The sequence below is a fragment of the Streptomyces sp. NPDC002926 genome, assembly GCF_053591755.1.
In genome coordinates, this window is the sequence record NZ_JBSFUK010000028.1 from 1 (window position 1) to 56,162 (window position 56,162).

The window sequence follows — 56,162 nt, forward strand, 5'->3', positions numbered from 1 at the left end:
GGTCGCCTTCCTCGGGCGCCGGATCGTGCGGCGCGGGCACGCCCGGCGCGGCGACCGCGACGGCCAGCGGCCACCCGGGCAGCGCAGCGACCACCGTGCGCTCGCCGGGGGACAGGTCGTACTCCATGCCGCAGTCCCAGGACGCGATCGCGACCGCGACGAGCGACACATCGTCCACCACGACCGTCCACCTGGCTCCGTCGGAGTCCTGGCCGAGCACGAGCCCGTACCCCTCGGCGTACGGCTCGAGGCCCAGCACCGCGCACGCCGCCGGGAAGTCGTCGCCGAGCACGCTCGGGAACTGCGCCGGCGTCAGCAGCACCGCGGTCAGCACATAGAGCGAGTCCTCGTCGACGGCATCGTCCGTCCCGGCCACAGCACCCTCCCCCATCCGATCGTTCGTCGGCGCACCATAACCAGTGGGTAACCCGGACGTCGAGAGTTCACGGCACGAAAATGGTTCGGCCTGTTCCGCGTCGGGGTCCCAGCATCGCGCCATGGCCGGATCCACGTCGCACTTCAGCTGCCTGCCTTGCCGGGCTTCCTTCAAGGAGGCACCCGGCTGTCGCAGGGTCCGCACCGATCTGCACGCGGTGCGGCGGCCCGCCGTGGAACGCCGGCTCCGCCCTCGCCGTTCCGCGCCGCCGGGATATCGCGGGCAGCCGCCGGGATATCGCGGGCCGGTGTGCGCCGTCGGCCGTGCTCGGCGCGGCCTGCGCTTGCGGCATGGCTGCTGCTGCTGCGGCCCCGGCTATCGGCCGCGGACCCTGCGCGAGGTGAGGAGCGGCTCGCCCATGCCGAGCGCACGGGGCTGAGCCCGGTCGAGGCCCTCGTCCGCTACGACCTGTCCGGTTCCGACGTCAGGCGGCGGGCAGACCGAGGAGACTGCGCGCCACGGTCTGCGGAGACTCGTCCCGCTCGCGGGCGAGGGCGATGACCGCGCGGCAGGCCAGTTCGCTGACCCCGAAGGAGAGCGCCTCCGGGGACACCCAGGTCACCGCCTCGTCGACCTGCTCCTGATCGTCCTCCGCGCAGCCGGACACATAGACTGCCGCAGCCTCGAAGATGTTGTGCTGCCGCACCGGAGGTCGTACGACCGGCGCTTCGTCCGGGTGGTGCGCAAGGAGCTTGCGGAGCCCACGGAGTCTGCTGAACACCGGACCACCTTCCTCCAGGGCGGCGGTTGCCACCAATCTTTCAAGTCTCGCATCCCTGCCCGGAGTTGGACCTGCGGCGACGCAAGGGGAACGGCCCGTGCCGCGGAGTCAGCGCCCCGGGGCGAGCGAGCGGATCGTGGTCCGCAACCACTTCAGTTCCGCCTCACTGGTGGCGCGGGCGATCGTGAGCATGCCGCGGCGGAACGGATCGTCCAACTCCTCTGCACGCAGGGGGCGTTCATCCTCGTAGAAGAAGCTGGCCGGCTCCTCCAGGAACTCCAGCCGTCGCCGTAGTACGGCCGCCTGCGCCTCTGCGTTCTCCAGATGCCGCAGGAACGCGAGCACGGTGAACCACCGGTTCTCATCGGTGATTTCGCTCTGCACGGGCTCTGCGAGCCGGCGCAGCAGCTCATGCCGCCCGTCCTCGGTGAGGCTCAGGACATGGCGGGGCGCGGCGACCGATCCGGGCTGGGTCTCGCGCGCCAGCAGACCTGCCTTCTCGAGCCGTTTGATGGCGGGATACAGCGTGCTCTCGGCGACCGGCCGCACATGGCCGGTCAGCGCGGTGATGCGTTTACGCAGTTCATAGCCATGCAGCGGGGCAGCGTAGAGAAAACCGAGGATGGCGAGCTCGAGCATGCTCGCATTCTGCCGCACGTTCGGTGTACCTCGCTAGCGCTATACATCGGTGCCGATGTATGTTGGGTGCGAAGAAGTCGGAAGAGCACCACACCGACGCGTAACGGCATCGACGACGCAACGGCGTCGACGAACAGGGGAGAGTGACAGTGCGACAGGCTCGATTCGACGCGCGGGGCAGCCTCATTCGCTGGACGGAGGCGGCGGGCGAGGGACCGCCGAGGGTGTTTGTGCACGGGCTCGGCGCGGTTTCGTCGGCGTACCACGCGCATATCGCCGCCCACCCGGCACTGGCCGGCCGCCGCTCGCTCTTCGTCGATCTGCCCGGACACGGCCTCAGCGACCGGCCCGCGGACTTCGGCTACACGCTGGAGGACCACGCGGCCGCACTCGCCGCCGCACTCGAGGCGGCCGGTGTGCGCGGCGCGGAGCTCGTCGGGCACAGCATGGGCGGTGCGGTCGCGATCGTGCTCGCGTACCGGCGCCCGGATCTGGTGGCGCGGCTGGTGGTCACGGAGGGCAATCTCGACCCGAACCCGCCGGTGACGCCGGGCGGCAGCGGAATCGCCACGTACGGCGAGGAGGAGTTCGTCCACGGCGGCGGCTTCGCGCGCGTGCTCGAGCGGGTCGGTCCTGTCTGGTCGGCGACCATGCGTCTGGCGGACCCGCTCGCCCTGCACCGCAGTGCGATCGGACTGATGACAGGTACCCGCCCCACGATGCGCCGGATGCTCATGGATCTGCCGCTGGACCGCACATACCTGCAGGGTGCGCGAAGTGGTGAACTCCGCGGCCACGAGGAGCTGGTGGCCTGTGGGGTACGAGTGCTGACCGTCCCGGACGCCGGTCACAACGTCATGTTCGACAACCCGGCGGCATTCGTACGGGCGGTCGCCGGCGGTTCGGTTCTGACGGACCGTGGTCCCGGCGCCTCGGTCCTGACGCCGCAGTCCTGACGGTTCAGTCCTGAGGATCAGCCCTGGCGGACCGCCAGGGCGAGGAAGCGGGCATCCTCGTCCACGTACGAGGTCATCCGCCATCCCGAACCGGCCAGCAGCGGGCGGAGTCTGGGCTCGGCGCGCAGATCGGCCTCGGTGACCTGCCGGCCCTGGCGGGCGGCGAGGGCCGCCCTGCCGATGGGGTGGAACAGCGCGAGCCTGCCGCCCGGTCGCACGACCCGCGCCAGCTCCCGCAGATTCACATCCGGTTGCGGAAGATGGGCGATGAGGCCGGCGGCGAACACGGCGTCGAGCGACTCGTCGCGCAGCGGCAGCCGGGCCACATCGGCGAGCAGCAGCAGTCCGCTGCTCCGGCGCCCCGCGCGCATCGCTGCCTCCAGCATCGCGGGCGTCAGATCGGCTCCGATTACCGTGCCCCGCGCTCCCACGGCCGACCGCAGGGGAGCCAGGGCGCGGCCGGTGCCGCAGCCCGCGTCGAGCACGGCGTCGCCGGGGCGCAGACCCATCTCGGCGACGGCGGCGGTGTAGGCCGGACCGTCGTCGGGGAAGCGGGCGTCCCAGTCCGCGGCGCGGACGCCGAAGAACTCCTGCACATGTGCGTGGTCGTCGGCCATGAGGACATGATCCCTCACCGACTGGGCGACCGTACGGCGCGCATGTTCGAGCGCTGCACGATCGTTCTGAAACATCTCTCTGTCATATTCCATCAGCTTTCGAAATGCGCCCCCAGCGTGCGCCCCCTTGGGGTCTAGCGTCCCAGAGCCATGGGACATCTGGACCACGCCGCTTTCGGCCTACTGACACCCGTGCTGTCGTACGCGATGGCCGTCGTCGGCGCCGCCCTCGGGCTGCGCTGCACCGTACGAGCGCTCGGCACGAGTGGCCGCTCCCGCCGCAATTGGCTGATCACCGCCGCGTCCGCGATCGGCACCGGCATCTGGACGATGCACTTCGTCGCGATGCTCGGCTTCGCCGTCACCGGCACCGACATCCACTACAACGTGCCGCTGACCATCCTCAGTCTGCTCGTCGCCATGCTTGTCGTCGGCGCCGGCGTCTTCTGTGTCGGTTTCGGGCGCGACCGCGTCACGGCACTGCTGATCGGCGGCCTCACCACGGGGCTCGGCGTGGCCAGCATGCACTACCTGGGCATGGCCGCCCTGCGGCTGCACGGCTCGGTGCGCTACGACCCGCTGCTCGTCGCGCTCTCCGTCGTCATCGCCGTGGTCGCTGCGACCGCGGCCCTGTGGGCGGCGCTCAACATCAAGTCACCGGTCGCGGTCGCCGTCGCCTCGCTCGTGATGGGAGCGGCGGTCAGCAGCATGCACTACACCGGAATGCTCGCCGTCAGCGTGCGGGTCGCTCCTTCCGGTGCCGAACTGCCCGGGGCCGCGGCGATGCAGTTCATCTTCCCCCTCGCCGTCGGCCTCGGGTCCTACCTCTTCGTCACCGCCGCCTTCGTGGCGCTCTCCCCGACAGCACGCGAGTACGCCGCCCACACCTCGGAGGAACTGCCGACCGCATCCGACCCCGGGCCGACGGCCGAACCATCGACCACCGCCGGCCCCGCGAGCACCACCACGACCGCCACCGCCTAGCCGGCCCGGCTGCCGGCGGACCCCCAGACCCGTACCCGGAACGAGGAGGCCATGCGCACACCCCGCAGGACTTCGGGCGCCGACACCACGCCCCCGCCCCCACTGCCGCCCGCGCCCCCGGCGGCAGCCCGCGGACGACGCGCACACGCCGGCCCGCCCGCCGTCGAACACACCGGACAGGTGCCACGGGCCGACGCACCCCAGCCCCCGGCCGACACCGGCCGTCGATGGCTGCTGCGACCCGGAACCGTACGCGCGAAGATCATCTCCCTGCTGATGGTGCCCGTCGTCTCGTTGCTCGCGCTCTGGGGATTCGCCACTGTCACCACCGCCCAGGACGTGTCGCGGCTGCGCCGCCTGGAGCACGTCGACAGCCAGGTACGGGGACCCGTCGCCGCCGCCGTCGCGGCGCTGCAAGCGGAACGGCGCGCAGCGGTACGCCAGGTGGCGGCACCGGCCGACGAGCGTGCGGCCGCACTCCAGCAGGAAACCCGGCGCACCGACGACGCCGTGAAGGAGCTGTATCTCGACGGCGAGCACACCGTCGCCGCCGGCGGCGACATGCCGGCCGCCGTCGCGGGACGCCTCGACGAATTCGTCACCCGTGCCGAGGAACTGCGCACCCTGCGTACCTCCGTCCTCGGCCGCCGGGCCACCTGGGACGCGACATACGAGCAGTACACCGCCGCCATCGCCGCCGCGTTCAACGTCTCGGGCGCACTCACCGGCGTCCAGGACACCGGACCCGGCACCGATGCCCGCGTCCTTCTGGAGTTCGCCCGGGCCGGCGAGATGCTCGCCCGGGAGGACGCACTGCTCACGTCCGCGCAGCTCACCAAGTCCCTCGGCGTGCAGCGGCAGCGGCTGTTCACCGGAGCCGTCTGGACGCGGCGGAGCCTCGCCGAATCGGCTGTCATCGATCTGCGCGGCCCCGAACGCGCCGCCTGGCGAGCACTCACCGCGCAGACCCCCTACCGGCAGCTTCAGGCGGCCGAGGACAAGGTGCTCGCCGCGCTCGCAGGCCGCCAGGCGGCACAAATCGTGCCGGCCGAAGCCTGGGACAAGGCGCACGCGGCCGTCGGTGACGGACTGCGCGCCATCGAGACGGACGCCCGCGACGCCGCCGCGGACCGGTCCGACCCGGTAGCCAACAGCATCCTCACCCCGGCCGGAGCTGCCGTGCTCCTCGGACTCGCCGCCGTCGTCGCCTCCTTGGTCATCTCGGTACGCATCGGCCGCGCCCTTGTCGTGGAACTGATCAGCCTGCGCAACACCGCACTCGGGATCGCCCGGCACAAACTGCCCCAGGCCATGCGCCGGCTGCGCACCGGCGAAGAGATCGACATCCAGGCCGAAGCCCCGTCAGGACGCCCCGCCGAGGATGAGATCGGCCAGGTCGGCGAGGCACTCGCAACCGTCCACCGGGCCGCGCTGAGTGCCGCCGTCGAACGCGCCGAACTCGCCGGCAGCATCTCCGGGGTCTTCGTCAACCTCGCGCGCCGCAGCCAGATCCTGGTCCACCGCCAACTCGCGCTGCTCGACACCATGGAGCGCCGCGCCGACGATCCGAACGAACTCGGCGACCTCTTCCGCCTCGACCACCTCACCACCCGTATGCGGCGGCACGCCGAAAGCCTGATCATCCTGTCCGGCGCGGCGCCGGGGCGCGCCTGGCGTATGCCTGTCCCGCTGACCAGCGTCGTACGGGCCGCCGTCTCCGAAATCGAGGACTACGCGCGCGTGGAGGTGCGGCAACTGCCCGAGACCGCCATTGCCGGAACGGCCGTCGCCGACGTCACCCATCTGCTCGCCGAACTTGTCGAGAACGCCGCGCAGTTCTCTCCGCCGCACACAAAGGTGCGCATCAGCGGCGAACCCGTCGGCAACGGCTACGTCCTCGAGATCGAGGATCGCGGCCTCGGCATGGGCAAGGAGGTTCTCGCCGAAGCCAACCGCAGACTGGCGGAGTCCGAATCGCTCGACCTCTTCGACAGCGACCGGCTCGGCCTCTTCGTCGTCAGCCGGCTCGCCTTCCGCCGGGAGATCAAGGTCCAGCTGCGCACCTCGCCGTACGGCGGTACCACCGCGGTGGTGCTGCTTCCCACCCCGCTGCTGCAGAGCGCCCTCTCGGCCCCGCCGGGCAACCAGGGCGACCCGGGCCCCGGTGCCGGCGCATCCGTGGCCGCGCGCACCGGGCCCGCCACGCCCATCGGGCCCGCCGCGCGCACCAACGTCACTCCCGTCGCGGCGATGGCGCCCCGACCGGTACTCGAATCGCCTGCCGAGCCCAGCGTCCCGCCCGGCGTCACCGCGCTGCGCCTGCGCGGCGCTGCGCCGCAGACCGCGGACGGCGAACTGCCGCGCCGGGTAAGGCAGGCGCACCTCGTCCCGCAACTGCGCGAGGCACGCAAGACCGAGGAGACGCAGGATCTCGCGGCAGGGGCCGACGACAGCCCGCAACGCACCCCCGAACAGGTACGGGACCGCATGACCGCGTACCGCAACGGCTGGACCCGGGGCGGCGGCGCCGCCCCCGGCACGGCCGCCCCCGGCAGCGAAGGAGACGAAGCATGACCGAGCACGAGCCGGCCGCAGTCCGCCACACTTTCGGTGACCTCGACTGGCTGCTGGACGACCTCGTACTGCGGGTCGGCGAAGTCCGCCACGCGGTCGTGCTTTCCAACGACGGCCTACCGGTCGGCGCGTCGACAGCGCTGACCCGCCAGGACGCCGAGCATCTGGCCGCCGTCGCCTCCGGATTCCACAGCCTGGCCAAGGGCGCGGGGCACCATTTCCACGCCGGCGGCGTACGGCAGACGATGGTCGAGATGGACGACGGCTTCCTCTTCGTGGCGGCCGCGGGAGACGGCTCCTGCCTTGCGGTGCTCACCTCCGTCGTCGGAGACATCGGCCTGATCGCCTATGAGATGGCCCGCCTTGTCAAGCGCGTCGGCGAGCATCTGCGCACCCCGCCGCGCATCACCGCGACGTGACGACGTGATTGACATGACCGACATCGCCGATTTGAGCGGCAGCCAGTGGTACGACGCCGACGCGGGCCCGCTCGTCCGCCCGTACGCGATGACCGGCGGACGGACCAAGCCGGGCCCAGGCAACGTACGGTTCGACCTCATCGCCCTCGTCGATATCGCCGCCGACGCACCCGGGCCGGCCGAGGAGTCTCTCCTCGGGCCCGAGCACCGCGCGCTGCTCACCCTCTGCCGTTGCGAGACCCAGTCCGTCGCGGAACTCGCTGCCGACGCCGATCTCCCCGTCGGTGTCGTACGCGTCCTCCTCGGCGATCTGCTCGAAGCGGGCCATGTCAGGGTCAGCCGTCCCGTACCACCGGCGCAGCTGCCCGACGAGAGGATCCTCAGGGAGGTGATCGACGGCCTGCGGGCTCTCTAGCCGCCGAACCCGCTGAACCCGCTGGACCTGCTGACCCCCATGAAGCCGCTCCACCCGCTCAAGGCGTCGTGCTCAGCTCCCAGTCCGCCCTGGTCAGCTCGTACTCGACATCGCCGAGCTCGGAGCCCTCGATGATGTCCGGCCACTCCTCGAAGAAGGTCCGGACGAAGGTGAGCCCCACCTTCTCCATCACGCGGCGCGAACGGGCGTTGACCGTCATCGTGTTCGCGATCACCCGCTCCACGCCGAGTTCGGAGAAGCCCTTATGGATCAGCGCGCGAGAGCCTTCGGTCGCATAGCCGCGGCCCCATGCCGCCGAGCCGAGCCGGTAGCCGAGTTCGACCACCGCACTGCTGTGGTCGTCCAGCGGCCGGAAGACGAACCAGCCCAGAAACTCCTTCGTGGTCCGCTCCTCGGCCGCCCAGAAGACGCGGTTGTCGAGAGACGGACAGTGATGAAGAAACCGCGGCAGCGACTCGGCACGGACCGCTTCCCGCGTCGTCGGCCGGCCTCCGTTGATGAAACGCATGACCTCGGGGTCGTTGTCGAGATCGAGCAGATGGTCCACGTCGGCCTCGCTGAACGGGCGAAGGGCCAGACGCTCGGTCACCAGGAAAGTGGGCATGATCCGATCCTCGGTACAGGGGGCCGCGGCCGCCGGCGAATATCCATCCGTGCCCCGCCGGGACGGGATCGAATTGCGTGCTGATTCGGGCATCGAGTGGACCCGTATCAGTCACAACGTTCTAAATGCGATCCCTTCGCCCGGGACAGGGGCGCGCTTGCCATGCTGATCGCGTACTGGCACGGACACCGCAATTGGCTGACCCGAGACCTCAAAGACCTTTCTGACCTGCGTGCTTCATGGGCGGGCCAGATATCTTGGGCTCACTCTTGAGAGAAGTGACATGGCTTCCGAGAGCTCTGAAAATACTGGCGGGGACACGACCGACCTCGCGCTGAAAATACTCGTCGCCGGCGGCTTCGGCGTCGGCAAGACCACCCTGGTCGGCGCGGTCAGTGAGATACGTCCTCTGCGTACGGAGGAACAGCTGAGCCAGGCGGGGAGCACGATTGACGACACCGGGGGAGTGGACAAGAAGTCCACCACGACCGTCGCCATGGATTTTGGACGTATCACCATCCGCTCGGGTCTGTCCCTCTACCTGTTCGGGACTCCGGGGCAGGACCGTTTCTGGTTTCTGTGGGACGAGCTTTCCCAGGGAGCGCTGGGAGCCGTCGTCCTCGCGGACACCCGGCGCCTCGTGGACTGCTTCCCGGCCGTCGATTTCTTCGAACACCGCCGGATCCCCTTCGTCGTCGCTGTCAACTGCTTCGCAGGCGCCCGCACCTACGGCGCGCACGAAGTCTCATGCGCTCTCGACCTGGAACGAGGGACTCCTGTGGTGCTCTGCGATGCGCGCGACCGGGACTCGGGAAAGGAGGTGCTCGTACGACTCGTCGAGTACGCAGGGCGGATGCATACGGCCCGGCTGCTGGATTCGGTCGGCTAGTCGCACCTTGCCGTGCCGCCTCTCGTACGAAAGGCTAACGGACAACAGCGGGGTCACGGGGAACGTATGAACGGGGAGGACCAACATGGCGTTGGACAAGGGACTCGACTGGCTTCTGGACGACCTGACCAAGAGGATCGAACACATACGGCACGCACTGGTGCTGTCCAACGACGGCCTGGTGACGGGGGCCAGCACGGGACTGGCGCGGGAGGACGCGGAACACCTCGCCGCGGTCTCTTCCGGTCTGCACTCGCTCGCCCGGGGTTCGGGACGCCACTTCAGGGCCGGCAAGGCACGCCAGACCATGGTCGAGTTCGATGAGGCGCTGCTCTTCGTCACCGCGGCGGGCGACGGAAGCTGCCTGTGCGTACTCAGCTCCGCCGACGCCGACGTGGGCCTGGTGGCGTACGAGATGACGCTGATGGTCAACCGGGTCGGCGAGCATCTGGGCGTCGCCGCCAGGCAGCCGGGCAGCGGCACCAGCTGAGCTGCGGGAACCCAAGCTCGACAGCGGCCTGTCCGTGGTTATCCACAGGTCGGGCGGAAGGTGCTTGGTTCGGGCTACGGTCGTCACCGAGAGTATTCACACCTCACGGGGGAGACCGTCATGACGGTGAAAGCAGCGGCTGCGCCTGGCCTGGCGCCGGGCCGTGCCCTTCAGGAACTGGACCTGAAGCGCGGCGAGTTCGATCTCGCGATCCAGCTGGGTTACATCCGCACAACACCCGGCCCGCGCGGAGGCCCGCCGAGGATCGAGCAGCGGGAGATCGACCGGCTGCGAGGGAAGGAAGGATTCCCGGGCGCACTGCGGGAGCGGGTTCGGACCGTCGGCACGGTGGAAGGCGCGCGGCTCATTTCGATCAGCCCGGCGCGCTTCGCCCGGCTCGCCCGCACGGGTCACTTCACCCCGGTCCGGTTCTATCTGAACCGCTATCGCGCGGTGGTCTGGCTCTATCTGGCCGAAGAGCTCCGCCGGTTCGCCCTCGCCCACCCCGGCCTCCTCAGCGGCAGAACCCCGCCGACGCTGCGAGCCGTGCTGGACGCGGGTGAGGACCGGCGCGCACGCAACTGGCGGGGGCGGAGTCTTGGGCTGCTGCTGCGCAGGACCGCGGATCCGTGGGAGCGTGCGGCGGCGATCGCTTCCGTGCTCGACCCGGTCACGGTGGCCGAGGTGGCGACCGACCCGTACGAACGCTCACATCTGCGCGAGCTCCGGCCCGAACTCGTCCCCGGGCGCCCGGAGTCGCCGGCGGCCCGCGAAGTGGTGGAGCGGCTGCTCCTGGCGGACCATCCGGATGAGATTCTCTGGCACCGGGTGAGCCTGGCCGAGGCGCTGCGGGAGGCGCGAGAGCTCCGCCTCGCTCCGCGCCCCGTACCCAGGACCGAGTCCCGGAAGGTACCGGGGGCCGTCCAGAGGGGCGCGCGGCTGCTGCCGGTGCGCCGGAATCCTTACGGTCGCGCTCTCATGGCGCGACTGCGGTTCAGGAAGGCCGGCCCCATGGCCTGACGGCCCGGTCGCGAGGGCAGCGGCGCGATCCGGCCGGGCGGGTTGAGGTCTCAGTAGCAGGAAGGGGCTTGGGTGGCTGATGGTGTGACAGATGCGATGACAAGAGCCCGGTTCGGGAGTATCGGGCCAACAACGGCGCCTCCACGCCGGGTGCTTCGGCGGCCCGAGGCTTCATACTGCCTCTACCCCCGAAGCCCCGCGGGAGCCGAAGGACACGGACGGGGCCGTCCCCGCCGCAGCGTGCGGCGTACGCTGATGTGGCCGCCTGACGAGGGAGGCACTAGGGATGCGGGCTGTGTCTTGAAGATCCTTGTGGTGGACGACCGCGAGGACAACCTCTTCGCGATAGAGAGCTTGTTACGCCCTCTGGGGCGTCCGGTGGTACGCGCGCTCAGCGGGGACGAAGCACTGAAGACCGTTCTGCGTGGCGGTATCGCAGTAGTCATCCTCGACGTCGTCATGCCGCAGATGGACGGCCTGGAGGTGCTCGCCTATCTCAAACGACTGGATCACACCAGGAATCTGCCCGTCGTGCTGATGACCGGACTGGGCAGGGACGACGAACTGGCCGCGCGCGCCTACGGCCTCGGCGTCTCCGACCTCCTGGTCAAGCCCGTCGATCCATGGGTGGTGCGTACGAAGGTCAGGGCGCTCGCCGATCTGTACACCGAGAACCAGCGGTTGCGTGAGCAGCTCAAAGCCCTGGCCGAGCGCAGGACCGGAACGTCCACGGCGCACCTTCCCGATCTTCTCGACGCGCGCGTTCCGCGTCAGCCGGGCGGCACGGCGGACCATGCCCGGAGCGTCCGCGGGATCGACTGAACCACATGGCACGGTTCGACAGGCAAGCCGTGCGGGCAGGGGCCAGGGAAGAGGCCAGGTCTCGGCGGAGGACCGGATCGGCGGAGGGCCGGATCGGCGGACGACCGGATGGGCGATGGGCCGGGTCCGCCCGCGCGTGAGCGTGACCGGTACGGCCGGGCAGCACGTGCCGCGCTCCCCGGATGAGGTGCGACCCGGATGAGGTGCGACCCGGACCCGGAGCTGATCCAATGGGCGGAGCCGGAGTCCCGAGAACCTTGCACACTGTGCGGTCCCCGTTCGCCGTACACCGTGCTGCTCTCACCCGGCCGACCTGCATGAAGCTCTGCTGTTGGCCCGCTTAAGAAAACCTCGATGGACTCAGCAGTCACAGCTGGGCACATTGGTGCAGGTCCACTGACCGGTGCTGCCGACACCGACTCCGGTCAGTCCCGCCACGATGCCTGGAGCCGCCCCGATGAAGGCACTTGTCAAGCAGCATGCCGAGCCCGGGCTGTGGCTCATGGACGTGCCGGAGCCGGAGACCGGCGCGGGCGATGTGCTGATCAAGGTGCTGCGCACCGGGATCTGCGGCACCGATCTGCACATCAGGTCCTGGGACGGCTGGGCCCAGCAGGCCGTCACCACACCCCGCGTCCTGGGCCACGAGTTCGTCGGCGAAGTGGCCCGTGTCGGCGCGGACGTCGAGGACATCGCGGTCGGCGACGTGGTGAGCGGCGAGGGTCATCTGGTGTGCGGCAAGTGCCGCAACTGTCTCGCCGGCCGTCGTCACCTGTGTCGCAGCACCATCGGCCTCGGCGTCGGCCGCGACGGCGCCTTCGCCGAGTACGTCGCGCTGCCCGCCTCCAATGTGTGGGTGCACCGGACACAGGTCGATCTGGACATCGCCGCGATCTTCGACCCGTTCGGGAACGCCGTGCACACCGCGCTTTCCTTCCCCCTGGTCGGCGAGGACGTACTGATTACCGGCGCGGGACCGATCGGGATCATGGCCGCCGCGGTTGCCCGGCACGCCGGCGCGCGCAATGTCGTGATCACCGATGTGAGCGAGTCGCGGCTCCAACTGGCCCGCAAGGCCGGCGCCACCCTCGCGCTGAATGTCGCCCAGAGCGATATCGCCGCGGCGCAGCGGCAGCTCGGACTCAAGGAGGGCTTCGACATCGGTCTGGAGATGTCCGGCCGCCCGGAAGCCATGCGGGACATGGTCGACAACATGACCCACGGCGGACGCATCGCGATGCTTGGCCTGCCCGCGCAGGAGTTCGCCGTCGACTGGTCGAAGATCGTCACGTCGATGATCACGATCAAGGGGATCTACGGTCGCGAGATGTTCGAGACCTGGTACGCGATGACCGTTCTGCTCGAGGGCGGACTGGACCTCAGCCCGGTGATCACCGGCAGCTACGGCTACCAGGACTTCGACGCGGCCTTCGACGAGGCCGCCACCGCCCGCAGCGGCAAGATCATCCTCGACTGGACCGTCTGAGCCTTTCGTCCGCGCTTTTCCTAAGGAGCCCCACCATGTACGCGTCCGTCCGCGACGATCTCCGTACCACCATCGACGAGATCCGCGCCGCCGGTCTCTACAAGCCCGAGCGCGTCATCGGCACCCCGCAGAGCGCCTCCGTGTCCGTCGCTTCCGGTGACGTGCTCAACTTCTGCGCCAACAACTACCTCGGCCTCGCCGACCACCCCGAGGTCGTCGCCGCCGCCAAGGAAGCGCTGGACCGCTGGGGCTACGGCATGGCCTCCGTCCGCTTCATCTGCGGCACCCAGGGCGTCCACAAGGAGCTCGAGGCGCGCCTGTCCGCGTTTCTCGGCCAGGAGGACACGATCCTCTACTCCTCCTGCTTCGACGCCAACGGCGGTGTCTTCGAGACCATCCTCGGCCCCGAGGACGCGGTGATCTCCGACGCCCTCAACCACGCCAGCATCATCGACGGCATCCGGCTCTCCAAGGCCCGCCGCCACCGCTACGCCAACCGCGACCTCGCCGAACTGGAGCAGCAGCTCAAGCAGACTCAGGACGCCCGCCGCCGCCTCATCGTCACCGACGGCGTCTTCTCCATGGACGGCTATCTCGCTCCGCTCGCCGAGATCTGCGACCTCGCCGACCGCTACGACGCGATGGTCATGGTCGACGATTCGCACGCCGTCGGTTTCGTGGGCCCCGGCGGCCGCGGCACCCCCGAGCTGCACGGTGTCATGGACCGCGTCGACATCATCACCGGCACCCTCGGCAAGGCGCTCGGCGGAGCGTCCGGCGGCTATGTCGCCGCCCGCGCCGAGATCGTCGCCCTGCTGCGCCAGCGCTCCCGCCCGTACCTCTTCTCCAACTCCCTCGCTCCGGTGATCGCCGCCGCCTCCCTCAAGGTCCTCGACCTGCTGGAGTCCGCCGGCGACCTGCGCGAGCGGCTGAACGCGAACACCGCCCTCTTCCGTACGAAGATGACCGAGGCAGGATTCGACATCCTGCCCGGCGACCACGCCATCGCCCCCGTCATGATCGGCGACGCCGCGGAGGCCGGCCGGATGGCCGAACTCCTGCTGGAGCGCGGCGTGTACGTCATCGGCTTCTCGTACCCCGTCGTCCCGATGGGCCAGGCCCGGATCCGGGTCCAGCTCTCCGCCGCGCACTCCACCGAGGACGTGGAGCGTGCCGTCGCCGCCTTCATCGACGCACGCCAGGCGCTGAAGGGCTGACAGAGGCTGGCAAAATGGCCGGGTGATCGACCCCCGGCGGCTGCGTATCCTGCGGGCCGTGGCGGACCACCGAACGGTGACCGCCGCGGCTTCCGCGCTGTACCTCACTCCTTCGGCCGTCTCCCAGCAGCTCAACGCGCTCGAGCAGGAGACCGGCCACGCCCTGCTGATCCGCAGCGGCAGGGGCGTGCGGCTGACAGCCGCGGGAGAGATCCTGCTGGCCCACACCCATGCCGTGCTCGCCCAGCTGGAGCGGGCCGAGGCGGAGCTCGCGGCCTACGCGGGCGGCGTGGCCGGTGAGGTCACCGTCGCCGCGTTCGCCACGGGCATCGCCGAGGTCGTCGCCCCGGCCATAGGACGCCTCGCCGCGGATCACCCGGACATCCGGGTACGGGTGCGGGACGCGGAGGGCGACGAGAGCCTGCCGCTGGTGCTCGACGGCGAGGCGGACCTGGCCGTCGCGGTGGAGTACCGGGGCGCACCCGGCGAGGGTGATCGGCGGCTGGCCCGTGTATCGCTGTACGCGGAGCCTTTCGACGCCGTCCTGCGCGCCGACCACCCTCTCGCCGCGGGCGAGCGTGTGGAGCTCGCCGAGCTGGCGGACAGCGACTGGATCGGCCCGTACCCCGGCAATCCCTGCCACGACATGGTGCTGCTCGCCTGCGAACTCGCCGGATTCCAGCCCCGTCTGGTGCATTCCTCGGACGACTTCCGCGCCGTTGTCGCGCTGGCCGGGGCCGGCGCGGGCGTGGCGCTGGTGCCGCGCTCGGCGCTGCGCGGGATGGAGCACAAGGACACGGTCGTACGACCGGTGGCGGGCCCGGCCGCGACCCGCCGGGTGTTCGCCGCCGTACGCCGCGGAGCGGAGCTGCACCCGCTGTTCCGGCCGGTGCTGGACGCGCTGGCGAGCTCCGCGGCCGGGCTCTCCACCGGTTGAGGCCGAGCCCTCCCCCTGCCGGGGGAGGGCGACGATGCCGGTCAGCCGGCCGTTTGCTCCATTGCCGTCTTGAGATTGCGCAACGTGGTCCGGATGTTCCCGCGCTGGAAGTCGGCGAACCTCTGCCCGCGGGTCGCGGCCTTGTCGAACGCATGGGCCAGGAAGTCGGGCCAGGACCGCCGGTCGTCGGTCCATGTCTCCGTCACCAGGGTCCCGCCGTCGACCACCTCGAAGCGGTACTCCCAGGTGGCGATGCGGCCGGGCACCACCGGCCGCCGCTTGCCTATGGCGTGCACCCGGAAGGCGAACCGCTCGGCGGGATCGGCCGCGGTCACCGTGCACCGGGTCGTCCAGCGCAGGGCGCCTCGCTTGTTGGAACCGTCGAAGACCATGCCCACGTACGCCTGCTCACCGTCGTTGCGCACGGTCGCGCCGCAGTTCTCGGGACTCCACCGGCCCATCAGCGCGGGATTGCTGACCTGCCGGTAGATGGTCGACGCGTCGGCGTCGATGACGATGCTGTCCGAAACTGTGAAAGTGCGTGCCATGGGTACGACTCCGATTCTCGGGCGCGCGACGGTCGCGCTGTCACCGGTGATCATCCACGGGGCGGTGCGGCGTCGGCCAGGATGGAAGCCTCGACCGCGTCGTAGTCGTACTCCGGCAGGCCGCCGCCCCTCGTGCTGTTGCGGGTGAGCACGGTGCCGAGCCAGCCGGCGAGGAATCCGACCGGGATGGAGACGAGGCCCGTGGTGGTGTACGGGAACCAGGTGAAGTCGTCGTCCGGGAAGATGGCTTGGGCGGAACCGGAGACGAGTGTGGTGCCGGTGATGAAAACCACGACGCTCAGCGCGCCGACGATGAGTGTGCTCAGCAGTCCGCTGCGGTTGTACTGCCGCCAGAAGAGGCTGTAGACGAGCGCGGGTGCGACCGCCGAGGCGCCCAGGCAGAAGGACAGGGTGACCATCGCCTGCAGATTCACATGCCGTGAGCCCGCAGCGAAGAAGATCGCGGCAAGACCGACTCCCGCGGCCGTCGCGCGGGCGATCGTCATCTCGGTGCTGCCCTGCAGCGCCCGCTTGCGCAGCAGACCGTGTGTGATGAGGTCGTGGGCGAGCGTGTTGGCACAGGCGAGCGTGATCCCGGCGACGGAGGCCAGCAGCGTCAGGAAGATCGCGGTGGCCATCGCCGTGAACAGCAGCGTCTCGAAGGTGGACACCTCGGTGCCCATGATGGCCTGGCTGACCAGCAGGACCGAGGTCTTGCCCTGCGGATCGGCGGCCGTGATCCCCTCGTGGCCGACGATCGCGGCGGCTCCGAAGCCGATCACTGCGCTGAGCACACACATGATGACGACAGTGGAGACGGCCCAGGACATGGAACGCCGCACGGCGGGCGCGCTGCGGGAGCTGAACATACGCATGGTGATGTGCGGCAGGCACGCAGCGCCGAGGACGACGGTCAGCTGGGCGCTGATCATGTCGAGTCCGTCGCCGCCGAACTGGAGCCCGGGTGTGAGATACCCGTCGCCCGCACCGCTTCCGCGTGCCGCGGCGTCCAGCAGAGAGGGGATGCTGAAGTCGAAGCGGTTCAGGATGAGCGAGGCGATGGCGATCGCCGCGGCGAACAGCACCACGGTCTTGACGATCTGGATGAAGGCGGTGCCCTTCACACCGCCGATGGCCGCGTAGATGATCATCAGCAGGCCGAGAATCACGATGGAGATGGTCTTGAATCCGGCAGAGTCCATGCCAAGGACGAAGGCCAGCAGATCGCCGGCGCCCGCCAGCTGGAAGATCAGCAGCGGGAAGAGTGCGGTGAGCGTGACGAGGCAGGCGGTGATGCGGACGGCGGGACTCGGGGCGCGGCGGGTGAGTACGTCGCCCATGGTGAACCGGCCCGCGTTACGCAGGGGTTCGGCCAGCAGGAACATCAGCAGCACCAGGGAGAGCGCGGTGCTGAGTGCGAGGACGAGACCGTCCTGGCCCACCAGCGAGATGACGCCGATGGTGCCCAGCACGCTCGCGGCCGAGATGTAGTCGCCGGCGATGGCGAGGCCACTCTGCATGGGGGTCAGGGAGCGATAGCCGGTGTAGAACTCGTCCAGGTCCTCGCGGTCGGGCCCGGTCATCACGCACAGCAGCAGGGTCACCGTGGTCACCGCGATGAACGCGACGAAGGACATGGTCTGGGCATCGGAGCCGAATCCGCTCATCGGCGTGCTCCCTCGGTGGTCGGGTCGGCCCGGAGACGTACGGCTTCGGCGAGCGGGTCGACTCGTCGGCGCGCGGACTTCTCGTACGCGGCGACGGCTACGAGGGTCACCGGAAGCTGGATCAGGCCGAGCATGAGGGCGATGGTGAGACCACCGGTGATCTTGGTGGTCATCAGCCCCGGCAGATACGCGGAGAGCAGGAGGAACACCACGAAGTACCCGAGGGCGGTCAGGCTCGCCACACGGCGCAGCCGCTGGTACGCGGCGCTCAGCGCGCGTATCTCGCGGCGGGGGTCGGTGGGCGGGGGCGGGGGCGGCGCCTGCCAGGAGTGGTGGGGTTGTCCTGGCTGCTCAGGGTATGAGGGCGGGGGAGGGTAGTACGACATCGCGGTGTGCCTTCGCGGACGGCTGGGCAGGGCATGGCGGGGGATGGGGCGGCAACGTTACTGACGGGTAGCGGCCGCCGGAGCATTGTTGCATGAACTGTTTGGTCGGTCAGTTGTGTCAGTCGCTACGGCCCTTACCTCGGGACGTGGCGCCGGGCCGGCGCCCCGCGCCGTGGTGGAGAGCGAGGACTACGCCACGGCGCGGGGCTTCGTCGCCGCGGGCCTCGGCATCAGCCTCAGCCTGATGCCTCTCATCGGACTGGGAAACCGGACCGGGAAACCGGCACCCGGGCATCGTTGTACGCAAGGACCGCGGTCCCGAGCCGGTCCGCGGCATCTGCGCGGCAGTGCGGGAGACCTCCCTCCCCCGCCCGCGCTGCGTCGCGGGCTGATCGAGGCACTCAAGCACGCGGCGGGGGAGTGGAGCGGTCGGTCAGCGGTGTGCGGGGTCAGGGATGACTGACGAGATTGGCCACATTGCTCGAGGAGTTGGAAGGACCACCGCGCCCGTTGATGACATGGCGGATCGTCCCGGTGCCACCGAGCGAGACGGTCACCATGCTCTGGAAGCGCACATTCGGGTTGTCGGGGACCTCGAAGGCGTGCTCGGCGGTCACGCTCGGATTCGCGTTGAAGAAGCAGTAGCTTCCGAGCCCGAACGCCTGGTGGCTGGTCACCGAGTCGGCGACCTTGTACGCGGCGTAGCCCTGGGTGGAGCCGTTCATCCAGGCGGCCTGGTTGGGCGGGTCGTACGGCATCTCGTTCTGGTAGAAGTACGTGCGCCCGCCGTTGCCGTTCCAGATCGTCTGGTGCTTCTGGTAGTGCTCCACGAACAGCCCGTACATGGTCACGTTGTCGCCGTTGACGACAAGGCCGGTGTCCGCCGCATTGCTGTTCCAGCCGATGCCGGTGCCGTGGTCACCGCGCCAGATCCACATATGGTCGCCGATCACATGGTCGCTGTTGACCACCAGGCTTGTGGTCGCCCTGCCCACCGCGGCGCCGCCCACCCGGAAGAAGACGTCGTGCAGGGATGTCGGGTCGGCCGAGTGACCGGCCGACGAGTCGGCCGGGCCGACCTCCATCAGGGTCCGCGAGTTGGTCGTACCGGCGTCGAAGAGGATGCCCGCCACCTTGACTCCGTCGACGTCCGCGACCGTCATCGCCGTGACGCCGTTGTCCGGCACGAAGGTGGCGAGGCCGAGCCCCAGGATCACGGTATCGGCGCGAGTCACCCGCAGAGTCTCGTTCAGATGGTAGACGCCCGGGGTGACCAGCAGGTTCTTCCCCTCGGCCAGTGCGGCGTTGATCTGCGCGGCGGTCGCGCCGGCCTTCACGACGAAGAACTGGTCCATGCCGAGTGAGGTGCCGGCGGCGTTGCCCCCGGCCCATGTGGTGGCCGAGGAGTTGGTTCGCAGGGACGGTATGAACACCTTGTAGGCGCCTGCGTTGTCCACATACAGGAAGGGCTTCTCGCGGACCGTCGGGCTCTGGTTCACGGTTGTGTAGGGCGGGCTGGGAAAGCTCGTGGCCGGAACGCCCTGGCTGCCGACGAAGACCATGTTCCAGTTGGCGCCGCTCCAGCTGCCGAGCTGGGAGTTGCGAGTCAGCCACTGCTGCTGCGTACCGGACCGCACCTGCCCGTCGATCTTGGTGTCGGCCATGAAGCCGCCGCTGGCCCAACCGCCGTCGTCCAGCGCGAGATTGCCGCGGACGTGCATGCGCCGGTACGGAGCCGCCTGGGACACCGCCCATCGGTCACTGCCGCCCGCCGGGTTCACCGAGAGGTTCTCGGCACCGCGCCAGAAGTTCTGGGTGGCGTTCTGCGGCGGGAACCAGTCCGCCTCGACGTGCACCGCGCCGTTGATCGTCACGGAGTCGGGCGACTGACCGAGGCCAAGGACCTGGGTGTAGAAGCCGACGTTGACGTCATTGCTGTAGGTGCCCGGCTTGAACATGACCGCGTAGCGCTGGGAACCGAACTGGTTGGTCTCCTGCTGCTGGAAGATCGAGTCGAGCCGGTTCTGGATGGTCGTGGTCGGCATCGACGGGTCGAAGACGACCACGTTCGGACCGAGGTCGACGTCACCGGGTGCGGTGGAGACGGGTGCGACCTGGAAGCGCTGGGCCGCCGTGCCGTTGCAGGTGTACTGCACGAGCTGGATGCTGTCCGCCGTTGAGGCGGAGGGGACGTCCAGGCACTTGCCGCTGTTGCGGCTGACGAAGTGGTACGCGCCGCCGCCCTCGTCCACGGCCTGCCACTGCTGGTTGCCGCCGCCGCCGTAGGTCCACAGGTGCACCGCTGCGTTGTCGGCGGTGGACACGTCGCTCACGTCCACGACCTGGTTGGCGTCATTGCGATTGCCGATCCGCACAGAGCCGTCGCTGGTTGCGGTGAAACTCCACTGCTGAGCGGTGGAGTTGTTGCAGGCGTACTGCTGTACGGCGGTGCCGTTCACGGTCGCGGCCGAGCGCGCGTCCAGGCACTTGCCGCTGCCGCTGTTGACCACGGTGGCCCAGCCGGAGGGCAGCGCGGCGGCAGTGGCGGCCGCCCGCGGTGGGGTGGCCGCCTGGGTGGTCGGGACGGCGGCCAGCACCGAACCGGCCGAGGCCACGACGATGCAGGCGGCCATGAGGGGCCGTGTGCGGCGGGCGCGGGTGAAGCTGTGGCGCCCCGTTCCGGGCGTTCGCTGCGATCTGAGCACGGTTTCTCCTGTGCCGATGAGCCGGTTGGGAGGGCTCGGTAGGGGGGTTGGGTTCGCTGTTCGCCGGGAAGAAGGTCTGTCATGCATATGACAGACCAGCGCGAGAGGAGGTGCGGAGGGATGCGCCGACCGAGGTGGGGGGTACTTAGTTCACTACGTGATTTAAGAAGTGAACTAATGGCCTGTCAAGGTCTTGGTATGGACCACAGGCTTCTTGTCCGCCAGACCGCGCTGACCTGGTCCGTGTCGTGGACGGCTCCGTCACGCCATGGACCGGGTGCCTTACGATCTCGACGGGTGGCTCCCCGTTCTGTCCGCCGCCCACCCGCTCCGTTGGAGGTCAGCAGTGTTGTGGTCGGTCGGTGCTCGTCGCACTCCCACTACCCGCCGGGCCCGCGTCACCGTAGGTGCTGTCGCGGCCGGGATGTTCCTTGCCGTCGGCTGTTCCTCCGGCGATGACGGCCCCGGTGCGGCGGCGGGCGGCGTACCCGTGGTCCACAAGGGCAAGCTGACCACCTGCACTCACCTGCCCTATCCGCCGTTCCAGTTCGAGCGGAACGGCAAGGTTGTCGGCTTTGATGTGGCCCTGATCGATCTGGCCGCCAAGAATCTGAAGGTCGAGCAGAAGATCCTCGACACACCGTTCGAGAACTTCAAGACCGGTGCCTTCCTCAACTCCGGCGAGTGCGACCTGGCAGCCGCCGGTATGACGATCACCCCTGAGCGCAAGAAGAACGTTGACTTCTCCATGCCGTACTTCGACGCCACGCAAGCGCTGCTGGCGACGAAGAAGAGCGGAGTGACGTCGCTCGCCGACGTCAAGGCCAAGCACAAGAAGCTCGGCGCCCAGGCGGAGACGACCGGCGAGAGCTACGCGAAGAAGCAAGGCTTCAACGCGGTGGCGTTCGAGAGTTCGGACGCGGTGCTCAACGGGCTGCGCACCGGTCAGGTCGACGCCGTCATCATCGATTACCCGGTCGTCCAGGCCTGGCTGAAGGACAAGGCGAACGCGGCCGAATTCGTCCTCGGCCAGAACATCGAGACCGGTGAGCAGTACGGCTTCTCGGTGAAGAAGGGCAACACCAAGCTGCTGGCGGCGATCAACAAGGCGATCACGGACGCCCGGGCCGACGGCACGTACGACAAGCTGTACAAGCAGTGGATCGGCCCGCTGCCCAAGGCCACGCCGTGACCTCTCGGCTGACCCGGCGGCAGCGGCGCCGCCTCTGGCAGGGCGTCCAGTACGCGGTGTTCGTGGCGGTCCTCGTCCTGATCGGCGTTCTGGCCGACTGGGGCCGGCTGCAGAACCAGTTCGCGCAGAAGGACCTCGCCAAAGAGCTGTTCCCGGCCATCATCACCACGGCACTGCGCAACACCGTGGTGTACACGCTGTCCGGGTTCATCTTCGGGCTGGTGCTGGGCCTGATCATCGCGCTGATGCGGTTGTCGTCGGTGGCTCCGTACCGCTGGGTCGCGAGCATCTACATCGAGCTGTTCCGCGGCCTGCCAGCTCTGCTGATCTTCATCTTCGTCGGTGTGGCGGTGCCGCTGGCGTTCCCCGGAACGCAGATCCCCGGCGGTGTGTACGGGAAGGTCGCGCTCGGTCTTGGCCTGGTGGCCGCGGCCTATATGGCAGAAACGATTCGGGCGGGTATTCAGGCCGTGCCCAAGGGGCAGATGGAGGCGGCACGTTCGCTGGGCTTCTCCAAGGCCCGGGCGATGGTGTCGGTGATCATCCCGCAGGCGTTCCGGATCGTGATTCCGCCGCTGACGAACGAGCTGGTACTGCTCTTCAAGGACTCGTCCCTCGTGCTGTTCCTCGGCGTGACGCTGGAGGAGCGCGAGTTGACCAAATTCGGCCGCGATCTGGCGAGTGAGACCGCGAACTCGACGCCGATCCTGGTGGCGGGGCTGTGCTACCTCCTGGTGACGATTCCGTTGAGCTTCGTGGTGCGTCGCCTCGAGGCTCGTGCCGAGAAGGCCAGGTGAGGACGATGTCACAGAAGGCGGAGACAGTGGAGAGCATGGGGGCCGACGGGCCGGAGATCGAGATCCGCGGCCTGCACAAGTCGTTCGGCGACAACGAGGTGCTGCGGGGCATCGACCTCGACATCGCGCGGGGCGAGGTGGTCTGTGTCATCGGGCCGTCCGGGTCGGGGAAGTCGACGCTGCTGCGCTGTGTGAACCTGCTGGAGGAACCCACCGCGGGCCAGGTCTTCGTCGGCGGCACGGAAGTCACCGACCTCGATGTCGACATCGACGCGGTACGCCGCCGTATCGGCATGGTCTTCCAGCAGTTCAACCTCTTCCCGCATGTGAACGTGACCGGGAACCTCACGTTGCCGCAGCGCCGCGTGCTGCGCCGGGACAAGACGCGCGCGGCGGCGGTGGCCCGGGAGAACCTGGAGCGCGTCGGGCTGTCCGACAAGGCCGACGCCTACCCCGCGCAGCTTTCCGGAGGGCAGCAGCAACGGGTGGCGATCGCGCGGGCGCTGGTCATGAACCCTGAGGTGATGCTCTTCGACGAGCCGACCTCGGCGCTCGATCCCGAGCTGGTGGGGGAAGTGCTGGCGGTGATGCGGCTGCTGGCCGCGGAGGGCATGACCATGATGGTCGTCACCCATGAGATGAGCTTCGCCCGGGAGGTCGCCGACCGGGTGGTGTTCATGGACGGCGGCGTGATCGTCGAACAGGGCCCGGCCGCGCAGATGGTGGGCGCTCCGCAGCATGAGCGGACCAGGAACTTCCTGAACCGCATCCTGGACCCGGCCGCCGCGGAGCGGCCGGGCGCGGATTCGGCACCGTCCGACAAGGACAGGGACACGGCGAAGGACAAGGGCAGGGACGCGGAGACCAGGGAGCCCGGCGCGGACCGGGACAGCTGACCGAACCGGGCTCCTGAACCCGGGGCCCGTCCGGGTTCACCGTGCCCCGGCCCGCGGGCTCAGTCGTCCAGAAGCCGGGCGCGCAATTGCGCGATGAGCCTGTCGTCGGCACCGAGGTGCCGGACGGCGTAGTCGTACACGGATCCATACGTGGCGGCCAGGTCGGCCAGGAACAGCCGCATGATCTCTTCCGGTGCTCGTCCGTAGCCCGGCCACGTCAGGGTCCGCCCGGGGTTGGCGGCCCGCCAGTCGGCGATCAGCCGTTCCGTGGCCAGTTCGGTCAGCGCGAAGTCCGCGGCGATATCGTCCTCGGTCACCCCGGCAAGGGCGAGGACCAGAGCGGCCAGCAGTCCCGTGCGGTCCTTGCCGGAAGCGCAGTGGAACACCAGCGGGCCGCTGGTGTTCCACGCGATGACCTCGAGCGCCTGACGCAGTTCCTCGGCGCCGTCGAGGGCGACTTCCGCGTACCGGTCGGCGAGGAAGCGCCAGGGGTCGACGGCGGGGTCGATGGCTGCCTGGTCGTAGGGGCGGTGTTCCACGCTGAGGTTGACATAGCTGAGCCCCTCGCGGTCGGGCACCCGGCCCCGCGCCTCGATCTCCCACGGGTAGCGCAGGTCGATCACCGTGCTCACCTTGAGGGCGAGGAAGCGGTCGAGGTCGGCGCCGTCGAGCTTGGCCAGGGAGTCGGACCGGTAGAGCCGGCCCCACCGCACAGTGTGGCCGTCGGTGGTGTTGTAGCCCCCCAGATCCCGGAAGTTGTGCAGCCGCTCGAACGCTATGTGTCTGCTCATCGCGTCACTGTACGGTCCTGTCGGCTTCCGGTGACCCCGAACGTGTCCGGCCCCGACGCCACCCCGAGCAGGTCGCACACCGGCGGAGACGAAGCGCAGCTCCCGGCCGCGGCGGCCCGGCCGGGTGTCCTGGTCCACCGGTCGCCCGTCCCGGCGCTCAGTTCCGCCGGGACGGCACTGATGGTCGAATCGCTGGATCGCCTGTCGAACGCCCCCACAACTCCTGACGCGTGAGCAGCAGGTGGCAGGGTCCGCGTCCGCGATGCGCCACCGCCGGGTACGGGACCGCTTCCTCTCCGTTCGGGAGCGTCGGACCAGCGTGATCTGATCTGATCCGACCGGTGCTGGTGGGCGGTGCCTGGTTGTGTACGTGTGGGTCAGGGGTGCGGACTGCTGCCCGCCGCCTCGTCACCGCTCCCGCCCCCGTACTCCGGACCGGGAGCGGCCGGGGCCTGCCCGCCCAGCGCCTGTTCGGTGTAAAGGTTCCAGATTCTGGCGGGGCGGCCGTCTCCTATGTGCCGCAGCCTGACCTGCTTTGTGGTCTTGGCGTCCTCGCCGAAGAGTGCGACGGCGGTGACGAGGTCGGGGGTGGCACCGATGAACCACTCGGCCTTCCTGTCGTCGGTCGGGCCCGAGGCCGCCGCGACGGTCTGCTCGGCCCTGCCCACCACCTCCGGTCCGACGCCGCCGCGCCCACCGTTGGCGCGGTCGCGGCGCGAGAAGGCCAGGTCGGAGGTGACCAGCTCCGCGGTCCCTGCGTCGATCGCCTGGCCGCCCACCGCACCCGGCAGCTCGGTGCGCGCCTCGCCGCGCTGCGCCGACTTCACGATCGACGGGGTTACCTTCTTGCCCTGGTGCTGGAAGGAGGCGTAGACACCGGCCATTTCCAGGGGACTGACGCCCATCAGACCCAGCTCCGTGGCGCGCGGTGCCGTGAAGCCGCCGGCGTCCGGGCCGATACCGAGGTCCGCGGCGGTCTGCCTGATCTGCTTGAGGTCGCTCTCACCCTGATTCTGCCTCTTGGCCTCCATCACCGCGGCGTAGGCGACCGGTTCGAAGGTGGCGCCTGCCTGGTAGTCGGAGCGGGTCGCGTTGCTCAGGTAGTGCTTCATGTAATCGCGGCCGCCGTAGAGCGCCACGATGTGGCCGGTACGCGGATCCACCGAAACCGCTCCGGTCTGCCTGTTCGGGTCGTGTGCCGGTGCGCCGGACGGTGCCTCCCGGTCGCTGTCTGTGTCGCTGTCACCAGAGCGGACCGCCTGTTCCAGGGCCCGCTGTTTGTCCGGTTCGATGTTGAGGGTGATCCGCCAGCCGCCGCCTGCCAGTTCCTGCTCGCTGATGCCCGAGGCCATCAGTTCCCGCCGGGCGGCGTCCACCAGGTAGCCGGCCTGCCCGGAGAGTCCCGCGCCGGGCTGGGGGGCCAGCGGCACGGGAAAGCGCATCCGCCGGCGTTCGTTCTTGTCGAGCCAGCCCTCGCCGACCATGTTGTCGAGCACATAGGCCCAGCGCTGCTGGACCAGCCGTTTGGCCTCGGGGGCGGCGATGGCCCAGTCGTACTGGCTGGGTGCCTGCAGCAGCGCGGCGAGGTAGGCGCCCTGCTCGACGGTGAGGTCTTCGACCTCCTTGCCGTAGTACGCGCGGGCGGCGGCCTGGATGCCGTAGGCGAGCCGGCCGTAGTAGCTGCTGTTCAGATATCCGGCGAGGATGTCGTCCTTGGAGTTGCTCCGGTCCACCTTCAGGGAGATGACCAGTTCCTTCAACTTGCGCGTGGCGGTCTGTTCCTGGCTGAGGTAATAGTTCTTGACGTACTGCTGGGTGATGGTCGAACCGCCCTGTGTCCCCTGTCCCGTCAGCGTGTTGACCATGCCACGGGCGGTGCCGGTCAGCGAGACGCCGGAGTCGCTGTAGAAGTCCTTGTTCTCGGCCGCGACGAACGCGTACCGCACGTCCTTCGGCACTCGGCCGAGCGGAACCGTCTCCCGGTTGATCTCCCCGGTCCGGGCGAGACGGCTGCCGTCGCTGTACAGGAAGACATTGCTCTGCGCCTTCGCCAGATCGTTGGCCCGCGGGATGTCGATGGCGTAGTAGAGAACGGTGAACGCGCCGGTCACCAGGGCGCACAGGACGATCACGCAGGCGAGTGCCTTCCGCCAGGTGACGAAGCGGCGAAAGCCCTTCCGCTTTTCCGGCCTTCGTCGAGGCCCGGACGTCCCGCGCTCCGACGTCCCGCGCCCGGACGTCCCCCGACGTAGCAGGCCGCCGCGTTTCCGGCCGCCGGTTTCCGCCGCTTCTCTCGGCGCGTCGTCCGTACCGGCCTCACGGGCCGTACCCGCCCAGCTCGCTGTCAGCTGATCCGCGGTCCGGTCGGGACTGTGCCTGATACGCATGGGCGCCATCCTCGGCGCCGAAGATCTTTGTCAACCGGAAGGAACACATCGGCTGGGACGCGGAGTTGTATCGGCTGTGTATCGGCCCCGGACCCGGCGCCGGTCATGTATCCGTCTCGGTCTCCGGCCGGCACTCGGTTTCCTCGCCGAGGTCGAGGCCGGGGCGGGGGAGGTGGAGTACGGCGACGGCGCCGCCGGCAGGTGCGTTGCTGAACGTGAGGACGGCGCCGATGACTTCGGCCTGGCCGAGTGCGATGGTCAGCCCCAGTCCGTGACCGGTTCCGCGGGCGCGCGCGCCGGTGCGGAAGCGCTGCGGCCCGTCTCTGAGCATGGTGTCCGGATAGCCGGGGCCGAGGTCCTCGACGGTGACTGTCCGGCCGTCCGCCGTGACCGTGACGGTGACCGGCGGACGTCCGTGCCGGTGCGCGTTGACGATCAGATTGGTGAGGATGCGCTCCAGCCGCCGCGCGTCGGTCCACACCTTCGCCGACCCGACCGCCGTCGACGTCCCCTCGGTGAGGAGGTGTACGGACAGGCCGGCCCGGGCGACGATCTCCTCGACGAGGGCTCCGACGGGGCAGGGGGAGAGATCCGCCTGTTCCGCTCCTGCGTCCAGCCGGGAGATCTCCAGCAGTTCCTCGACCAGCGCGGCCAGTACCCGTACACGGTCGCGTACATAGCCGGCCGCCTCGCCCTCGGGGAGCAGTTCGGCGGCGGTGACCAGGCCCATGAGCGGGGTGCGCAGTTCATGGGCGACGTCGGCGGTGAAACGCTGCTCACCGCGCAGCCGTTCCTGCAGAGCGGCGGCCATCGTGTCCACGGCGGCGGAGATCTCGGCGATCTCGTCACGCGGGCGGGTTGCGGCGCGGATTCTCGCATCGAGGTCCCCGGCCGCGATACGCCGGGCGGTGCCCGCGGCGGTGCGCAACCGGCGGCTCATCCTTCCGGCGGTCAGTACGCCGAGCGGCAGCACCACCGCGGTGGTGATCACGCTGGCCCAGGCGATGCTGGTATCAAGGGCGCTGATGTCCCGCATGGTGGTGCCCATGTCGACGCGTACGGACAGCACTCGGCCACCGGCCGGGCGGGCGGCCCACATGGCGGGCCCCTCCTGTGCCGTGGTGAACTCCGTTCCCCGGCGCCCCTTCGCGACCAGTCCCCGCAAGTCGCCGGGCAGGCCGGGCGCGTCGAGTGCGGCACCCGTGCCCTGCACCGCGCCGGTGCGGGCGTAGGTGACGGCCGCCCGGTCGAGGGTGGTACGGGCGCTGTCGCGGGCCTGCGAGAGTTCACGGTCGCGTGAGGCGTGATGGACCAGTACGCCGACGGCTGCGGTGACGGCGCAGATGGCCGCGGCGACCAGGGCGGCGATCCGCCATCGCAGTGCCATGTCAGCGCCGCAGTTTGTAGCCGAAGCCGCGGACCGTTTCGATCCGTTCGGCGCCGATCTTCGCCCGCAGGCGCTGTACATGGAGGTCGACCACGCGGGTGTCGCCGTGCCAGGCGTGATCCCACACCCGGCTGAGCAGCGTACGGCGCTCCAGGACAACACCGGGCGATGCCGCGAATTCGAGGAGCATCCGCAGCTCGGTCGGGGTCAGGGCGAGCGCCTGCCCCGCGCGCGACACCTCCATCCCGCGGGTGTCGATGGTCAGATCCCCGAAGACCAGCGTGCTCGTGCCGTCCGTACGCTCGTGGTCGGGGCCCGCGGGCGGGGTGAAGGAGGCGCGGCGCAGCAATGAGCGGATCCGCGCGACGAGAACAGCGCTCTCGCAGGGCTTGACGACATAGTCGTCGGCGCCCGCCTCCAGCCCTGACACGACGTCGAGTGTGTCACCGCGGGCGGACATCATCAGGATCGGTGCGAGGCTCAGTTCGCGGATTCTGCGGCACAGCCCGATCCCGTCGAGCTCGGGCAGCATCACATCGAGCAGCAGCAGGTCCGGGCGCCTTTCCCGGAACATCTCCAGGCCGGTGAGGCCGTCGCCCGCGGTGGAGACGGTGAAGCCGTAGCGCTCCAGCAGCATGCGCAGGGTGTTGCGGATCACCTCGTCGTCCTCCACGAGCAGCAGATGCGCCTCGGCCGCGGAGCCGGTCGGGACGAAGGAGGGTGTCGTCGGCGGTATCGGGGTCATCGGGGTGTCCTCGTCTGTGGGCTCGTGGTCTGCAGGCTCACGGACGCATCCGAACCCGAATCCGAACCCGAATCTGTGCCCGTGCCCGTGTTCGAACCAGTTCCCGTGGCTGGGGCCCGGCCCGTGGCCGTCCCCGCCGGGTCGCCCGCGCGGTCCTGCGGGACGCCCGCCGTCATCACCGCGCCGTTCCACCGGTATCGGGTGGTGAACCGGCCGTCGTCGCCGGTCGACGCGAGCACCAGGTCGTGGCCGAACGTTTCGCCGGTGAGCCCCAGCGGCCCCCAACTGATGAGCACCGGCCGCACCGTGCCGCCCAGGGTCCAGTAGACCTGAATCAGTGTCAGCCCGGCCGACTCCTCGTCCAGCGCCACCACCAACTCGTCCCGGCCGTCCCCGGTCAGGTCCCGGTAGACGGGGTTGCGCAGACCGCAGCGGGAGCCGGGGCAGTCCTTCATCGCGGCCCGTACCAACTGCGGCGCATTGGGGTCCTTCTCCAGCAGTTCCTTCACCGCCACCTTCCTGAGCCCGCCCGCGGGCACGGTGATGCCGTCGACGGCCAGGTACCGCTTGTACGGGGGGCCGGTCTCGCCTGCCGCGGGCGGGGACGGTGGGGCGTACTGCGGCCACAGCGGTTGCGCGCTGATGGGCGGCGAGAGGCTGGGCGCCACGCCTCCGTCCCGTGCGCCGGTCTCGGACGCGCAGCCGGCGACCCCGGACAGGGCCGCGCCGGCGACGAGGGCAGCGAGGAAGGGCCGCCTGTGGTGAAGGGGGCCGGTGTGGGGGAAGCGACGCATAGGCACAACAGCGTACCGGCGGTTGTACGAGGGGGTGGTGCGGGCTCGTCACCGCCGGGGGGAGCCGGCCGCGGTCCTGTGCCTCCGGCCGACGCGGTCCGGGTGTGCCGCCCGGTGGGGTCAGTCGATCAGCCGAAGTGCGGTGCCCGCGATGCCGAGACGGATCGTCTGGCCCCAGGTGAGCTCCAGCGCGTCGGTCTCGATCCCGTCGCCGAACGCGACCAGCCGGTCCGACTCGACCGTCAGCCGGAGCCGTTCCGCGGGTGCCAGTACCCCTTCCACGAGTGTGGTGCCGGTGGCGGGCGACGGCCAGGCCTCCCGTACGAACCAGATCAGTTGAGGGTCGGCGGGTCCGGGCAGCGGCAGATTGCTGCCGCGTTGCTGCCACACGGAGCGCAGCCAGCCGGTGGCGCCGGTGCCGGTGCCGACCAGGACTCCGGAAGAGGCCTGGGTTTCGGAGGTGGCCTCGGGTTCGGTGCGGCCGGCTTCCGCGCCGGTGCTCAGCCGGTAGCGGGCGGTCTGGTGCCCGGGCGGCCCGAGGTAGATCTCGTTGAGGGCGAGCAGCCGCTGGGTGTCGTCGGCGACCGCCTCCACCATGGTGAGTTCGTCGACGGCGCCTGTGCCGGACGCGGCCGCCGGGAGCAGTTTGACCGCGTCGGCCGCCCGGTGGCGTACCAGCACGCCCGGGTTGCGGCCGGGATCGGTATCGATCCCCACCACCGGCTGACCGGACAGATACTTGGCGGTGTTGGCCACCAGACCGTCCTGGCCCACCACGACCACCACGTCTTCGGGGCCGAAGAGGAAGCGGTCGAGGTCCGCGCGTTCCACCCGGGTGTGCCGCCACGCCAGCGGCACCGCCGCCGCCACATCGGCGAGCGCCCGCCGCGCACGGTGATGCCGCTCGGTCACCTCCTGGATGCTCCGGCCGCGCGAGGAGAGGAAGAAGTCGGCCTGGCCATGGGTGCCGTGCCGGGCGAGCAACTCCTCGTACTCGGTGGCACGGTGTACCAGCACCGCCCGTGGCGCGAGACTCATCTCCGCTCCCCGTCGGCCCGGCCGAGCTTGGCCAGCAGGCCGGTGAGGACATCGGGGGAGAGGGTGAGGCTGTCGATGCGCGGCAGGTTCTCGGCGACGCGGGTCGCGGCCAGCGCGTGCAGAGTGGCGGCGTCCACCTCGCCGTGCACCCGTAGCCAGGCGGCCTGTGCCTGAGCCCGCGCCTGCCCGACCTCGCGTGCCGCCTCGGCCTCGGCCTTGGCCAGCCGTACCGTGCGCGCGGCCTCAGCCTCGGCCCGTACGGCGTCTGCCGCGGCGTTCTCCTCGGCCTCGCGGCGGGCGTTGGTGCCGTGCTGCTCGACCAACTGCTCCTCACGGCGGGCCAGTTCGATCCGGCTCGCCAGTTCGTTCTCGGCGATCGCGCGTTCGCGCTCCACGGCGACGGCTCTGCGCTCGTACGTCGCCCGGTCCGACTCCTGCTGGATCTGTTCGCGCGCGGGGGTGCGCAGCGCCCGCGCCACCTCCGGTTCGGGACGGAGGGCGACCACACGTACGGCAACAACGGTGATGCCGGTGGCGGGCAGCCGGGGCTCCGCGGCCAGACCGTCGGTGATCCGCTCGAGGACCGCCGCGACGCCGTCGACAAGGGCTGCCGCCAGCGGCGTACGCGCCAGGACGTCCAGTGCGTGCTGTTGCGCGGTCTCGGTGAGCAGGGTGGACAGCTGCTCCAGTGGGGCGCCGCGCCAGACGCCGGTGTCCGGGTCGATCGAGAAGTCCAGCCGGGCGGCGGCGGTGGCCGGTTCGCTGATCCGGTAGGTCACCGTCGCCTGCACGGTGACGTCCTGGAAGTCGGAGGTGCGGGCGTGGAACGCCATGGCCAGTTCCCGGTCGTCGACCGGGATTTCGGAGAGCGCGGCGGTCAGCGCACGGAACCAGAAGCTCAGCCCCGGCCCGTCGTGTACGAGCCGCCCGCGCCGGAAGTGGCGTACATGGGAGGTGGGTGCGGTACGGAGATGGCGCCATCCCAGGCGCCTGATGATGTCGGCCATGAAAGCCTCCCTCTTTTTCGTCAGTCAGACGATATGAGGACAGGGCCGTTATCGTCAAGGCGACGAAATGGACGGGTGTCCGGGACGGCCCGGGGGCGGCGCGCATCCGCGAACCGCCCCCGAGCCTCCCCCTCGTGCGGGACCGTCAGCTCACCGTCACAGCATCCGCGGCCTCGCTCAGCACCTGCCGGCCGTCCTGGCCGGTCAGCACCAAGCGGGGCAGGAAGGGGCCTTCCCGGTCGAACGCATGGGAGACGGTTGCCTCACTGGTCTCCTGTTGTGTGCCGTCACCGAAGTACCAGCGATAGCTGTATCCGGCCGGAGGTTCCTTCCCGTCGATGGTCGCGCTCAGGCGGACCGGGCTCCCGGTGTGAGCGTTCTTCGGCGCGTCCAGCAGAGCGTGCGGGCCGCCGGCCGGGAGGTGGAACCACTGGCGCAGAAGCGGGTTGAGGAGGAACGCGTCGGCGTACTGACGGGCGCCGTCGACGTCCGGGTGGGCGACGGCCGCGGTCAGACACTGCGCCGGAGTCTGGCTGAGCTCCGGGCAGGCCCGCATGCGCAGCGGGAACGCGGGGTCGGAGGACGGAGTGCCCCAGACCTTGGAGTGCGGGGCGAGCACGGCATTGTCCCGGGAGAACAGGCCGTCCGCGGCCACCGCGTACGGGCCGTCGGAGGAGGCGGCGTTCGCCGCCGCGGCCGCCTGACGGTACGCGTCATTGGCCAGTTGGGTGTACTGCTCATAGCGTCCGGCCACGCCGCCGAGTGCGCTCGTGCAGGCGGTGAGGCGGGCTCCGGCAACTCCCGGTGTCGTACAGGTCTTCACCGGGACCGGCGAACTGCTGCGGCTGAGCGCGTAGTAGAAGTCGGCCACGAGCACCTTGGGCCGGCCGGGCAGCGAATGCGCCTTCTCGATCGCCGCCTGCATTCCGCGGCCGCCGTAGCCGACCTTGGCGCCACTGAAGTACGGCACGTCCTTGGCCGGATTCTCGGCTGCCGCGCCGATGCCCGAGCACTCGCGCCGCACGGCCTCGGGCAGCTTCCTCGAGCCGGGCGTGATGCCGACGCCGATGCCGAGGAACGGGTCGAGGTCGTTGATGCACCCGTTGACGACGACCAGATCGAGCCCGTATCCGCCCGCCCGTGCCTGCGCGCCCGCCTGCTCCAACTGGCAGAACACATCCGGCATTTGCTGAGTGACCTCGCCGAACTCCATTTCCCCGTCGCCGTCCGGGTCCTGCTTCTCCTGCATCCGCAGGCAGGCGGCGTCGTCATTGCCCGCGGGCAGCTCGGGTGCGTCGAGGACCGCGCCGGATATCGAGTAGTCCATGTGCTGATGGCCCCGGCCGGTCTCACGGCCGAGCAGCTCGCCCGTCAGATAGGGGAACTTCTGGTCGTGGTCCAGACCCTGCCCCCACACGACGGAGTCGCCGACGGATGCCACGCGCACCGGGTCGCAGCCCCGCCTGACGGTGTCCCGCCAGACCTTTCCGTACGGGCCCGGCTCCCGCCCGGCCGACGAGGGGAGCACGCGCGCGTCGAACTGCAGCGCCGTGCTCGCCGCCCCCACCCGGTCGAACGGGATGGTGAACTCGGCCACGGACACCTTCGCGTCCATGACGGTCTGTCCGCCGGCCAGTTGCTCCTCCCCGGCCCGTACCCGCCACTCCAGGGTGGCGCCGGCCTTCGCCGCGGCGGGGTCGTACATCTGCACCCGGCCACGGACCGGTCCGCTGCACACCGGATTCGGCGTCAGATCCACGTCGAGGACAAGGGGGTACGCGGATCCCGGCAAGGCGGCTGTCTGCGCCACGGCGGGGTGCCCGCCGAGCAGCTGACTGAGCAGCACCGCCGCCGCGGCCGCCGCGGCAGCGGAGCGGGTCGTCCCCGGCCCGCGCGGAGCGGATCCCCTGCCGCTGCCCCCACGCCTTCGCGCCACTCGCCGCAACCACGTATCTCTCACGCCAACGCCCCTGTTTCCGCTGCTTGTTCGGTCCGTGCGGAGTCGGCCGACCCCCGCATCAGAAGGGATCATGGCAGGCGGGAACGGGCGTGAGACGCGCACAGGTGAGCATGCGCAGTGAGACTGGTCACTTACCCACCGTTACCTCGTGCCGACTTGGGCGCGTGGTGTGGTTGCGCGGGTCGGCGTGTGTAGGTCTTCAGGTGGTTGAGGACTGTGCCGACATGAGCGCGGGTGCGCGGCGGTACGCCGGCGCGGCGCGCACGTCCGAGCCGGCCGGGATGGCTCCTGCCGCGGCGGTGGCCGGAATTCGAGGCTTCGGTCGCGCCGGGTCGAGTTCGGTTCGAATTCAGCGGGTGAAGCGCCGCACATAGCGTCGCTGCCACGGGGTTTCGACGGCGCGGGCGTCGTAGTGCCTGCGCACGAAGTCCACCGCCCGGTCCGCCGGCACTCCGTCGAGGACGGCAAGGCAGGCCAGAGCTGTTCCGGTCCGGCCACGGCCTCCGCCGCAGGCGATCTCGACCCGTTCGACAGCGGCACGGTCCCATGCCTCGCCGAGGGCGGCCCGAGCATCCGCATGGCTGCCGGGCAGCCAGAAATCGGGCCAGCGCAGCCACCGGGTTTCCCACGGGACCTCGGGAGGCCGCTTGCCCAGCAAGTACACCCCGTACGCGGGCGCCGGCCCGTCCGGAAGAGGGCGCCGAAGGCCCCGGCCCCGGACCAGGCGGCCGGAAGGAAGCGGTAGGACGCCGACGTCGGAGGGGTTCCAGAGCTCGGTCACGCACCCACCCTGTTCGCTGTCGTGACGGACCGGACCCGTGACCCGAGTGGCCCAGTCAGTCTGAATCGAATTGGCCCGCTTGCCGGGCCATTTGGGTCTCTAGGGTAAGGGGTGGCGCGACCGGCAGGTCGGCCTTTACCCGAGGAGCCCGATGTCTCTACGGATCGTGCCGCCGAGCGGGTCCCCGCGAATTCTCGCCGTCGCCCAATTGGTCAACTCTCTGGGCGACGGCGCGTCAGAAGGGCCCGTCGGCGTGGGTCTCCGGCGCTTCGGTGCGGCCCTGGAGGTGGGCGGCGCGGTCACGGATCTGCGGAAGGCGCGTGTAGAGCCCGGCTCCCGGGCACCGTGTCCAGTCGCCGTCGCGGTGGCCGGAGATCGTGTGGAAGACGGCCCGTTCTCCCTCCGGGTACTTGCTTCCGTCGTTGGTGGAGACCAGGACCGTGGTGCCGCGTGGGTCGACGCCGTACAGACCGAGCTTCCAGGCGGCGAGTCGGGCTATCGCCTCCAGCATGGGAGCGGGCATGGTCGAGCCGGAGCCGTAGCTGCCGATCGCCGCTATGCCGACGGTGCCGACGTTGAAGCCCAGGGTGTGCGCGCCGACGACAGGATTGGCGATGCCACCGGAGCGTCCCTCGTAGATGGTGCCGGTCCGGTCGACGAAGAAGTTGTAGCCGACGTCGTCCCAGCCCCGGCGCTCCATGTGGTCGTCGGAGAGGAAACGGATGAGATTGGGGACCTCTCGACGGGAGTAGTCGTTTCCGCTGTTGGTGTGATGAATGAAGACCGCTTTGACCGTGGTCGCGGACAGTTCCGGCTTCTGGTGAGCCATCGGGTGGGTCTGCCAGACACTGCGCGGTACGACGGCCGGCTGCGCGCCGGCCCACTGGGTGACGGGCTCGGGCCGCGGGTGCGGGCGGGGGCGTGCGCGAGCCGCCGTCGGTGGCCTGCCACTGCTCCCGGCGGCGAGTGCGGCACCGATCACGCCTGCCGCGGTTGCCCTGCCCATGCCGCGGAGCAGCATGCGCCGGTCGATGGTCATGAGCCTGAGCGTACGACGGCACTCCCGGGTGCGCCTCCGCTGCGCGCGGCGTCGCGAGGTGTACGGTCCCGCGACGTCTTCTCGCACATCATGGCCGGTCACGAAGGCGGCGGGGTCGGCTGCACCGTCCGGCAGCGCAGCAGCACGATGCCCGGTCCCGTCGCGGCGATGTCTCCGCCCGGACCGGGCTTCAGCGACTGAACCTCGTCCCTGAGCACACCCCGCGGCACCGTGGTGCGCGTCCATTGGGGGGGCCCGGGTGTCGCCACGCGGCGACGCGAGCTGTGGACATCGGAGCCGGTACGGGGTCGGAGACCGTACGAGCGGGTCTTCGGCTCCGCACCGAGCCGGAGAAGGCGGCCGCGGAGATCGCGCGGGTGCGGCGGAGGCTCAGACGCACCGGTACCTGAAGTGTGTGGTGACCGTGTGCCGGGACGGCGAGATGATCCGCAGTTCCGCACTGGCCCGGTACTCGCCCCGGCCACGGAACGTCCACAACAGATGCAGACGTGCCTGCTTCTGGCCGCGTGTCATCTTCTCCCGCAGCAGGCCCGATTCGGTGCCGTCGCTGCGCACCCAGCGATACGTCACCGTGCCGGGCCGTCCGTTGGTCCCCAGCACGCCCACAACGTCGGCCGTGCCCTCGCAGCCGGGCCCTTCCGCGGCGGTCTGCACCGTCACGTCCCGCACGGACAGGCCGGGGCCGTACCGCTGCCAGGCGAGGAAAGCCAGCACCGCCAGCAGCACCACGGCGGCCAGGGCGTACCGCCGGAGTCCGCCGCGGCGGCGTTCACGGGGCTCCGGCCGGGCGGGCTCTCCGGGCAGTGTCCCGTGCCAGAGTGCGGCGGTCGTGTTGTCACGATTCCGGTTCTGGACGACCGCGGTCACTCCCGGGCCGAAGCGGAGCACCTCGCCGTCGACACGGTCGGGTGCCACGCTCGTGGGCTCCCCGCCCTGGATCAGGGTGGCCTTCTCCGGCGCCGCCGGCGTGGTCGGCGCGGCCTCGGGGTCCGGCCGTTCGAACCAGTGGCTGCCCAGCGCGGTCGCGCTGTAGCCGTCGCTTTCGCCGACTCCGTCGTGACCTGAGCGCGCAGGTGCGACGTCACCGGGGTGACCCGGCGCGCGGTCATGGGGGATACGTGGGTCCTTCATTGGATGCTGCACCGCCGGGTCAGGATCTGCTGCGTGGAACTGCCGTTCGAGGCGGTCGGGTTCGTCGTCGCCCGTACGCCCCAGTAACAGCTTCGCCCTCGGAATGTGTGGTCCAGCGTGATCGTGTATTGCGTCGCGCCGCTTCGCTCGAAGGTCTGCGAGCCGTCCTGCGTGCCCAGTTCACCCTTCGCGTCGCCGGCGAACCAGGCGATGACGATGGTCACGGGACCGGTCCCGTCCGTGACGACGTCGATGGACGCGGCGGCACCCGTCGTACTCGTCTGGCGCAGGCTCGAGACGGAGACGGACCTGACCTTCACCGGGGCGGTGGTGGGAGGGGAAGTGCTGGGGTCGGCGGACGGCGCGGACGACGACGGCGAAGGGGAGGCCGGGGTCGAAGACATCACGGGTGAGGGCGTGGCGGGTCCGGCGGTCGCGCTGCCGGAAGGAGAAGGGGAGCTGCCGGCGGAGGCGGAGGCACTGCCCGTCGCCGACGGGCTCGCCGAGCCGGACGGGCCGACGGGCGAAGTGGCGGCCGTGCCCGGTACCGCGCTGGTGGTGGCGACGGACTGAGCCGTCTGCTGCCGCGGGTCGTCCCCTGTCGCCTTCGCGGCAACGGCGACCAGCACGGCCACAACGAGCGCGGCGATGCCTGTCAGCACCCCGCGCAGGCCCGGCTTCCAGCTGCCCCAGCCGCCGCCGAGCGCGGTCGTGGCCAGCTCGGTGGTCCCCGCGGCCTGGCCCGCGGCCGAGGGGAAGAGGAGCGGCAACAGCGCGGCAAGCGCGGCGAGTTTCCGCTGGCCCCGTTCCTCCCAGTCCGGGCCGTAGGCGGCCCCGGCGATCTCCTCGAGCTCCGCCACGAACGCCGCCGCGTTCGCGGGCCGCTCTTCCGGCTCCTTCGCCATTCCGCGCCTGATCAGCGGGCGCACCGGCTCCGGAGCCTCCTCCTCGGGGACCGGTGCGCTGATGTGCTGGAGTGCCAGCTCGGCGAAGTTCTCGCCGGAGAACGGCTTGCGGCCGGTCAGGCACTCGTAGAACGTCGCGGTCGCGGCGTAGACGTCGGCCGCCGGTGAGGCGGGCTCCCCGTTCCACTGTTCCGGAGCCATATAGGCGGGAGTGCCGGCCACTCCCGGCGTGGTGCCGCGTCCCGCGGCGATGCCGAAGTCGACCAGCTTGGACGAGCCGTCCGCCGCGACCAGGACGTTCTCCGGTTTGTAGTCGCGGTGCACCACACCCGCCCGGTGCGCGGCCGCCAGTCCCAGCAGCGAGCCCTTGAGTACCACGAGCGCCGCTTCGGGGCCTGTAGCGCCTTCGCGCTGCAGTAGCGCGCGCAGGGCGATGCCGTCGACGAGCTCCATCACGATGGCGGCGCCCTGCGGCGCTTCGACGTATTCGTACAGCCCCACCACATAGGGCGAATCGAGGCCGCCGAGCAGACGTGCCTCCGCCCGGAACACCTGAACGAAGCCGGAATCCGTCCGCAGCCGCTCGCTGAGGTACTTGACGGCGACCGGCATGCCGGTCGCGTCATGGACGGCCAGGACGACGCGCCCGCTGCCGCCGGAGCCCAACTCCCGGGACTCGGTGTACCCGGGTACCGACCACGCGTTCATCCTGCCCCCCTCGGCACCGCGGTTACCGGCGGTCGAATGCGCCGCCACGGAGTTGTGCGCGACCGCCGCACGCTAGCCCACCTGCTGTCCTCATGGGGGACACAATTCCGTCACGAGTGGTTCCCGCCGAGGAGTCGGCCTCCTGTGACGAGGGTGCTTGTCAGGCAGTCCGGAAGCGGCGGTACGGGTACGCATGAGCAGCCCGGGGGCCCGGCCGGACCCTGACGGTGGGGCCGCCCGAACGCGCGGGCCCTGCGCGGAATCCGGCCAACCCTGGCCCGGCGGCGGTTCGTTGGCATGGACCTGATCATTGTGTTTCGGTTACGCTCCGGCCGGGCGCGCGGTGAGAGCGCTCTCGTGTGCTTGCTGTTCCATCCCCCACGAAGCTGGAACAACCGAAGGGTCAAAGCCTTGAGACGCACGACAGGTATACGCACCGGCATGTCCGCGCTTCTCCTTCTGGGCGCCTGGGCAGCCGCAGGGCTCGCTCCGGCCGCTGCCCAGGCTCCCACCCCGGTCCCCGAACCGCAGGCCTCCGCCGGTCTGCTCGCCGCCATGCAGCGGGACCTGGGCCTGACGAAGAGTCAGGCGGAGGCCCGCCTGACGGCGGAGAAAACGGCGACCGCCGTCGAAGGAAAGGCGCGCCGCGCCGCGGGAGCGTCGTTCGGCGGCTCCTGGTTCGACGCGGGCAGCGGAAAGCTGACCGTCGCCGTCACCAACGGGAAGCAAGCCGACGCCGTACGCGCGACGGGTGCCTCGGTCCGGCTGGTGACGCACAGCGCGCAGCAGCTCGACTCGGCCAAGAAGAAGATCGACAAGCTGTCCGCCCCAGCCGGCGTCAGCAGCTGGCACGTCGACCCCCGAGCCAACCGGATCGTCGTGAACGTCATCGTGTCCGAGCGGCGTGACAACGATGTCGAGGACTTCGTCGCCCGAGCCCGCCGAGCTGGCCCGGTCCAGGTCGAGGAGGCGACCGAGGCACCCGAGACCTACGCGGCCGGGACCGTGGGCGGCGACCCGTACTACACCGGCAATGTCCGGTGCTCGATCGGCTTCTCCGTGTACGGCGGCTTCGTCACGGCCGGGCACTGCGGTCGGCCGGGAGCGGCGGTCCGCGGCTGGGACGGTTCCGCCATCGGCGCGTTCCAGGGCTCGTCCTTCCCCGACAACGACTACGCCTGGGTCAGTGTCGGCAACGGCTGGTGGACCGTCCCCGTGGTCCTCGGCTGGGGCACCGTCTCCGACCAGTTGGTCCGCGGCTCGGCCGAAGCCCCCGTCGGCGCCTCGATATGCCGCTCCGGTTCCACGTCGCACTGGCACTGCGGCAATGTCCTGGCCAAGAACGAGACCGTCAACTACAGCCAGGGCGCGGTCCATCAGATGACGAAGACGAGCGTCTGCGCCGAGCCAGGAGACTCGGGCGGATCCTTCATCAGCGGCGACCAGGCCCAGGGGGTGACCTCCGGTGGCTGGGGCAACTGCAGCGGCGGAGGCGAGACCTGGTACCAGCCGATCAACGAAATCCTCGGCCGGTACGGCCTGACGCTGCACACCGCCTGACAAGCCGCCCCCCACGGGCCGGGCCCGCCGCGATACGGAATGGCCCTGAACCGGCCCTCCGCCGCGGCGGGCTCTGCCGGGCGGGGAGGTTCGACACGCGGTGGCTGGTGCTCGGTGGTATCAGCGGTAGTCGGGAGCGCTATCAGCGGTAGTCGGGATTGGGGAAGTCGTCGCGGCAGCCCGCGTCCCATTCGGAGCGCTGGTTGCCGTGGGCCGGGATGCCGCCCGCCTGCTTGAGCAGCGCGCCGAGGTGCATGAGGTTCCAGGTCATGAAGGTCGTGTTGCGGTTGGTGAAGTCGTTCTGCGGGCCGCCCGAGCCCGGGTCCAGGTAGGAGGGGCCGGGGCCGGCTTCGCCGATCCAGCCGGCGTCGGCTTGCGGCGGGATGGTGTAGCCGAGGTGCTGGAGGCTGTAGAGGATGTTCATGGCGCAGTGTTTGACGCCGTCCTCGTTGCCGGTGATGAGGCAGCCGCCGACGCGTCCGTAGTACGCGTACTGGCCGCGGTCGTTGAGGATGCTGGAGCAGGCGTAGAGGCGCTCGATGACCTGCTTCATCACGGAGCTGTTGTCGCCGAGCCAGATCGGTCCGCAGAGGGTGAGGATGTCGGCGGCCATGACCTTTTCGTGCAGCTGAGGCCAGGCATCGCTCTCCCAGCCGTGCTCGGTCATATCGGGCCAGACGCCGGTCGCGATGTCGTGGTCGACGGCGCGGATCACCTCGGTCGTGACGCCGGCCTTCTCCATGACCGTGCGGCTCTTGTCGATCAGGCCCTCGGTGTTGCTGGTCTCGGGGGAGCGCTTGAGCGTGCAGTTGATGAACAGGGCGCGCAGCTGGTCGTAGCGGTCCGTCGTCGCGGGCATCGGCCGTCTCCTCGTGGCGGTGGGAGTGCGCCACCAGCCTGCCGCCGCCGTGCACGGCGGTCCACATCGGTGGCCCGAATGCATGAGATGCCTCCGCCGTACGCCTTTGCCGGGACTCATCGACAGCGACCTCCGTGCGCTGAGAGCGCTGAGAGCGCTCTTGCGCAAGCGGCGGCCCGGAGACCGACCGTCACCCCCTTGTCGCTGTCAAGGTGCGAGCGGTAGCGCCGGTGCGAGACTGGGGTCATGGCTAGCAAGGCAGTCCTCGAGGGTGGTCCGGATGATCTGCCGGAACGGATCGTCCCGATCACCCCGCCCGGACAAGAGCTGAAGATTCCGCACCGCGGCGGGTACGAGCACTTCAAGGTCACGTCGCGGCATCTGGACAGCCCGGAGGGACGGTTGCCTGTCTACGAATGGTGGGAACGGACGGAGATCGCCGAGTAGGACCTGATGAGCAGGGCTCGGTGCGGGCGGGCCCCGCGCCGGGCCGGGGGATGGGGCCGTGTCCCGCGCCGGAGCTCCTCGTTCTCGCAGGTCAACGCCGGTCCCGTACATCTCGATGATGATCGGCTTCGGTCCCGTAGCACTTCAGTCGTACCCGACAACACATACGCCGGGGGATTCGCCGTATGCCTGTCGGCTCATAGCTTCTTGATCAGTCACAGCGATGATCAGGAGGCCACAGAGATATGTACGGCAAGGCATTCGCCCCCGAATACCAGGGCGAACTGGGCTCGGTGCTGGGCGTCAATTCCTCGTACGACGAGGTGCTGGCCACCGCGACCCACGCGCGGCGCCACGCCGTCTCGGCACTCGACCGCGCCCGGGCCTCGCTCGCCGTCGCCGAGGCCGGCCGACGGCTGGGCAGGGTGGCCGAAGCCGGTGCCTCCTGGCGCGACAGCTACCGCGCCGCCCGGCAGGCCGGCGATCGGGGCGCGATGGCGTGGGCTCTGTGGAGCGGTGGCACGCTGGCCCGGCAGTGCGGAGCGCTGCCGCTGGCCCGCCGCCTGCTGGCTGCCGCCGTCGACCTCGCCGCGGAGGGCGGTGATCGCCTCGCCCATGGCTACTCGCTCGCGGGCCTCGCCGAGACGGGCCGGATCCAGGGCGACTACGAGGCCGTCGCGGAGATGCACGAGCAACTGCTCGCGCAGGCACGGGCTCACGGTGAATCGCGGCACATGGTCTGGGCGATGTCCGGCATCGCGCAGATGCACCGCAACACCGGCGCATACGCCAAGGCCTTAGCGCTGTTCGAAGAGTGCGCCAGGATCGCGGACGACGCGGACGACGCACGGGGGCGGGCCTGGTCACTGCGCGGCATAGCCGACGTGGTGTCCGTGCAGGGCGATACGGAGCGGGCACTGACACTCCTGGCCGAAGCCGAAACCATCTGCCGTGACATGGAACTGGCCGGCGCTCTCGCCTACAACCACAAGATGCGCGGCAACGTCCTTTTCCGCGCGGCCCGTTACGAAGAGGCCTGCGCCGTCTACTCACGGTCCCTGCGTGAATTCCGCGATATGAACGAGCCCCGTGGAGCGGCGCTGTCCCGTCTCGGCCTCGTCAAGTCCCGCTCCCGACAGGGGTGCGCACCGGATACGACGCTCGCGGAACTCGCAGAGCTGGAGACGGAGTTCAAGCGGATCGGGCTGCGTCACGCCCGGCAGACGGTCATCGCTTTCCGGGACGAACTGGCGGGGACGCAGCGGGGCGCCGACCCGTCCCCCGCCCGCCTCCCTTCCGCCGGAACCATCAGCTGATGTGGAAGAGCGGGCCCGTGAGAGTGAGCCCCAGATCGTGGCCGGCGTACGAGAAGAACGCGAAAAGCATCAGCCCCGCACCGGCCAGCGACAGATCCTTGAGGAAGCCGACCATCTCCATCGTCTTGGACTCTTCGGCGGTCTCCTTCCAGAAGGCGTGCATCAGGAACGCCGTCGGAAGGAGGAAGACGACCAGGAGCAGTGCGCCCAGGTCCGCCCAGACCCCGAACACCACCATGAGGCCGCCGGCGAGGAGCAGGCACCCGCTGCCCAGGACCGCCGCCGCGGGTGCGGGGACACCGCGGGAGCCGGCATAGCCGGCCATGGCCTTCGTTTTGGTGAGGTGGCCGACGGCCGAGTTGAGGAACAGGACGCAGAAGAGGATGCGACCGATGAGCACGAGGACGTCCATGGTTACCTCCGGCATCGCAGGTAATTGAAGACAAAACCTCTTCTGTGTAATTCTACGCTTCGCAGGGACGAAATCCATGCCGGTGGGCGCACACCGCGCGGCCACTCGCCCGTCAGGTCCTCGATGCGGCGGATCCGGCAGAGCCTTCCAGGAGTTCGAGGAACCGGCGGCCGAAAAGGTACGCGTCCCCCGGCCAACGGGCCGAGAGGTAGTTGCGGTCCTGTACGACGAACGCGTGTGAGTCGTCCGGCGCGGTTCCGCGCGCCGTGAGCACCCTGGGCCCGCGCTCGAACAGTGTGCCCGGATCGTCCAGCGCGGCCCTGACCTCGTCCTCCACATAGGCCGGATAGGTGCGGTAGTAGCGGCCGAGGCGCCACGCGGTGGTGAGATAGGCCGAGCGTTCCATGTACTTCGGCAGGCAGGTGGTACGACGGTCCGCCAGCACGCTGCGGCCGCCGGCTCCCGCACGCGACCGCGCCAGGACGAGCACGCCGTGGCAGATCGCGCCGACCGGCCGGTCCAGCGCCCAGAACCTGCCGACCTGCTGCTGCAGCACCTCCGAGCCCAGGTACTGCCGCATCCCCTGCGCGTGCCCGCCCGGCAGGATCAGCCCGTCGTACTCATCCACCTTCACATCCGCCCATCCCACGGTCGCGGCGAATTCCCGGGACCGGGTGAGCTCGTCGTAGAAGTCCTTGGGCTCCTTCTCGGCACCGAGTTGCCCGAAGAGCACGCCGCTCAGCAGCAGCGGATCCGCGGCGGGGCTTGTTCCCGCGCGCTCGGTGGCGAAGATGACCCGGTGCCCGGCGGCGGTGAGAATCCGCCAGGGCACGGCCACCTCGGTGACGTCGAAATCGCGGTCGGGAACCGGCATCAGTACACGCATCCGAGCATCATGGCAGGGTTTCGCACAGCGTCCCGATTCAGCCCGAACGTACTGGCCCATACCGGCCATCGGCCCGGGGACCTCCGCCGCGAGCGGCTCTCAGATCACCTTCGAGCGGACCAGGACACCGAGTACGAGGGCTCCGGGAAGCAGCGGCAGCCACACCGTGATGATCCGGTAGCCGAGGACCACAGAGGTGGCCAGGGCGACCGAAACCCCGGCCATGACCAGCGCTATGACGAGCGCCGCGTCCACCGAGCCGATGCCGCCGGGTGTCGGTATGACGGCGGCCAGCGTGCTTCCGGCGAGATAGGCGAGCCCGACATGGACGGCCGGGATGGACACGTCCAGCGCCATCGCCACGGCGACCAGTCCCGCGGCCTGCAGCGTCGGATAGGCCACGGCGCCGCCCCAGAGGGCCAGCACGCGCGCAGGCCTGGTGTGCACGGAGCGCGCGTCCCGCAGCGCGGTGTCCACAAACGTACGGATGGCTCTGCGCAACGGCCGTACCGCCACCAGCACGAGGGCTACCGCGCACGCCAGAGATCCCGCGGCCACGAGCACCGGGCCTGCGGCGTGCGGCAGGAGACCGTCCAGTTGCAGCGCGTGCGGAGAGGCGGCGAGGAGGACGAGCAGCAGTACGGCTCGTCCCGTGCCCGCCGCCAGCATGTGCAGGGCCAGGGCGGCGGAGGAGCGGGGCAACGAGAGTCCGCAGCGCTGGAGGAAGCGAAGATTGACCGTGCCCGCACCGAGTCCTGCCGGGAGGAGATGGTTGGCGGCACCCGCGGCGAACTGCGTCACGAACAGCCGTAGCGGGGGAAGATGTTCGAGCGTCGCGCCCTGGCGCGTGAAGGATACGGCGACCCAGCCCAGCACGGTGAGCGTGACAGCGAGCAGCAGCCAGTACTGATCGGCGGACAGGAGCTGGCTGCCGCCGGCGGTGATGAGCTGCCAGTGCTGGGCCGCCCACAGGCTGACCGCGGCGATCGGCACCAGGCAGGCGATCTGTCGCAGTGGCAGCCCCCGCAGGAGGTTTCCTTGAGCTGTGGCCATCGCCCGGTTCGTCTCCGCTTCTCGCGCGCTGCTGGGAAGTAGTCGCGCCACCAGGCTCCCCACCACGGGCGACGTCCTGGCGTCGTACGGCCGACGGCCGGCGGGCGCGATGGTTGCCGGAAAGCGACGTCGCGTGTGCGGCCCGCGCTCGCCGGGAAGCAGCACCGCCGCGTCACGCTCCGTACACCGGATGAGCTGGAACGGCCCGAGCGGGCCGACGCCCTAGCAGGCGGACGCCGACCGGACAACAGTGCGCGCACCGCCGTCGGCCGCCGCCGCTATGGGCGGCGTGACCATTCCGCGGGCGACCGGCCCCTTCCTACTCTGACCGGCACCTTGATACGTCTGCGGGAGGTCTCGGATGCTGTTGCGCACAAGCCCGCCCAAGCCCGCCGGTATGCGCCGGGCCGCCGGTCGCACGAGCGCCGTACTCGCTCTGATCGCCGCCACCCTGTGGCTCGCCCCGGCGCCCGCCGCGCAGGCGGCCGTGCCCCTGGAGCGAGTGAGCAGCTTCGGCGCCAATCCCGGCGGTCTGAACATGTATGTGTACCGGCCCGCCGGTCTCCCCGCACATCCGGCGGTCGTGGTCGCCCTGCACGGCTGCACGCAGAGCGCCCGGATCTACGCCGACAACTCCGGGCTGACCACGTACGCCGACCGGCACGGGTTCCTGCTCGTGCTCGCCGAGACGACGTCCGCGAACAGTCCCAGCAGCTGCTTCAACTGGTTCCAGGCCACCGACAACCGGCGCGGGCAGGGCGAGGCCGCGTCCGTCCGCCAGATGGTGGCGCACGCCGAGAGCGCCTACGGCGCCGATGCGGCGCGTACGTATGTCACCGGTCTCTCGGCCGGAGGAGCCATGACCTCGGTGATGCTCGCCGCTTACCCCGATGTCTTCGAGGCGGGTGCGGTGATAGCGGGACTGCCCTACGAATGCACCAAGGACACGGGGGCCTTCACCTGTATGAACCCCGGCGTGGACCGTACGCCCGCGGTGTGGGCGCAGCGGGTCCGTGACGCCTACCCCGCCTACTCCGGGCCGTGGCCGAGGGTGGCGATCTGGCACGGCGACAACGACCCGACCGTCGTGCCGGGAAACGCCGATGAACTGCGGGATCAGTGGACCGCGGTGCACGGCGTGGACCAGAACCCGGACCGTACCTCCACGATCGGGCCGAATCGGACGCGCCGGGAGCAGTATCCGACGGCGGACGGCAGGGTCGTTGTCGAGGTCGACCGGGTGCCCTCGATCGGCCACGGAACGCCGGTGGACCCGGGCGGCGGGCCCCAGCAGTGCGGGCAGACCGGCACGGCGAACTTCATCGACTCGATCTGCTCCGGCTACTGGATCACCGAATTCTTCGGCCTCGACGGCTCCGCGCCTGATCCGGGCGGTATGCCGGCCCCGTCCGGACTCACTTCCACGGGCGCCACCCAGACCTCGATCACCTTGACCTGGACGGCAGTCGACGGCGCGGCGGGCTACGCGGTGTACCGGGACGGGACACGTATCGCCACGCCGTCGGGTGCCCCGTTCACCGACACAGGCCTGAGTCCGGGCACGAGGCACGACTACAGCGTTTCCGCCCGCGACGCGGCCGGCACCGAAGGCGTGCGCTCCGGCCCGGTCACGGCCACGACCACCGGCGGCGCGGCGGCCTGCTGGACCGCCGACAACTACCACCAGGTGCAGGCAGGCCGGGCCACCACCGACGGCAGCCATGCCTACGCCAAGGGCTCCCAGCAGAACATGGGCCTCTACAACACCTTCGTCACCCACACGCTCAAGGAATCCCCCGTCGGCCACTTCGTCGTCGCCGACGCCAACTGCCCCTGACCCGACGGTCCGTATGCCCCAGGAGGACTCCCCGTGCCCCTCGCTCTTCCGTACACGGCCGCGCTGCTGCTCGCCCTCACCGCTGTCCCGGCCGTCGCACAACAACCGCCCGAGGCGCGGGCGGCCGGCCACTGCAGCCGGATCACCCGCCTGCAGGTGCCGGGCGCCGAGCATCAAGAGCGGGCCTGTCTCAAGGAGTTGACCACGGCGGGGACGGTGGCATCCGGTCACACGGACCCGGCCGACTGGGCCGGGCTGACACCCGCGGGCCTTGCCACGCCCAGCGGTGTGCCCGGCGTCCAGATCGACGGCTACTTCCCCGACACCTCCGCCACCAATTCCAACCACGGCTGGAGTCATGACTCGCAGTTCGTCATCCGGCTGCCGGACCGCTGGAACGGGGGGCTGGTCGTCGCGGGCTCCCCGGGCGTGCGCGAGCAGTACGCGAACGACCGGGCCATCGGCGACTGGGTGCTGTCCCGCGGCTACGCCTTCGCCGCCACCGACAAGGGCAACACCGGCGCTGCCTTCTACCGCGACGGCGCCGCGCCCGGCGAGGCGATCGCCGAATGGAACGACCGCGTCACGCAGTTGACCCGGGCCGCGCGGGCGGTCGTCGCCCAGCGCTACCACCGCCCGCCGTCCCGCACGCTCGCCACCGGCATGTCCAACGGCGGCTATCTGGTGCGCTGGCAGCTGGAGAACCAACCCGAGCTGTACGACGGCGGCGTCGACTGGGAGGGGACGCTCTGGCGGGCGAGCGGACCGAATCTGCTGACCTTCCTGCCACCCGCACTGCGCCACTACCCGGTGTTCGCAGCCGGTGGCTCCGGCGCCGGCGCGGCACACCGGGCGATGCTCGCCGCCGGATATCCGGAAGGCTCGGAGTTTCTGTGGCCTTTCCACCACCAGTACTACTGGGATCTGACCCAGCGGATCTACCGGGAGGAGCTGGACCCTGGCTATGACGGGCCGATCGAGGCGGGGACTCCGTACTGCGCGCCCGGAGCGCCCGTGTGCGAGGCGGACTACGTGTACGCCTCCCGTCCTTCGGAGGTGCGCCGTGCTGTCGCGACGATCGGGCTGACCGGCCGGATCGGGAAGCCGCTGATCACCTTGCACGGCACGCTCGATGTGCTGCTGCCCATCGGCCGGGACTCGGATGTGTACGCCCGTATGGTGCGCGATGCGGGCCGCGGCGGGTTGTTCCGCTACTACCGCGTCGAAGGCGCCACGCACGTCGACTCACTCTACGACGCCTTTCCGGACCGCCTGCGGCCGTTGACGCCCTGCCACCGCTCGGCGTTCACCTCCTTGGAGGCCTGGATCGGACAGGGCAGGCAGCCGGCGCCCAGCCATACGGTGGCCCGCCCGGCCGCTGCCGGTCCGAGCACGCTGCTCACCGACTGTCCCCTCGACAGCACGGAACCCCGCTGAGGGCGGGCAGGGCAGCAGCGGGAATTCCTGCTCGTGGAACAGCGGCCCCGCGCCCAGTCCCGAGGCACGACAACCGCCCTCCAGCAGGGCCACGGACCGATCTTCACCACGCGCGACCGGCCGGTCCGCTCGAAGCGCGGCTGGTCCGCGGGATCCGTGCGGCACGACGTGAGCACCGTTCGCTCCGGACGGCGCCACGCGCTCGGGCTGTTGTTCCACGACGCGGCGTGATGCGCACGTACACCCTGCTCGGTGCCGATGGCCATGCCCGCCGCAGCACCGCACCCGGCACGCTGGGCGGGCACCGGCAAAGCAGGTTGTACGGGCGGCTGGACTGCCCCTCCGCACTGCGGGCCATCGCCCGCGGCGGCTGCACCCCACCGCTGCGTCACCCGCTACCCGCGCGTGGGGCCGGTGCCCTGAGCGTGCCGGTTCCCCAGCGTCCGAACGGCGGCGATCACCCGGTCCCAGAACAGTTCGCGTTCCAGGGTCATCGCCACTCGCGCGTTCACCGGTCGGTCCAGGTACTGGTGCAGGTCCACCACGGTCGCCCCGCGCGTGTACCGGCCGCGGAGTTCGACCTCCACACTCGCCTCGACGCAGTGCACGATCGCCGGGTCGATGACCCGGGCCACCGCGACGGGGTCGTGCAGTGGTGGGGCTTCGAAGCCCCACAGCCGCCGGTATCTGGATGCGAAGAAGGTCAGCAACTGGGCGCATGTGCGCCCGAGTTCGGTGCCGAGCCCTTCGAGGCGGGCCAGCACGTCGGGCGTGGCGAGCGCCTGGTGGGTGACGTTGAGCCCGCACATCGTGATCGGCACGCCGCTCCGGAAGACGATGTCCGCGGCTTCCGGGTCGACGTGGATATTGAATTCGGCCGCCGGGGTCCTGTTGCCGCGTTCGGTGGAGCCGCCCATGAGCACGATCTCGCGGATGTGCGCGGCACTGTCCGGGTACCGGGTCAGCAGCAGGGCGATATTGGTCAGCGGCGCCGTCGGAACGAGGGTGACGGGTTCCGGATGTTCGGTCAGGATCCGGTGGATGAGGTCCACCGCATGCTCCGGGACCACGTCCACGGTGGGTTCCGCGAACTGCGGCCCGTCGAGGCCCGAGGCCCCATGGACGTCGTCCGCCACGAGCAGCGGCTGGACGAGCGGCTGTGCGCATCCGGCCGCGATGGGAACATCGGTGATCCCGGCGACGGTGCAGACCCGGCGCGCGTTCAAGGTGGTCTTCTCGACCGTCTGATTGCCGGCGACCGTGGTGATCGCCAGCAGGTCGACCGCGGGGTCGCCGGCCGCGAGCATGATGGCGACGGCGTCGTCGTGCCCGGGGTCGCAGTCGATGATGATCGGCACAGGCACGGTGCTCGCTCCTCGCTCGCTCCTCGGCGTTCCGGGACGGCAACGTCTTCAGTGTGCCCCTGAGACGGGCCGGTGGACGGCCCCTTGCCCCACCCGGGCGTGCCCCGCTCGTCCGATTCCGGTGTGGCCGGCGGCGCGAGGGCAGGACACTCCCCGGCCGCGGCGGGAGCCGGCCGTACCGCCCGTTCTCAGATGTCCGGAAACGTGGACGGAGTGCCGAGAGTTCCGGCGATGGTCTGCCAGATCGCCGCCTGCGCGGCGTCGAGCGTGACCCGCGGGTCGTCCAGCATCAGCCGGATACCGAAACCGTCGCACAGAGCGAGAGTCAGCGTGCTGGTCGCGTCGATGTCGCAGTCGGCGAATTCGCCGGTGGCCATTCCCCGCCGCAGTGCCTCGGCGACCCAGGTGTGGAGCTGGTCGTACAGGTCGACAGCGAGATGGTGGGCGGATGTGTCGCGCAGTGCCCGTACCCAGAGCTCCTGCCAGAGCTTCCAGTCCTGCCGGAGTTCCGGGTCCGTGGGCAGCATGCTGTGAATGATGCGTGCCAGGGTGACCGAGGCCGGGACCGAGTCGGCGTCGCGTTCGAGTTCGGTGCCGGTCTGGGCGAAGGAGTGCGTCATCGCTTCCGCGAAGAGCTTCTCGCGGGTCTCGAAGTGGTAGTGCAGCAGGGCCGTCGATACGCCGGCGTGCTCGGCGACCATGCGCATACGGATCTTCTCGAAGCCGACCTCGGCAATCACCTCGCACGCGGCGGAGAGAATCCGCTCACGCGTTTCGAGCGTGCGTTCGGTCTTGGCCACGTTGCTGCTCCCGTTCCGTATCGCCGCCCGTAAGGTCGGCGGGGCCCCCTGCCCGCCCCGCGCCTTCCCATCTTCCCGTATCTCCACCGGCTGCCGACCCCGGGCCCCGGGACACGGCCGCCGCGAGACGGGAGCCGTGCCGCGCCGGCTCATCGGTACGTGTGGAAGCCCCGGCCCGACTTACGGCCGAGCAGACCCGCGTCGACCATCCGGGCCAGCAGCGGCGGCGGTGCGTACAGCGGCTCGCGGAACTCCTCGTACATCGACTCCGCGATGGCCTGCGTGGTGTCCAGTCCGATGAGATCGGTCAGAGCCAGCGGACCGAGCGGGTGGGCGCAGCCCAGGGTCATGCCCCGGTCGATGTCCTCGACCGACGCCGTACCGGATTCGACCATCCGTACCGCGGCCAGCAGGTACGGAACGAGCAGGGCGTTCACGATGAACCCGGCACGGTCCCGGGCGCGGACGACCTGCTTGCCCAGCACATCGGAGGCGAACGCCTCCGCGCGCTGTGCGGTGCTCTCGCCGGTCAGCAGCGACGGCACCAGCTCGACCAGGGGCAGGACCGGGACAGGGTTGAAGAAGTGCAGGCCCACCACGTGTTCCGGGCGCGCGGTGGCCGCCGCCAGCCGGATCACCGGGATGGAGGAGGTGTTGGACGCCAGAATCGCGTCCTGGCGTTTCACGATCGCGTCGAGCCGGGTGAAGACCTCCACCTTCGCCGCTTCGTCCTCGGCGACGGCCTCCACCACCAGATCCCGGTCGGCCATCAGGTCCATGTCCGCGGTGGTCGCGATCCGGGCCAGCGCGGCATCCCGGTCCTCGGCGGACAGCTTCCCGGCGGCTGTGGCCCGGTCGAACGAGCCGGTGATACGTCTCAGCCCGGCGTCCGCTGCCGCACGGCTCGTCTCGACCACGATCACGTCTCGTCCCGCCCGTGCGCACACCTCGGCGATACCGGAACCCATGAGGCCGCAGCCCACGATCCCGATCCGTTCGATGCCGGCCATTCCTTCTCCTCGGGTATCTGTGACCGTCTTACGGGTCACGACTTACGGGACACGAGCCGTGGGCACCGGGCCGCCCGGCCCGGTCGCGAGGACCGGGCCCGGGCGGCCCGCCCGCCTTCAGCCGGCGGAGGGCATCTGCAGAACGCCCGTGCCCCGCTTGACCAGTTCACCCGCGATGATCACGCGCTGGATCTCGGAGGTGCCTTCCCAGATGCGGTCGACGCGCAGTTCGCGGTAGAGGCGCTCGACGGGGTAGGAGCGGTCGTAGCCGCGTCCGCCGAAGATCTGGACACACCGGTCGATGACCCGTCCGGCCGCCTCGCTCGCCGAGAGCTTGGCGATCGCCGCCTTGGCGTGCAGGGTCTTGCGGTCGGCCCGTCCTTCGTCCACCTCCCAGGCGACCTGGTGGGTGTAGGCACGGTTGACGGCGATGTCGACGGCGCAGTCGGCGAGCATGCCCTGGATGAGCTGGAAGTCGGCGATGGGTGAGCCGAACTGGCGGCGCTCGACGGCCCAGTCGCGGGCCAGCTCCAGCGCCCGCTCGGCCGCGCCCGTCGTCCGCGCCGCGATCATCAGCCGCTCCTCGGTGAACCAGGACCGCGTGATGTCGTACCCGTTCCCGATGCCGCCGAGGACCGCGTCCTCGGGGACATGAACATTCGTGAAGGTGAACTCGGGGTGCTCGTAGACGAAGGTGTGCATGAAGCGCGGCACTCGGGTCATCTCGATGCCGGTCGTTTCCTTGTCGACGAGGAACAGGGTCGGAGCCCGGTCCTCTCCGGCGGCGGCCAGCACGATCATGAAATCCGCGTGGTCGCCGACGGTGACGAACCACTTCTCGCCGTTCAGCACCCAGCCGCTGCCGGTCCGGGTCGCGGTGGTCTTCAGATTCTGCGGATCCGATCCGGCCTCGGGCTCGGTCACCGCGTAGCAGTCCCGGCGCCGTCCCTGGATGACGGGGACGAGGTACCGCTCGCGCTGCTCGGGCGTGCAGAAGCGCAGGGCGTTCGCCGGCCGCCACACCATGTCCCACAGGGCACCGGTGAGCCGGCCGAGCTCCTCCTGGACGGTGGCCTGCTCCAGGATCGTGAGGCCGGCGCCGCCCCACTCCGCCGGCATGTTCACGGCCTGCAGCCCGCTGCCGAGCACGGCGTCGCGGATCTCGGCATGGGCCTGCGGGGGCAGGCCGTTGTTCTCCTCGCAGTCCAGCTCGTACTTCATGATGAAGTCGGTGAGCCCGCGTGCGGAGCTCTTGAGCTCCTCCTGACGGGCGGTGAGACGGAAGTCCATGTCATTCCTCGGAGTTGTCGGGTATGAACGTGTGCCGGTTGGGGCGTCAGGAGGCAGGCAGCGCGAGTGCCCCGGTGCCGCGTTTGATGAGCTCGTTCGCCACGATCAGGCGCTGGATCTCGGAGGTGCCTTCCCAGATGCGGTCGACGCGCAGTTCGCGGTACATGCGCTCCACGGGGTAGGAGCGGTCGTAGCCGCGTCCGCCGAAGATCTGGACGCACCGGTCGATGACCCGTCCGGCCGCCTCGCTCGCGGCGAGCTTCGCCGTCGATGCCTTGGCGTGCAGGGTCTTGCGGTCGGTGTGCGGCTGATCGGCTTCCCAGGCGACCTGGTGGGTGTAGGCGCGGTTGACGGCGATGTCGACGGCGCAGTCGGCGAGCATGCCCTGGATGAGCTGGAAGTCGGCGATGGGTGAGCCGAACTGGCGGCGCTCGACGGCCCAGTCGCGGGCCAGCTCCAGCGCCCGCTCGGCCGCGCCCGTCGTCCGCGCCGCGATCATCAGCCGCTCGTCCGTGAACCACTCCTTGGTCAGCTCGTAACCGTTGCCGACGCCGCCGAGCACGTCCTCGTCGGGGACGAAGACATCGGTGAAGGTGAACTCGGGGTGTCCGTTCACCGCGGAGTGCATGAACCGCGGCACGCGCGTCATCTCGACGCCGGGCGCATGCTTGTCCACGAAGAACAGAGTCGCCGCGCGCTCCTTGCCCGCATCGGCCTGCACCAGCAGGAAGTCGGCGATGTCACCGCAGGTCACGAACCACTTCTCGCCGTTCAGCAGCCACCCGCCGATGGTGCGGTCGGCGGTGCTGGTGCCTGAGCCGGGGTCCGAACCCGCTCCCGGTTCCGTCACCGCGAACGCGTCGAACCGCTCGCCCCGCACGACGGGAAGCAGATACTTCTCCCGCTGCTCCTCCGTGCCGTACGCCAGCACGTTGGCAGGCCGCCACGGGATGTCCCAGAGGCAGTTGGTGACCTTCCCGAACTCCTCCTCGACGATGACCTGGTCGAGGAGGGACAGCCCCGCCCCGCCCCACTCGGCGGGCATATTGATCGCGTACACGCCGGCATCGATCGCGGCGCGGGTCAGCTCGCGGACCGTGTCGGCGGGCAGCGGACCGCCCGCCTCCTCCGACTGGTCCTCGTACTGCATCAGAAGGCGCGCATACGCGGCGGCCCGCGTCTTGAGGTCGGCCTGCTCGGGTGTGTAGCGGAAGTCCATGGTGTCCTCCGAAAACGGTGATGAGGGGAAGTGGGGCGTCAGGCGAGTACGGCCCGGGCGTCCAGGGCCAGTACGCCTTCCGGGCGGACCAGCAGCGGGTTGACCTCGAGTTCGGCGATCTCCGGGTGAGCCGCGGCGACGGCGGTGATGCGTTCGATGACGGCGGCCGCCGCCGCCACATCGACGGCCGGCCGGCCGCGGACGCCCCCCAGCAGCGCGGCGGTACGCAAACTGCTCAGCAGCGTCCCGGCCCGGCCGGCCGGGACGGGCGCCAGGGAGAAGGCGACATCGTGCAGCGCCTCGGTGAGGACGCCGCCGAGCCCGACCATGGCGACCGGACCGAACTGCGGATCGCGGTTCACCCCCACGATCAGCTCGATGCCGTCCGTGAGGTCGGCCATCGCCTCGACCGAGTAGGAGGGAGCGCCGAGTCTGGCGTGCATGTCCCGGTACGCGGCGAGGAGCGCATCCCGGTCCGCGAGCCGCAGCGCCACGCCGCCCGCGTCGGACTTGTGCAGTACGTGCAGGGCTTTGAGCACATACGGACCGGCGAACTCCTCGGCCGCGGCGAGCAGTCCGGCCTCGTCGGTGATCTCGCGCGCCGGCGGGAACGGCACCCCCGCCGCGCTGAGGAGTTTCCGGACACCGTGGTACCCGGCGTCCGCCAGCGGGGCCGCCGCCGGTGGCAGCGGGGCGACACCGGGCGGACCGGCCGCCTCGCGGAGCGTCATCGCCGCAAGCGCCCGGGCGGCGTCCTCGGTGCAGGAGAACACCGGTATCCCGGCGTCGGCCAGCACTTGGCAGCTCGTCGAGCGCGGATACATCGACTGCACGACAAGCGGCTTGGGTGTTGCCCTCCGGTGTGTGACGATCGCCCGGGCCGCCCGCAACTCGCCCTCGGCGAGCGCGGATCCACCGCCGCCGAGGCCGTTTTCGGAAGCGGCGTAACCGCCGAAGTAGCCCGTCATCAGAACGGCGTCGACCTCGTCGGTGGCGAGCAGTTCGCCGACCGTGTCGGCGTACGACCCGGGGTTCTGCTCGCCCATCCCGGCCAGGTCCACCGGATTGCCGACCGCGGACTGCTCCCACAGCACGGTTCTCAGCCTCTCCTGGGCCGCTGCCCGGAGTTCGGGCACCTCAAGACCGGCGTCCTCGGTGGCGTCGGCGGCGATCGCGCCGTGACCTCCACCGTCCGTGAAGACCGCGGTACGCCGTCCGCTCGTGCGGCGCCCGGAGTTGAGCGCGGCGAGGACGACGGCCATCTCGCGTGGCGTGGAGACGAGTTCCACCCCGGCGTCGCGGCAGGCGGCGGCCACGACGTCGGACGACGTGGTGAGGGCGCCGGTGTGCGACTGGGCGCTGCGGGCCGAGGCGCTGCCGCGCCCGGCGGTCAGCAGTACGACCGGCTTGCCCGCCGCGGCGGCCGCCCGGGCGAAGGCGCGGCCGTCCCCGAAGTCCTCGGCGTACACGGCGATGGCCCGGGTGGGCTCGTGCCGCGCACAGTCCTCGACGAGATCGACGAGAGTGACATCTGCCTGGTTGCCGAGGGAGACGAAGCGGGAGAAGCCGAGGCCGTGCGGCGCGCAGCGGAGCTGGAGCTCGAGTGCGAGGTTGCCGCTCTGGCTCAGCAGCGCGATATCGCCGGGCGCGAAACTGTCGGAGGCGAGGTACAGCTGGGTGGTGTTGTCCGCGATCCCGAGGCAGTTGGGGCCGACGAGGACGGCTCCGGCGGCGCGTACGCGCTCGGTGATCGCCCGCTGGCGGGCCAGTCCGGCCGGGCCGGTTTCGGCGAAGCCGGCGGTGATGCCGACGATCGCCCGTGCTCCGCAGGCCAGGGCGTCGTCGACGGCGGCCTCAAAACCGGGGCCCGGTACGGAGATCACCACCAGGTCGACGGGCTCGCCGATCTCCGCGAGGCTGGTGGCCGCGGCGCGGCCCAGGACCGTACCGCCGTGCCGGTTCACCAGGTGCACGGGCCGCCGGTCGGGGTCGCGCAGTGCCTGTGAGGCCACCGCGTGGCCGTACTTCGCCGGGTCGTTGCTGGCGCCGACCACGGCGACCGACTTGGGGTCGAAGAGGGCGGTCAGATCACGTCCCATGTCACTTCTCCAGCCGCAGGGCGGAGTTGGGGCAGACCTCGGCGCAGGCGCGGGCCGCGTCCTCGCCGCCGTCCGGCACCGGTACGGCGACGACGCTCGCGTAGCCCCATTCGTCGAGCTCGACGAGGCCGGGGGCGTGCTCCTGGCAGAGGCCGTAGCCCTGGCAGCGTGTGGAGTCCAGAAGGAGTTTCACGGTGTTCCTTTCAGCGCGGGCACGGGGGAGGAGCCGGGCAGTGGGGCATCGGACGCGGGCGCGTCCATGACCTCCGGTACGGGCACGGAGAACCTGTGGCCGCCGCTGGGAGGATTTGCGTCGCAGGCCGGACAGGGGGTGCCGAGGTGGGCCCGGACGGATTCGGGGAAGGCGCGCAGGAGGCTTCCGGCGGTGCCCGCGGCGGCGTCGAGCAGGCCGCACGCGCCGCGCCCGGGCAGGCCGGACGA

52 protein-coding genes and 2 pseudogenes (1 of these 54 running past the window's edge) are annotated in these 56,162 nt (G+C 70.2%); 21 read left to right on the forward strand and 33 right to left on the reverse strand.

Annotated elements, in window-relative coordinates; all coding sequences use genetic code 11:
- The 3 genes and pseudogenes from ACWDZ6_RS27930 to ACWDZ6_RS27940 form a co-directional block, all read right to left on the reverse strand.
- Positions 1-376 (reverse strand): annotated as a pseudogene (locus ACWDZ6_RS27930) (hypothetical protein); the annotation flags it as partial.
- Between the two features lie 484 nt (positions 377-860).
- Positions 861-1,157 carry a hypothetical protein gene (locus tag ACWDZ6_RS27935; protein ID WP_366729838.1) on the reverse strand — a complete coding sequence of 99 codons (297 nt, stop codon included), beginning with the start codon at positions 1,155-1,157 and terminating at the stop codon, positions 861-863.
- A gap of 108 nt (positions 1,158-1,265) precedes the next feature.
- The gene (locus tag ACWDZ6_RS27940) at positions 1,266-1,796 is read right to left on the reverse strand and encodes a PadR family transcriptional regulator (RefSeq protein ID WP_451505033.1); all 531 of its coding nucleotides are present in this window, start codon (positions 1,794-1,796) and stop codon (positions 1,266-1,268) included.
- 149 nt (positions 1,797-1,945) lie between these two features.
- On the opposite strand from ACWDZ6_RS27940, the gene ACWDZ6_RS27945 reads away from it, so the two are divergent.
- On the forward strand, positions 1,946-2,752 hold the full coding sequence (locus ACWDZ6_RS27945; RefSeq protein WP_451505034.1) for an alpha/beta fold hydrolase: 807 nt from the start codon (positions 1,946-1,948) through the stop codon (positions 2,750-2,752).
- A gap of 17 nt (positions 2,753-2,769) precedes the next feature.
- Here ACWDZ6_RS27945 and ACWDZ6_RS27950 read toward each other — a convergent pair whose 3' ends face one another.
- The gene (locus tag ACWDZ6_RS27950) at positions 2,770-3,369 is read right to left on the reverse strand and encodes a class I SAM-dependent methyltransferase (protein WP_451505035.1); all 600 of its coding nucleotides are present in this window, start codon (positions 3,367-3,369) and stop codon (positions 2,770-2,772) included.
- Positions 3,370-3,519: 150 nt separating this feature from the next.
- Here ACWDZ6_RS27950 and ACWDZ6_RS27955 point away from each other — a divergent pair, with 150 nt between their 5' ends.
- From ACWDZ6_RS27955 to ACWDZ6_RS27970, 4 genes are read left to right on the forward strand one after another with little or no spacing between them, the layout of a single operon-like run.
- A complete protein-coding gene (locus tag ACWDZ6_RS27955; protein WP_451505036.1) occupies positions 3,520-4,353 on the forward strand; it encodes an MHYT domain-containing protein in 834 nt (277 codons plus the stop codon).
- Between the two features lie 51 nt (positions 4,354-4,404).
- Positions 4,405-6,927 carry a sensor histidine kinase gene (locus ACWDZ6_RS27960; protein ID WP_451505037.1) on the forward strand — a complete coding sequence of 841 codons (2,523 nt, stop codon included), beginning with the start codon at positions 4,405-4,407 and terminating at the stop codon, positions 6,925-6,927.
- The gene (locus tag ACWDZ6_RS27965; RefSeq protein ID WP_451505038.1) at positions 6,924-7,346 is read left to right on the forward strand and encodes a roadblock/LC7 domain-containing protein; all 423 of its coding nucleotides are present in this window, start codon (positions 6,924-6,926) and stop codon (positions 7,344-7,346) included. The genes ACWDZ6_RS27960 and ACWDZ6_RS27965 overlap by 4 nt, the downstream gene beginning before the upstream one ends.
- Positions 7,347-7,359: 13 nt before the next feature.
- Positions 7,360-7,761, forward strand: a complete 402-nt coding sequence (locus tag ACWDZ6_RS27970; protein WP_451505039.1) for a DUF742 domain-containing protein — start codon at positions 7,360-7,362, stop codon at positions 7,759-7,761.
- A 58-nt stretch (positions 7,762-7,819) separates the two neighbouring features.
- On the opposite strand, the gene ACWDZ6_RS27975 is transcribed toward ACWDZ6_RS27970, so the two are convergent.
- On the reverse strand, positions 7,820-8,386 hold the full coding sequence (locus ACWDZ6_RS27975) for a GNAT family N-acetyltransferase (RefSeq protein ID WP_451505040.1): 567 nt from the start codon (positions 8,384-8,386) through the stop codon (positions 7,820-7,822).
- Positions 8,387-8,669: 283 nt separating this feature from the next.
- Between ACWDZ6_RS27975 and ACWDZ6_RS27980 the strand changes: the two genes are divergently transcribed.
- The 7 genes from ACWDZ6_RS27980 to ACWDZ6_RS28010 all read left to right on the forward strand — a co-directional run bounded on the left by ACWDZ6_RS27980 (position 8,670) and on the right by ACWDZ6_RS28010 (position 15,247).
- Positions 8,670-9,275 carry a GTP-binding protein gene (locus tag ACWDZ6_RS27980; RefSeq protein ID WP_366729846.1) on the forward strand — a complete coding sequence of 202 codons (606 nt, stop codon included), beginning with the start codon at positions 8,670-8,672 and terminating at the stop codon, positions 9,273-9,275.
- Positions 9,276-9,360: 85 nt separating this feature from the next.
- Complete coding sequence (locus ACWDZ6_RS27985) at positions 9,361-9,765, forward strand: roadblock/LC7 domain-containing protein (RefSeq protein ID WP_366729847.1); 405 nt, start codon at positions 9,361-9,363, stop codon at positions 9,763-9,765.
- Between the two features lie 120 nt (positions 9,766-9,885).
- Positions 9,886-10,785, forward strand: a complete 900-nt coding sequence (locus ACWDZ6_RS27990) for a DUF6397 family protein (RefSeq protein WP_451505041.1) — start codon at positions 9,886-9,888, stop codon at positions 10,783-10,785.
- Positions 10,786-11,085: 300 nt separating this feature from the next.
- Complete coding sequence (locus ACWDZ6_RS27995; protein WP_351451430.1) at positions 11,086-11,607, forward strand: response regulator; 522 nt, start codon at positions 11,086-11,088, stop codon at positions 11,605-11,607.
- Between the two features lie 457 nt (positions 11,608-12,064).
- Entirely contained in the window at positions 12,065-13,093 is a 1,029-nt protein-coding gene (tdh, locus tag ACWDZ6_RS28000) for an L-threonine 3-dehydrogenase (RefSeq protein ID WP_451505042.1), read from the forward strand.
- Positions 13,094-13,128: 35 nt separating this feature from the next.
- Positions 13,129-14,310: a glycine C-acetyltransferase gene (locus tag ACWDZ6_RS28005; RefSeq protein WP_451505043.1), complete on the forward strand. Its 1,182-nt coding sequence runs from the start codon at positions 13,129-13,131 to the stop codon at positions 14,308-14,310.
- A 22-nt stretch (positions 14,311-14,332) separates the two neighbouring features.
- On the forward strand, positions 14,333-15,247 hold the full coding sequence (locus tag ACWDZ6_RS28010) for a LysR family transcriptional regulator (RefSeq protein WP_326654353.1): 915 nt from the start codon (positions 14,333-14,335) through the stop codon (positions 15,245-15,247).
- 41 nt (positions 15,248-15,288) lie between these two features.
- Here ACWDZ6_RS28010 and ACWDZ6_RS28015 read toward each other — a convergent pair whose 3' ends face one another.
- The 4 genes from ACWDZ6_RS28015 to ACWDZ6_RS28030 all read right to left on the reverse strand — a co-directional run bounded on the left by ACWDZ6_RS28015 (position 15,289) and on the right by ACWDZ6_RS28030 (position 20,481).
- On the reverse strand, positions 15,289-15,795 hold the full coding sequence (locus ACWDZ6_RS28015; protein WP_451505044.1) for an SRPBCC family protein: 507 nt from the start codon (positions 15,793-15,795) through the stop codon (positions 15,289-15,291).
- A 50-nt stretch (positions 15,796-15,845) separates the two neighbouring features.
- Positions 15,846-17,462: a sodium/solute symporter gene (locus ACWDZ6_RS28020; RefSeq protein WP_451505045.1), complete on the reverse strand. Its 1,617-nt coding sequence runs from the start codon at positions 17,460-17,462 to the stop codon at positions 15,846-15,848.
- Complete coding sequence (locus ACWDZ6_RS28025) at positions 17,459-17,848, reverse strand: DUF485 domain-containing protein (protein WP_451505046.1); 390 nt, start codon at positions 17,846-17,848, stop codon at positions 17,459-17,461. Before ACWDZ6_RS28025 ends, ACWDZ6_RS28020 begins: the two co-directional genes overlap by 4 nt.
- 449 nt (positions 17,849-18,297) lie before the next feature.
- Positions 18,298-20,481: an RICIN domain-containing protein gene (locus tag ACWDZ6_RS28030; protein ID WP_451505047.1), complete on the reverse strand. Its 2,184-nt coding sequence runs from the start codon at positions 20,479-20,481 to the stop codon at positions 18,298-18,300.
- A gap of 496 nt (positions 20,482-20,977) precedes the next feature.
- Here ACWDZ6_RS28030 and ACWDZ6_RS28035 point away from each other — a divergent pair, with 496 nt between their 5' ends.
- The 3 genes from ACWDZ6_RS28035 to ACWDZ6_RS28045 are packed head-to-tail and all read left to right on the forward strand — an operon-like array spanning position 20,978 to position 23,438.
- Positions 20,978-21,745, forward strand: coding sequence for an ABC transporter substrate-binding protein (locus ACWDZ6_RS28035; protein WP_351451415.1), 768 nt, complete (start codon positions 20,978-20,980; stop codon positions 21,743-21,745).
- On the forward strand, positions 21,712-22,542 hold the full coding sequence (locus tag ACWDZ6_RS28040) for an amino acid ABC transporter permease (protein WP_389176585.1): 831 nt from the start codon (positions 21,712-21,714) through the stop codon (positions 22,540-22,542). Before ACWDZ6_RS28035 ends, ACWDZ6_RS28040 begins: the two co-directional genes overlap by 34 nt.
- A gap of 5 nt (positions 22,543-22,547) precedes the next feature.
- Entirely contained in the window at positions 22,548-23,438 is an 891-nt protein-coding gene (locus tag ACWDZ6_RS28045) for an amino acid ABC transporter ATP-binding protein (protein WP_451505048.1), read from the forward strand.
- A gap of 59 nt (positions 23,439-23,497) precedes the next feature.
- On the opposite strand, the gene ACWDZ6_RS28050 is transcribed toward ACWDZ6_RS28045, so the two are convergent.
- The 12 genes from ACWDZ6_RS28050 to ACWDZ6_RS28105 form a co-directional block, all read right to left on the reverse strand.
- Entirely contained in the window at positions 23,498-24,229 is a 732-nt protein-coding gene (locus tag ACWDZ6_RS28050) for a tyrosine-protein phosphatase (RefSeq protein ID WP_451505049.1), read from the reverse strand.
- A 377-nt stretch (positions 24,230-24,606) separates the two neighbouring features.
- The gene (locus ACWDZ6_RS28055) at positions 24,607-26,616 is read right to left on the reverse strand and encodes a transglycosylase domain-containing protein (RefSeq protein WP_451505050.1); all 2,010 of its coding nucleotides are present in this window, start codon (positions 26,614-26,616) and stop codon (positions 24,607-24,609) included.
- A gap of 103 nt (positions 26,617-26,719) precedes the next feature.
- A complete protein-coding gene (locus tag ACWDZ6_RS28060) occupies positions 26,720-28,003 on the reverse strand; it encodes a sensor histidine kinase (protein ID WP_451505051.1) in 1,284 nt (427 codons plus the stop codon).
- A 1-nt stretch (position 28,004) separates the two neighbouring features.
- The gene (gene cseB / locus ACWDZ6_RS28065; protein ID WP_366729859.1) at positions 28,005-28,748 is read right to left on the reverse strand and encodes a two-component system response regulator CseB; all 744 of its coding nucleotides are present in this window, start codon (positions 28,746-28,748) and stop codon (positions 28,005-28,007) included.
- Positions 28,745-29,542 (reverse strand): hypothetical protein, encoded by a 798-nt coding sequence (locus ACWDZ6_RS28070; RefSeq protein WP_451505052.1) that lies wholly within the window; start codon positions 29,540-29,542, stop codon positions 28,745-28,747. The genes cseB and ACWDZ6_RS28070 overlap by 4 nt, the downstream gene beginning before the upstream one ends.
- Before the next feature lie 120 nt (positions 29,543-29,662).
- Positions 29,663-30,580 (reverse strand): hypothetical protein, encoded by a 918-nt coding sequence (locus tag ACWDZ6_RS28075; protein ID WP_451505053.1) that lies wholly within the window; start codon positions 30,578-30,580, stop codon positions 29,663-29,665.
- Positions 30,577-31,587: an SPFH domain-containing protein gene (locus ACWDZ6_RS28080; protein WP_451505054.1), complete on the reverse strand. Its 1,011-nt coding sequence runs from the start codon at positions 31,585-31,587 to the stop codon at positions 30,577-30,579. Before ACWDZ6_RS28080 ends, ACWDZ6_RS28075 begins: the two co-directional genes overlap by 4 nt.
- 145 nt (positions 31,588-31,732) lie before the next feature.
- Entirely contained in the window at positions 31,733-33,523 is a 1,791-nt protein-coding gene (locus ACWDZ6_RS28085) for a PKD domain-containing protein (protein ID WP_451505055.1), read from the reverse strand.
- Between the two features lie 373 nt (positions 33,524-33,896).
- Entirely contained in the window at positions 33,897-34,328 is a 432-nt protein-coding gene (locus ACWDZ6_RS28090) for a phosphatase domain-containing protein (RefSeq protein WP_451505056.1), read from the reverse strand.
- A gap of 235 nt (positions 34,329-34,563) precedes the next feature.
- Positions 34,564-35,367, reverse strand: coding sequence for a peptidoglycan recognition protein family protein (locus ACWDZ6_RS28095; RefSeq protein WP_451505057.1), 804 nt, complete (start codon positions 35,365-35,367; stop codon positions 34,564-34,566).
- A 390-nt stretch (positions 35,368-35,757) separates the two neighbouring features.
- Entirely contained in the window at positions 35,758-36,519 is a 762-nt protein-coding gene (locus ACWDZ6_RS28100) for a hypothetical protein (protein ID WP_451505058.1), read from the reverse strand.
- On the reverse strand, positions 36,516-38,132 hold the full coding sequence (locus ACWDZ6_RS28105) for a serine/threonine-protein kinase (protein ID WP_451505059.1): 1,617 nt from the start codon (positions 38,130-38,132) through the stop codon (positions 36,516-36,518). The genes ACWDZ6_RS28100 and ACWDZ6_RS28105 overlap by 4 nt, the downstream gene beginning before the upstream one ends.
- Before the next feature lie 441 nt (positions 38,133-38,573).
- On the opposite strand from ACWDZ6_RS28105, the gene ACWDZ6_RS28110 reads away from it, so the two are divergent.
- Positions 38,574-39,692, forward strand: a complete 1,119-nt coding sequence (locus ACWDZ6_RS28110) for a S1 family peptidase (protein ID WP_451505060.1) — start codon at positions 38,574-38,576, stop codon at positions 39,690-39,692.
- Positions 39,693-39,834: 142 nt separating this feature from the next.
- Here ACWDZ6_RS28110 and ACWDZ6_RS28115 read toward each other — a convergent pair whose 3' ends face one another.
- Positions 39,835-40,551, reverse strand: coding sequence for a flavodoxin family protein (locus ACWDZ6_RS28115; RefSeq protein WP_326654377.1), 717 nt, complete (start codon positions 40,549-40,551; stop codon positions 39,835-39,837).
- Positions 40,552-40,797: 246 nt separating this feature from the next.
- Here ACWDZ6_RS28115 and ACWDZ6_RS28120 point away from each other — a divergent pair, with 246 nt between their 5' ends.
- Complete coding sequence (locus ACWDZ6_RS28120; protein ID WP_451505061.1) at positions 40,798-40,998, forward strand: DUF5988 family protein; 201 nt, start codon at positions 40,798-40,800, stop codon at positions 40,996-40,998.
- A gap of 245 nt (positions 40,999-41,243) precedes the next feature.
- Complete coding sequence (locus ACWDZ6_RS28125; RefSeq protein WP_451505062.1) at positions 41,244-42,314, forward strand: tetratricopeptide repeat protein; 1,071 nt, start codon at positions 41,244-41,246, stop codon at positions 42,312-42,314.
- On the opposite strand, the gene ACWDZ6_RS28130 is transcribed toward ACWDZ6_RS28125, so the two are convergent.
- From ACWDZ6_RS28130 to ACWDZ6_RS28140, 3 genes are all read right to left on the reverse strand, one after another.
- Positions 42,307-42,741, reverse strand: coding sequence for a DoxX family protein (locus ACWDZ6_RS28130; protein WP_451505063.1), 435 nt, complete (start codon positions 42,739-42,741; stop codon positions 42,307-42,309). The two genes, ACWDZ6_RS28125 and ACWDZ6_RS28130, sit on opposite strands and share 8 nt — an antisense overlap.
- A 97-nt stretch (positions 42,742-42,838) precedes the next feature.
- Positions 42,839-43,612, reverse strand: coding sequence for a type 1 glutamine amidotransferase domain-containing protein (locus tag ACWDZ6_RS28135; RefSeq protein ID WP_451505064.1), 774 nt, complete (start codon positions 43,610-43,612; stop codon positions 42,839-42,841).
- Positions 43,613-43,711: 99 nt separating this feature from the next.
- Positions 43,712-44,665: a lysylphosphatidylglycerol synthase transmembrane domain-containing protein gene (locus tag ACWDZ6_RS28140; protein ID WP_451505065.1), complete on the reverse strand. Its 954-nt coding sequence runs from the start codon at positions 44,663-44,665 to the stop codon at positions 43,712-43,714.
- A gap of 361 nt (positions 44,666-45,026) precedes the next feature.
- Here ACWDZ6_RS28140 and ACWDZ6_RS28145 point away from each other — a divergent pair, with 361 nt between their 5' ends.
- The 3 genes and pseudogenes from ACWDZ6_RS28145 to ACWDZ6_RS28155 all read left to right on the forward strand — a co-directional run.
- On the forward strand, positions 45,027-46,502 hold the full coding sequence (locus ACWDZ6_RS28145) for an extracellular catalytic domain type 1 short-chain-length polyhydroxyalkanoate depolymerase (RefSeq protein ID WP_451505066.1): 1,476 nt from the start codon (positions 45,027-45,029) through the stop codon (positions 46,500-46,502).
- A 33-nt stretch (positions 46,503-46,535) separates the two neighbouring features.
- Positions 46,536-47,939, forward strand: coding sequence for a tannase/feruloyl esterase family alpha/beta hydrolase (locus ACWDZ6_RS28150; protein WP_451505067.1), 1,404 nt, complete (start codon positions 46,536-46,538; stop codon positions 47,937-47,939).
- Between the two features lie 21 nt (positions 47,940-47,960).
- Positions 47,961-48,170, forward strand: a pseudogene (locus ACWDZ6_RS28155) (2OG-Fe(II) oxygenase); the annotation flags it as partial.
- A 164-nt stretch (positions 48,171-48,334) separates the two neighbouring features.
- On the opposite strand, the gene ACWDZ6_RS28160 reads toward ACWDZ6_RS28155, so the two are convergent.
- The 8 genes from ACWDZ6_RS28160 to ACWDZ6_RS28195 form a co-directional block, all read right to left on the reverse strand.
- Complete coding sequence (locus ACWDZ6_RS28160) at positions 48,335-49,303, reverse strand: nucleoside hydrolase (protein WP_451505068.1); 969 nt, start codon at positions 49,301-49,303, stop codon at positions 48,335-48,337.
- A 188-nt stretch (positions 49,304-49,491) separates the two neighbouring features.
- Positions 49,492-50,103 carry a TetR/AcrR family transcriptional regulator gene (locus ACWDZ6_RS28165; protein ID WP_351451348.1) on the reverse strand — a complete coding sequence of 204 codons (612 nt, stop codon included), beginning with the start codon at positions 50,101-50,103 and terminating at the stop codon, positions 49,492-49,494.
- Positions 50,104-50,252: 149 nt separating this feature from the next.
- On the reverse strand, positions 50,253-51,113 hold the full coding sequence (locus tag ACWDZ6_RS28170) for a 3-hydroxybutyryl-CoA dehydrogenase (RefSeq protein ID WP_366729878.1): 861 nt from the start codon (positions 51,111-51,113) through the stop codon (positions 50,253-50,255).
- A gap of 117 nt (positions 51,114-51,230) precedes the next feature.
- A complete protein-coding gene (locus ACWDZ6_RS28175) occupies positions 51,231-52,403 on the reverse strand; it encodes an acyl-CoA dehydrogenase family protein (protein WP_451505069.1) in 1,173 nt (390 codons plus the stop codon).
- A 46-nt stretch (positions 52,404-52,449) separates the two neighbouring features.
- Positions 52,450-53,622, reverse strand: a complete 1,173-nt coding sequence (locus tag ACWDZ6_RS28180; protein WP_451505070.1) for an acyl-CoA dehydrogenase family protein — start codon at positions 53,620-53,622, stop codon at positions 52,450-52,452.
- 38 nt (positions 53,623-53,660) lie between these two features.
- Positions 53,661-55,721: an acetate--CoA ligase family protein gene (locus ACWDZ6_RS28185; protein ID WP_451505071.1), complete on the reverse strand. Its 2,061-nt coding sequence runs from the start codon at positions 55,719-55,721 to the stop codon at positions 53,661-53,663.
- Position 55,722: 1 nt separating this feature from the next.
- The gene (locus ACWDZ6_RS28190; protein WP_451505072.1) at positions 55,723-55,914 is read right to left on the reverse strand and encodes a ferredoxin; all 192 of its coding nucleotides are present in this window, start codon (positions 55,912-55,914) and stop codon (positions 55,723-55,725) included.
- A protein-coding gene (locus ACWDZ6_RS28195) for an NADH-ubiquinone oxidoreductase-F iron-sulfur binding region domain-containing protein (RefSeq protein ID WP_451505073.1) crosses the window boundary here: on the reverse strand, positions 55,911-56,162 show its end. Its footprint extends 1,059 nt past the window's final position; the window shows 252 of its 1,311 coding nt (coding positions 1,060-1,311); its start codon lies beyond the right edge, outside the window; the stop codon is at positions 55,911-55,913. The genes ACWDZ6_RS28190 and ACWDZ6_RS28195 overlap by 4 nt, the downstream gene beginning before the upstream one ends.

Bases quoted from the DNA above. Each gene is read 5' to 3' on its own strand.
- ACWDZ6_RS27940 (WP_451505033.1), bottom strand. From the start codon at position 1,796: ATGCTCGAGCTCGCCATCCTCGGTTTTCTCTACGCTGCCCCGCTGCAT.
- ACWDZ6_RS27950 (WP_451505035.1), bottom strand. From the start codon at position 3,369: ATGGCCGACGACCACGCACATGTGCAGGAGTTCTTCGGCGTCCGCGCC.
- ACWDZ6_RS27955 (WP_451505036.1), top strand. From the start codon at position 3,520: ATGGGACATCTGGACCACGCCGCTTTCGGCCTACTGACACCCGTGCTG.
- ACWDZ6_RS27960 (WP_451505037.1), top strand. From the start codon at position 4,405: ATGCGCACACCCCGCAGGACTTCGGGCGCCGACACCACGCCCCCGCCC.
- ACWDZ6_RS27965 (WP_451505038.1), top strand. From the start codon at position 6,924: ATGACCGAGCACGAGCCGGCCGCAGTCCGCCACACTTTCGGTGACCTC.
- ACWDZ6_RS27970 (WP_451505039.1), top strand. From the start codon at position 7,360: ATGACCGACATCGCCGATTTGAGCGGCAGCCAGTGGTACGACGCCGAC.
- ACWDZ6_RS27975 (WP_451505040.1), bottom strand. From the start codon at position 8,386: ATGCCCACTTTCCTGGTGACCGAGCGTCTGGCCCTTCGCCCGTTCAGC.
- ACWDZ6_RS27980 (WP_366729846.1), top strand. From the start codon at position 8,670: ATGGCTTCCGAGAGCTCTGAAAATACTGGCGGGGACACGACCGACCTC.
- ACWDZ6_RS27985 (WP_366729847.1), top strand. From the start codon at position 9,361: ATGGCGTTGGACAAGGGACTCGACTGGCTTCTGGACGACCTGACCAAG.
- ACWDZ6_RS27990 (WP_451505041.1), top strand. From the start codon at position 9,886: ATGACGGTGAAAGCAGCGGCTGCGCCTGGCCTGGCGCCGGGCCGTGCC.
- tdh (WP_451505042.1), top strand. From the start codon at position 12,065: ATGAAGGCACTTGTCAAGCAGCATGCCGAGCCCGGGCTGTGGCTCATG.
- ACWDZ6_RS28005 (WP_451505043.1), top strand. From the start codon at position 13,129: ATGTACGCGTCCGTCCGCGACGATCTCCGTACCACCATCGACGAGATC.
- ACWDZ6_RS28015 (WP_451505044.1), bottom strand. From the start codon at position 15,795: ATGGCACGCACTTTCACAGTTTCGGACAGCATCGTCATCGACGCCGAC.
- ACWDZ6_RS28020 (WP_451505045.1), bottom strand. From the start codon at position 17,462: ATGAGCGGATTCGGCTCCGATGCCCAGACCATGTCCTTCGTCGCGTTC.
- ACWDZ6_RS28025 (WP_451505046.1), bottom strand. From the start codon at position 17,848: ATGTCGTACTACCCTCCCCCGCCCTCATACCCTGAGCAGCCAGGACAA.
- ACWDZ6_RS28030 (WP_451505047.1), bottom strand. From the start codon at position 20,481: ATGGCCGCCTGCATCGTCGTGGCCTCGGCCGGTTCGGTGCTGGCCGCC.
- ACWDZ6_RS28035 (WP_351451415.1), top strand. From the start codon at position 20,978: ATGTTCCTTGCCGTCGGCTGTTCCTCCGGCGATGACGGCCCCGGTGCG.
- ACWDZ6_RS28045 (WP_451505048.1), top strand. From the start codon at position 22,548: ATGTCACAGAAGGCGGAGACAGTGGAGAGCATGGGGGCCGACGGGCCG.
- ACWDZ6_RS28050 (WP_451505049.1), bottom strand. From the start codon at position 24,229: ATGAGCAGACACATAGCGTTCGAGCGGCTGCACAACTTCCGGGATCTG.
- ACWDZ6_RS28055 (WP_451505050.1), bottom strand. From the start codon at position 26,616: ATGCGTATCAGGCACAGTCCCGACCGGACCGCGGATCAGCTGACAGCG.
- ACWDZ6_RS28060 (WP_451505051.1), bottom strand. From the start codon at position 28,003: ATGGCACTGCGATGGCGGATCGCCGCCCTGGTCGCCGCGGCCATCTGC.
- cseB (WP_366729859.1), bottom strand. From the start codon at position 28,748: ATGACCCCGATACCGCCGACGACACCCTCCTTCGTCCCGACCGGCTCC.
- ACWDZ6_RS28070 (WP_451505052.1), bottom strand. From the start codon at position 29,542: ATGCGTCGCTTCCCCCACACCGGCCCCCTTCACCACAGGCGGCCCTTC.
- ACWDZ6_RS28075 (WP_451505053.1), bottom strand. From the start codon at position 30,580: ATGAGTCTCGCGCCACGGGCGGTGCTGGTACACCGTGCCACCGAGTAC.
- ACWDZ6_RS28080 (WP_451505054.1), bottom strand. From the start codon at position 31,587: ATGGCCGACATCATCAGGCGCCTGGGATGGCGCCATCTCCGTACCGCA.
- ACWDZ6_RS28095 (WP_451505057.1), bottom strand. From the start codon at position 35,367: ATGACCATCGACCGGCGCATGCTGCTCCGCGGCATGGGCAGGGCAACC.
- ACWDZ6_RS28100 (WP_451505058.1), bottom strand. From the start codon at position 36,519: ATGAAGGACCCACGTATCCCCCATGACCGCGCGCCGGGTCACCCCGGT.
- ACWDZ6_RS28105 (WP_451505059.1), bottom strand. From the start codon at position 38,132: ATGAACGCGTGGTCGGTACCCGGGTACACCGAGTCCCGGGAGTTGGGC.
- ACWDZ6_RS28110 (WP_451505060.1), top strand. From the start codon at position 38,574: ATGTCCGCGCTTCTCCTTCTGGGCGCCTGGGCAGCCGCAGGGCTCGCT.
- ACWDZ6_RS28115 (WP_326654377.1), bottom strand. From the start codon at position 40,551: ATGCCCGCGACGACGGACCGCTACGACCAGCTGCGCGCCCTGTTCATC.
- ACWDZ6_RS28120 (WP_451505061.1), top strand. From the start codon at position 40,798: ATGGCTAGCAAGGCAGTCCTCGAGGGTGGTCCGGATGATCTGCCGGAA.
- ACWDZ6_RS28125 (WP_451505062.1), top strand. From the start codon at position 41,244: ATGTACGGCAAGGCATTCGCCCCCGAATACCAGGGCGAACTGGGCTCG.
- ACWDZ6_RS28130 (WP_451505063.1), bottom strand. From the start codon at position 42,741: ATGCCGGAGGTAACCATGGACGTCCTCGTGCTCATCGGTCGCATCCTC.
- ACWDZ6_RS28135 (WP_451505064.1), bottom strand. From the start codon at position 43,612: ATGCGTGTACTGATGCCGGTTCCCGACCGCGATTTCGACGTCACCGAG.
- ACWDZ6_RS28140 (WP_451505065.1), bottom strand. From the start codon at position 44,665: ATGGCCACAGCTCAAGGAAACCTCCTGCGGGGGCTGCCACTGCGACAG.
- ACWDZ6_RS28145 (WP_451505066.1), top strand. From the start codon at position 45,027: ATGCTGTTGCGCACAAGCCCGCCCAAGCCCGCCGGTATGCGCCGGGCC.
- ACWDZ6_RS28170 (WP_366729878.1), bottom strand. From the start codon at position 51,113: ATGGCCGGCATCGAACGGATCGGGATCGTGGGCTGCGGCCTCATGGGT.
- ACWDZ6_RS28175 (WP_451505069.1), bottom strand. From the start codon at position 52,403: ATGGACTTCCGTCTCACCGCCCGTCAGGAGGAGCTCAAGAGCTCCGCA.
- ACWDZ6_RS28180 (WP_451505070.1), bottom strand. From the start codon at position 53,622: ATGGACTTCCGCTACACACCCGAGCAGGCCGACCTCAAGACGCGGGCC.
- ACWDZ6_RS28185 (WP_451505071.1), bottom strand. From the start codon at position 55,721: ATGGGACGTGATCTGACCGCCCTCTTCGACCCCAAGTCGGTCGCCGTG.